Raw genomic sequence first — 56012 nt, 5'->3', positions numbered from 1 at the left:
CAGGATCGAGCTCGATCCGCTGGTGCTCATCGCGGCGTACGGGTCGTCCTGGTCGGCCGTCACGGTGATCGTGACGACGGCCATGCCGAGGCCGTAGGCGACCAGCACCAGGCCGATCGCGGTGCGCCACCACGGCAGCCGGCCCGAGCCGCCGGCGCGGGCGTCGGCGATCGCGAGCGTGGCCGGGCCGTTCGTCGTCCGGCGCGCGGTCACCGCGGCCGCGACGAGGCTGGTGAGCACGACCAGCAGGGCGGCCGATCCGAGAGCCGCGACGCCGCCGCCGTACGCGACGTCGTCGCCGACCATGCCGCCGTTGCGCAACAGCGCGAGCAGCGCGAATCCGGCGGGCCACGCGAGCGCGGCGCCGAGGACCGCGGCCACCACGGTGACGACCGAGGCCTCGGCGAGCACCAGGCGCCCGGCCTGGCGAGGTGTCGCGCCGACGACCCGGAGCAGCCCGATCTCCTCGGCGCGCTGGCGCACGGTGATGCCGAGTGTCGACGCGACCGAGAAGAGCACGATCAGGCTGCCCCAGCCACCGACCACGATGCCCATGATGGTGAGCGTCTCGGCGTCCGCGTCGGAGACGCCGGCACCGGTGGCGGTCTGCGCGAGCGTCGCGAACGCCCCGATCAGCGCCGCGCCGAGCAGCGCGGAGAGGAAGGTCGCGGTGAAGGCGGTCCGGCGGTGCCGGAGTGAGGCCAGCGCGAGCATGCTCATGACGCCGCTCCCACCAGCTCGTCGAGGTGCGCCAGCTGGCCGGCGACCGCGTCGGCGGTGGGCCGGTCCATCCGACCCGCGACCCGGCCGTCGACGAGGAACACCACCGTGTCGGCGTACGACGCCGCGACCGGGTCGTGGGTGACCATCACGACGGTCTGGCCGAGGGTGTCGACGCTGTCGCGCACCAGCGCGAGCACGTCGTGGGCCGTGGTCGAGTCGAGCGCGCCGGTGGGCTCGTCGGCCAGCACGACGGCCGGCTCGGTGACCAGCGCCCGGGCGATCGCGACCCGCTGCTGCTGGCCACCGGAGAGCGCCCCGGGCAGGTGCCGCGCGCGCTCCCCGAGGCCCACGCGCGCGAGCAGGTCCCGGATCCGGGCCCGGTCCTGGCGACGCCCCGCGAGCCGCAGCGGGAGGCCGACGTTCTGCTCGGCGGTGAGGTAGGGCAGCAGATGGAAGCCCTGGAAGACGAAGCCGATCCGCTCCCGCCGCAGCCGGGTGCGGTCGTCCTCGCCGAGGTCGGTGACGTCGCGGCCGTCGACGAGGACCCGCCCGGAGGTGGGCCGGTCCAGACCGGCGACGCAGTTGAGGAACGTGGACTTGCCGGAGCCGGAGGGCCCCATGACCGCGGTGAACGAGCCGCGCGCGAAGGCCAGGTCGACGTCGGTGAGCGCCCGGACCGCGCCGGCGCCCGCGCCGTACGTCATGGTCAGGCCGCGGACCTCGAGGGCCGCAGAGGTGGCGTTGGAGTTCATGTCCCCGACTCTTCCGATCCTCGGGCGCCGTCTCGATGGGCCTGGACCGCCGGCGGGGGTGGGGTTTTCCCTACCCGTTCGCCTCGCCCTGGATCTGCTGGAGGTCGTCCTCCTCCTGCTCGCCGGGCGCCTCGCCCTCGGTGCCCGGGTGCCGCCGACGGTGCCGCAGCTCGACCCAGAGGCCGCGTACGCCGCGGCGCGCGCCGCCGACCTGGGTGCCGTCGAGCTCCGTGCCGGGGATGTTGACCGCCTGGATCGCGGCCGTGGTGATCGGCAGCACGCCCTCGCCGCGGAACGCCTCGGGCTCGGTCTCGTCGTCGGGGATCAGCCCGAGGGCGGCCAGGGTCGAGGGCAGCAGCACCTGCGCCAGCGACCGGTAGCCGCTCACCGACGGATGGAACTGGTCGGGGCCGAACAGCAGCGCCGGTGCGGCCGCGAACTCGGGGCCGAGGATCGAGGCCAGCGACACGGTGCGGCCGCCCTCCTCGACGACCGCGATCGTCTGCGCCGCCGCGATCCGCCGCGACCAGGACCGCGCGAGCTGCTTGAGCGGGGGAGCGATCGGCTTCACCGTCCCGAGGTCGGGGCAGGTCCCGACCAGCACCGCGGTGCCGGACTCGTGCAACCGCCGCACCGCCTCCGAGAGGTGGCGCACCGAGGCGGAGGGCCGCACCAGGTTCTTGACGTCGTTGGCGCCGACCAGGATCACCGCGACGTCGGGCTCGGTCGGCAGCGCGCGGTCGACCTGGGGGCCGAGGTCGGAGGACATCGCGCCCACCACGGCGTACGACCGCAGGTGCACGCGACGGTGGGCGCGCTCGGCCAGGCCGCTGGCGAGCAGCGCGCCCGGCGTCTCCTCGACCCGGTCCACGCCGTACCCCGCCATGCTGGAGTCGCCCAGCAGCGCCACCTTGACCGCGGGGCCGGGTCGTCCGCGGCCGTACCAGCCGCTGGGGTCCGGCGGCGGGGTGTTGCTGGTCTCGCCGATGATGCGCCGGGCCCAGCGCGCCTCGAGCACGAGCACGCCGTAGAGGGACGCGCCCACGACGGACAAGCCCCCACCGCCGTACGCGGCGGCAGAGGCCAGCTTCCGAGCGGCACTGGCTTTCCCCACGCCCCCACCCTACGGAGGCGCGCCAGCCGGTCGTCGACGTTTCCCCTCCGGTGCCGAGAACCCCCTAGATTGAGGCAATGCAGTACGTGAACTCGCTCCTCGACCTGATCGGCAACACTCCGCTGCTCCGGCTGTCGAAGTCCACCGGCTCCCTCGAAGGAGCGAAGGGACCGATCGTCCTCGCGAAGGTGGAGTACCTCAACCCCGGCGGCTCCGTGAAGGACCGCATCGCGACCCGCATGATCGAGGCCGCCGAGGCCTCCGGCGAGCTCCAGCCGGGCGGCACGATCGTCGAGCCGACGTCGGGCAACACCGGCGTCGGGCTGGCGATGGTCGCCCAGGCGAAGGGCTACAAGTGCGTCTTCGTCTGCCCCGACAAGGTCAGCGAGGACAAGCGCAACGTGCTCAAGGCGTACGGCGCCGAGGTGGTCGTCTGCCCGACCGCGGTGGAGCCGGAGCACCCCGACTCCTACTACAACGTCTCCGACCGCCTGGCGTCGCAGCCGGGCGCGTGGAAGCCGGACCAGTACTCCAACCCGCACAACCCCCGCTCCCACTACGAGACGACCGGCCCGGAGCTCTGGGCGCAGACGGAGGGGAGGATCACCCACTTCGTCGCGGGCGTCGGCACCGGCGGCACGATCAGCGGCACCGGCCGCTACCTCAAGGAGCAGAATCCGTCCGTGCAGGTCGTCGGCGCCGACCCGGCCGGCTCGGTCTACTCCGGTGGCACCGGGCGGCCGTACCTGGTCGAGGGCGTCGGTGAGGACTTCTGGCCCGACGCCTACGACCGCGACGTCGCCGACCGGATCATCGAGGTCTCCGACGCCGACTCCTTCGCGATGACCCGGCGGCTGGCCCGCGAGGAGGCGCTGCTGGTCGGCGGCTCGTCGGGCATGGCCGTGCACGCCGCGATCCAGCTGGCCCACGAGCTCGAGGGGACGCCCGAGGGTGAGGACGCCGTGATCGTCGTGCTGCTGCCCGACTCCGGCCGCGGCTATCTGACCAAGGTCTTCAACGACGAGTGGCTGGGGCAGTACGGCTTCCCGGTCGACGGCGCCGCCGACGTGCCGGTGCAGACCGTCGGCGAGGTGCTGCGCGGCAAGGACGGGCGGCTGCCCGACCTCGTGCACACCCACCCCAACGAGACCATCGCCGAGGCCGTCGCGATCCTGCAGGAGTACAACGTCTCGCAGATGCCCGTCGTCCGCGCCGAGCCCCCGGTGGTGGCCGCCGAGGTCGTCGGCGCGGTCTCCGAGCGCACCCTGCTCGACCTGCTCTTCACCGGCACCGCCCGGCTCACCGACAGCGTCAGCCAGCACATGTCCGGCCCGCTGCCGACGATCGGCTCCACGGAGGCCGCCTCGGACGCGGTCGCCGCGCTCGAGGGCGCCGACGCGCTGCTGGTGCACGAGGACGGCAAGCCGGTCGGCGTCGTCACCCGGCACGACCTGCTGGGGTACCTGGCCCGCGGCTGAGGGGTCGTCCGCCTCAGGAGGGTGTAGAGACCCGTGTGAGGCGGACGACCCGCTTCGGCGTACCCAACCAAGCAGTTGCTTGGTACGGTGTGGCGCATGACCGACACGGCGACGCCCGCGATCGAGGGCTGGTTCACGACCGGACCGGAGCCGACGCTCCTCGGGTCTCGGTGCACGGCGTGCGGGACGGTCTTCTTCCCGCCCACGTCCGGCTTCTGTCGCAACCCGGCGTGCGCGGGCGAGGAGTTCGAGGAGACCACGCTCTCACGCCGTGGGACCGTCTGGTCGTACACGGACGCGCAGTACCAGCCGCCCCCGCCGTACCAGGCTCCCGACCCGTTCGTGCCGTTCGCGCTCGCCGCGGTCGAGCTGCCCGAGGGCCTCGTGGTGCTCGGGCAGGTGGCCGAGGGGTACGGCGTCGCCGACCTGCACGTCGGTGGGGAGGTCGAGCTCGTCGTCGAGACCGAGTACGCCTCCGAGCAGCTGACCTGGCGCTGGAAGCCGGTCACCGAGCTGGGTGAGGAGGCGGACCAGTGAGTGGGTACGACGTCGCCGTCGCGGGTGTCGGCATGCACCCGTGGGGCAAGTGGGGTCGCAACTTCGTCGAGTACGGCGTGCACGCCGCCCGGGCCGCGCTCGCCGACGCGGGCGTCGCCTGGCCCGACGTCGACCTGATCGTCGGCGGCGAGACCGTGCGCAACGGCTACGGCGGCTACGTCGCCGGTGCGACGTTCGCCCAGGCGCTCGGCTGGAACGGCGCGAAGGTCGCGACGTCGTACGCCGCGTGTGCGACCGGCGCCCAGGCGCTCGACACGGCCCGGGCGCGGATCCTGGCCGGTCTGTCCGAGGTCGTGCTGGTCGTCGGCGCCGACACCACGCCGAAGGGGTTCCTCGCTCCCAACGCCGGTGAGCGCTGGGACGACCCCGACTGGCTGCGCTTCCGGCTGCTCGGCATGACCAACCCGGCGTACTTCGCGCTCTACGCGCGCCGGCGGATGGACCTCTACGGCGCGACCGTGGAGGACTTCGCGCAGGTCAAGGTCAAGAACGCCCGGCACGGCCTGGCGAACCCCCACGCGCGCTACCGCAAGGAGGTCTCGGTCGCCGACGTGCTGTCGTCCGCCGTGGTCTCGGATCCCCTGCACCTGCTGGACATCTGCGCCACCTCCGACGGCGCGGCCGCGGTGGTGCTCACGTCGACGGAGTACGCCAAGCGGCACGGGCTCTCCACAGGCGGGCGGGGACCGGTCCGGATCAACGCGATCTCCACGGTGACGCCCACCTTCCCGCAGACCGTCATCGACATGCCGCTGCTCTCGACCGACGCGACCACCGCGGTCGCTGCGCCCGAGCGCACCTTCAAGGAGTCGATCGGTCAGGCGGCGTACGACGAGGCGGGCATCGACCCGGCCGACGTGTCCGTCGCGGAGGTCTACGACCTGTCGACGGCGCTCGAGCTGGACTGGATCGAGGACCTCCAGCTCTGCGGGCGCGGCGACGCCGAGGCGCTGCTGCGCGCCGGCGAGACCACGATCGGCGGCCGGATCCCGGTCAACCCCTCCGGCGGCCTGGCCTGCTTCGGCGAGGCGGTGCCCGCCCAGGCGCTGGCCCAGGTCTGCGAGATCACCTGGCAGCTGCGCGGTCAGGCCACCGGCCGCCAGGTGGAGGGCGCCCGCGTCGGCATCACCGCCAACCAGGGCCTCTTCGGCCACGGCTCCTCGGTCATCCTGAGCGTCTGAGCGCGATGGCCGGCTTCATCCTGCTCGACCGGCCGGTGCCCGAGGTCGCCGTCGTCACGCTCAACCGGCCCGAGCGGATGAACGCGATGGCCTTCGAGGTGATGGTGCCCCTCGGCGAGACGCTCGCCGAGCTCCGCCACGACAACGTCGTCCGCGCCGTGGTCGTCACCGGCGCCGGCGCGGGCTTCTGCTCGGGCGCGGACCAGGAGTCGGCGGGCGTCCCCCCGGGTGTGGCGGGGGTGACGCGACCGACGTACGCGCTGCGGGCGATGGAGGCGCTGGAGGGCGTGATCCTCGCGATCCGCCAGCTGCGCCAGCCCGTCATCGCGGCGGTCAACGGCGCCGCGATCGGCGGCGGGCTGTGCCTCGTGCTCGCCTGCGACCTCCGCCTGGCCGCGCCCTCGGCGTACTTCCGCGCGGCCGGCATCAACAACGGCCTCACCGCCAGCGAGCTCGGCCTCAGCTACCTGCTGCCGCGTGCCGTCGGCTCGACCCGCGCGGCGGACATCATGCTCACCGGTCGCGACGTCACGGCCGAGGAGGCCGAGCGGATCGGCCTGGTGTCGGGCGTGCACGACGACGTGGTCGCCGCCGCCGTCGAGACGGGACGGCGGATCGCGGGCTTCTCGCAGCCGGGCATCGAGCTCACTAAGAAGACGCTGCACGCCGGCATCGCCGCGGGCGGTCTGGAGTCCTACCTGCCGACCGAGGGGCTGGGGCAGCTCTACCTGCGGCTGCTGACCGGCAACTTCGAGGAGGCCACCCGGGCCCGCAAGGAGCGCCGTCCGGCGGAGTTCACCGACGACCGCTGAGGTCCGATGGCTCGGTGGTTTCGAGACGGTTGCTAGCGCAACCTCCTCAACCACCGTGGCCGTCGGTGGTTGAGGAAGGCGCGCTAGCGCCTGTCTCGAAACCGCGTGGTCCGTCGGTGGTTGAGGAAGGCGCGCTAGCGCCTGTCTCGAAACCTCCGTCCACAGGTCCGAGCGGCGCGGTTGCGGCGTACACCTGGGGCGGCGCAGGCTCGCGCCATGCCTTGGACGTACATCGTCGAGTGTGCTGACGGTTCCTACTACGTCGGCAGCACGTTCGACCTCGAGCGGCGGATCTGGGAGCACAACAACGATCCCGCCGGTGCGGCGTACACCCGGCGCCGCCGGCCCGTACACCTCGTCTGGGCCGTCGAGTACGACTCGGTCACCGAGGCGTTCGCCTTCGAGAAACAGATCCAGGGCTGGAGCCGCAGGAAGCGGGAGGCGTTGATCCGAGGCGACTTCGACGGGCTTCCCGCGCTGGCGAAGCGACGGACCTCGTCGACGGATCGGTGGTTTCGAGACGGTTGCTAGCGCAACCTCCTCAACCACCGTGGGCGGTGCTAGCGCAACCTCCTCAACCACCGTGGGCGGTGCGAGCGCAACCTCCTCAACCACCGTGGCCCGTCGGTGGTTGAGGAAGGCGCGCTAGCGCCTGTCTCGAAACCCCGTGCGGACGAGACCCGGGTCACGTTCTGGAGGGGTCGGAGCACCCCCTCTTGTCAAGGGTTGGGGGGCGGGCGCAGACTTTGAGAAAAGTTTCACAAGGATGGACGGCGGGACCTTAGGCCCGGTCTGGCAGATCTTCCGGCACGGGTGGGCGGGCGACCGTCGTCCCTAGCGTGGGTGGGCGCTGTGGCGCGCACGACGACCTGGGAGCGGAGACAGCACGGTGGACATCCTCGACATCGCCCGGTGGCAGTTCGGCATCACGACCGTCTACCACTTCCTGTTCGTTCCGCTGACCATCGGGCTGACGGCTCTGGTCGCGGTGATGGAGACGCTCTGGCTGCGCACGAGGAAGCCCGAGTGGCTGCGACTGACGAAGTTCTTCGGCAAGCTGATGCTGATCAACTTCGCGATCGGCGTGGTGACCGGCATCGTGCAGGAGTTCCAGTTCGGCATGAACTGGTCGGACTACTCCCGCTTCGTCGGCGACGTCTTCGGTGCGCCGCTCGCCATCGAGGCGCTGCTGGCGTTCTTCCTGGAGTCGACGTTCCTCGGGCTGTGGATCTTCGGGTGGGACAAGCTGCCGCGGGCGCTACACGCCGGCTGCATGTGGATCGTGCACTTCGGCACCCTCGCGAGCAGCTGGTTCATCCTCGCCGCGAACTCCTGGATGCAGCACCCGGTCGGCCACACCTACAACCCCGAGACCGGGCGCGCCGAGCTGACGGACTTCGCCGCCGTGATGTTCAACAAGGTCCAGCTCGTCACCTTCCCGCACGTGATCTTCGCGGCGTACATGACCGCCGCCGCCTTCATCCTGGGCGTCAGCGCGTGGCTCTACCTCCGGGCCGGCAAGCGGGAGCGGATCAAGATCGAGGACCGGCCGATGTACCGGATGGGCATCCGCCTCGGGGCGTGGGTGGTGCTCGTGGCCGGCATCGGCGTCGCGGTCAGCGGCGACTTCCAGGGCAAGATCATGACCGAGGTCCAGCCGATGAAGATGGCGGCCGCGGAGGCGCTGTACGACACCGAGGAGTCCTGCGCGCCGTTCTCGATCTTCACGATCGGGACGCCGGACGGCAAGGAGGAGAAGTTCTCGATCACCGTGCCGTGCCTGCTGTCCTTCCTCGGCACCGGCAGCTTCGACGGCGAGGTGCACGGCATCAACGACCTGCGCGAGGAGTACCGCGAGACCTACGGCCAGGACCCGGGGGCCGCGTACTACGACCCGTCGGGCGAGTACACGCCGATCATCCCCGTCACCTACTGGACCTTCCGCTACATGATCGGCTTCGGCGTGGTCGCGGCCTTCTTCGCCGGGCTGATCCTCTTCCTGACCCGCAAGGGCCGGGTGCCGACGTCGAAGTGGTTCGGGCGGATGGCCATCGCCACCCCGATCCTGATGCTGCTCGGCAACTCCGCCGGCTGGATCTTCACCGAGATGGGCCGGCAGCCGTGGGTGGTCTTCGGGATGATGAACGTCGGCCGCGGCGTCTCCCCGGGCGTCAGCACGACCGAGGCCTGGATCTCGATCATCACCCTCACCGGCCTGTACGGCGTGCTCGCGATCATCGAGGTCGGCCTGCTGCTCCGGGTGATCAAGAAGGGCCCCGACGACTTCGAGGAGCCACCGAACCCGGCGCTGCGCGGCAGCGACGACGACGAAGACCGCCCGCTGGCGTTCGCCTACTGAGGACGAGAGGGACGAGGAGACCGAGTCATGGAGCTCACCACTGTCTGGTTCACCCTGATCGCCGTCCTCTGGATCGGCTACTTCTGCCTGGAGGGCTTCGACTTCGGCGTCGGGATGCTGCTGCCCTGGCTGGCGCGCGACGACCGCGAGCGGCGCATCATGATCAACACCATCGGTCCGGTCTGGGACGGCAACGAGGTGTGGGTGCTCACCGCGGGCGGCGCGACGTTCGCGGCCTTCCCTGAGTGGTACGCCACGCTGTTCAGCGGGTTCTACCTACCGCTGCTGCTGATCCTGGTGGCCCTGATCGTGCGCGGGCTCGCGTTCGAGTACCGCCACCAGCGGCCCGAGGCCGCCTGGCACTCGTGGTGGGACCGGGCGATCATCGTCGGCTCCTACGTCCCGGCGTTCCTGTGGGGCGTGGCGTTCGCGAACATCGTGCGCGGCGTGCCGATCGACGCCGACAAGGAGTTCACCGGCACCATCTTCACGCTGCTCAACCCGTTCGGGGTGCTCGGCGGCGTCGTGACGCTGCTGCTGTTCCTGACCCACGGCGCGATGTTCCTGGCGCTCAAGACCGACGGCGACATCCGGCACCGGGCCCGCACGGTCGCGGTGCGCAGCGGTCTGGCGGCGGCGGTCGCGGCGGTCGTGTTCCTGATCTGGGCGCAGACGCTGACCGGCAACGCCGGCTCCGCCGTGCTGTTCGTGCTCGCCGCGCTGGCGCTGGTCGGCGGCATCGCCACGGCGTACGTCGCCCGTGAGGGCTGGGCCTTCATCGGCACCTTCGCGTGCATCGCGCTCGCGGTGGCGGGCCTCTTCGTCGGGCTCTTCCCCGACGTCATGCCGTCGACGACGGACGCGCTGTACTCGCTGACGACCAGCAACGCCTCCGCGACCGACTACACGCTCAAGGTGATGACGATCGTCGCCGCGATCTTCCTGCCGATCGTGCTCGGCTATCAGGCCTGGAGCTACTGGATCTTCCGCAAGCGGATCTCCATGCATCACATCGACGACGCGGAGCTCGAGACCGCGACATGAGGCCCACCGACCCCCGGGTACGACGACAGCTGGCGCCCGCCCGGCGCCAGCTCGTCGTCGTGCTGGTCGCGGGCGTGGTCGCCAGCGGTCTGCTGGTCGGCCAGGCCTGGGCGGTGACCGAGCTGATCCTGGCCGCCCTCGACGGGGTCGGCGTGACGACCTGGGCGATCGTGGTGGCGGCGGTGTTCGCGGCCCGGGCGGCGGTGGGCTGGACGACCGACACCATGGCGGCCCGGGCGGCCGCGGTCGTCGGCGCCGACGTACGCCGCCGGGTCGTGCGCGCGATCCTGGGGCGTGGCGGGGACGACGGAGGAGCGGGCCGGTCGACGGGCGAGCTCGCGGGCCTCGCCACCCGCGGCGTGACCGCGGCCGAGCCGTACCTGACCCGCTACGTGCCCGCGCTGGTGCTGGCCGGCGTGCTGCCGGTGGTCACCCTGGTCGCGATCGCGACCCAGGACCCGATGAGCGCGCTGATCGTGCTGGCGACGCTGCCGCTGATCCCCGTGTTCGGCATCCTGGTCGGCCTCGCCACCCAGGACCGCGCACGCTCGCAGTGGCGGGCCCTCGCGTCGCTGTCGGGACACTTCCTCGACGTGATGCGCGGACTGCCCACGCTGGTCGCCTTCCGCCGGGCCGAGGCGCAGTCGGCGACGATCCGGGCGATCACCGACCGCTACCGGCGCCGGACCGTGGAGACGCTGCAGATCGCGTTCGCCTCCTCGGCGGTGCTCGAGCTGGTCGCCACGCTGTCGGTCGCGCTGGTCGCGGTGACCGTCGGCATCCGGCTCGCCAACGGCTCGCTGGACCTGGAGACCGCGCTGGTCGTGCTGCTGCTGGCGCCGGAGGCCTACTGGCCGCTGCGCCGCGTCGGCGCGGAGTTCCACGCCGCGGCCGAGGGCGTGGCGACGTTCGAGGCGGCCAGCGACCTGGTCGACGCCGACGACCCGACCCCGCACCGCCGCCCCGGCGCGCTGCGGCTCGAGCAGGTCTCCGTGCTGCGGCCCGGCCGCGCCGTACCCGCCCTCGACGACGTCAGCCTCGCCGTCCCCGACCGGGGCGTGCTGGCCGTGACCGGCCCGTCGGGCTGCGGGAAGTCCACGCTGCTCGCCGTGCTGGCCGGGCTCCTCGAGCCGACCTCGGGTGTCGTGCACGGGCCGACCCGCGACCGGATCGCGTGGCTGCCGCAGCGCCCGGTGTTCGTCGCCGGGACGATCGCCGACAACCTCCGCCTCGCGGTGCCGTCGGCGAGCCGCGAGCAGCTGCTCGCGGCGCTCGAGACGGTCGCGCTGCCGATGGATCCCGACACCCGGCTCGGTGAGGACGGCACGACGCTGTCGGCCGGCGAGCGGGCCCGCCTGGCGCTCGCCCGGGTGGTGCTCGCCGAGCGGCCCTACGTGCTGCTCGACGAGCCGACCGCCCACCTCGACGCCGAGACCGAGCGGGTGATCGCCGAGGTGGTCCAGGGGCTGGGCCGGCGGTCCGCGGTCGTGGTCGTCGCGCACCGACCCGCGCTCGTCGCCCTCGCCGACCGGGTCGTGACCCTGCCGGCGCCGCAGCCCGTGCTGCCGGTGCGGGGTGCGTCGGTGGCCGCCCGCTCGGCGGCACCGGAGCCACCGGCCGAGCAGCCCCGTCGTGGCCTGCTGCTGCCGACCGTGCTCGGCGGCCTGGCCTCGGCGTCGGGGGTGGCCCTGACCGCCACCGCCGGCTGGCTGATCGTCCAGGCGTCGTACCAGCCCGCCATCCTGACCCTGATGGTCGCGATCGTCGGCGTGCGGGCCTTCGGCATCGCGCGGCCGGTGCTGCGCTACGCCGAGCGCCTGCGCTCCCACGACGTCGTGCTGCGGCTGCTCGCCGACCGGCGGGTCGCGGTGTACGACGCGGTCGTGCCGTTGACGCCGGGCGCGCTCGGCCGGCGGCGCGGCGACGTGCTGGCGGCCGTGGTCGACGACGTCGACGCCGTGCTCGACCGGGAGCTGCGGGTGCGGATGCCGGTGCGCGGCTTCGCGCTCACGGCGGCGATCGCGGTGGTGTTCGTGGCCTTCCTGGCTCCGGTCGTGCTGCCGGTGCTGCTGGGCGTCTGCGCGGCCGGTGCCGCGGGCTACGTGCTGGCGCGCACCGGGGCCGGGCGGGCCGAGCGCGACGCGGTCGCGATCCGCGCCCGGCTCTCCGACGCGGTCGTCGAGGCGACCCAGACCGCGAGCGAGCTCGCGATGTGGCAGGCCGAGGAGCGCGCGGTCGGTGCCGTCTCCGCGCTGGGCGCCGACCTCGGTCGGCGTACCGTCGCGGCCGCGACCTGGCTCGCTGGCGGTCGGGCACTGGTGCTGGTCTGCTCGGGACTCGGCGTCGCCGTCTCGGCCCCGCTGCTGACCGGCACCGTGTCGGGCCCGATGCTCGCCCTGCTGGTGCTGCTGCCGCTCGCGCTCGGCGAGGTCGCGGCGTCGCTGGCCGACGCCGGTGCCCTGGCCGCACGCACCCGGGCCGCCGAGGAGCGGCTCGGGGCGCTGGCCGCTCGCGCCCCCGCGGTCGCGTCGCCGGCCGCGCCGGTCCCGCCCGCCGGTGCCACCGTGGCGCTCGAGGCGGTCTCGGCCGGCTGGGACGATCGCCCGGTGCTCCGCGATCTCGATCTGGTGCTGCGGCCCGGTGACCGGCTCGGGGTGGTCGGACCGACCGGGTGCGGCAAGAGCACGCTCGCGGCGCTGCTGATGAGGTTCGTGGATCCGATCGACGGCACGGTCCGCCTCGGCGGACAGCCCCTGCCGGACGTGTCGCTCGACGACGTACGCCGCACCGTCGGGCTGGTCGACGACGACCCGCACATCTTCGCCACCACGCTCGCAGAGAACGTCCGGCTGGCCCGCCCCGCCGCCACCGACGGCGACGTCGAGGCCGCCCTGCGGCAGGCGCGGCTCGGCGACTGGCTCGACTCGCTGCCCGACGGCCTCGACAGCTGGCTCGGCGACGGTCATGCGCAGGTCTCCGGCGGCGAGCGGGCCCGGATCGCCATCGCGCGGTCGCTGCTCGCCGACCAGCCGGTGCTGGTGCTCGACGAGCCGGCCGCCCACCTCGACGGGGCGACCGCGGAGGACCTGGCCGCCGAGGTGCTGTCGCGCGGCGACGGGCGCACGGTCGTCTGGATCACCCACGCCGAGGCCGGCCTGGACCGGGTCGACCGGGTGCTCAGCCTGGGGTGAGTCGTCGAGACACCTGGAATGGCTCCGGAACGATGCCCCCGAGAGCCAGTTCGGGTGTCTCGACGCGGATGGCGGGCTGATAGACATGGCCCATGACCGAGGAGTCCCGCAAGGTCCGCGTCTACCTGCTCGACGACCACGAGGTCGTCCGCGAGGGCCTGCGCGCACTGCTGGAGAGCAACGACGACATCGAGGTCGTGGGGGAGTCGGGCTCGGCGGTCGACGCCGCCAACCGGATCCCGGCGCTGCGTCCCGACGTGGCCGTGCTCGACGCCCGGCTGCCCGACGGCTCGGGCATCGAGGTGTGCCGCACCGTGCGCGCGGTGGACCCGTCGATCCGGGGGCTGATCCTCACGTCGTACGACGACGACGAGGCGCTGTTCGCGGCGATCATGGCCGGCGCGTCGGGCTACGTGCTCAAGCAGATCCGCGGCGCGGACCTGGTCGACGCGGTCCGGCAGGTGGCCGATGGCAAGTCGCTGATCGACCCGAGCATGACCGCGAAGGTGCTCGAGCGGGTGCGCCACCCGCAGACGGTCGCCCCCGAGCTCGCCGAGCTGACCGAGCAGGAGCGCAAGCTGCTCGCGCTGATCGCCGAAGGCCTGACCAACCGGCAGATCGGCGAGCGGATGTTCCTCGCGGAGAAGACCGTGAAGAACTACGTCTCGAGCATCCTCTCCAAGCTCGGGCTCGAGCGCCGCACCCAGGCCGCGGTGCTCGCCAGCCGCCTGCTCGGCGACCAGCAGCGCTGAGGGTGCATTGCTCGGGTGCGCGGGTGCGGGCGCGCGGTTTCATCAAGGGATGAGGGTGAAGTCGCGCTCCCCTGGGTGGGTTCGCCCCGGGAGGCGCGGGTTGGCCTGGATCCCTTGATGAAGCGCCGCCCCGTCGGCACCCGCCACCACCGACCCACGCTCACCCACCCGACAGGGGCACCCGCCACACGAACGACGTGCCGTGCGGTGACCGCGGCGTCACCTCGAGCCGGCCGCCGAGCGCGCCGGCACGCCGCCGGGCGTTGCGCAGCCCGCTCTCGGAGGAGACCTCGCCGATCCCGACACCGTCGTCGAGCACGCTCAGCCGCAGCTCGCCGTCGCCGACCTCGACGGTGATCTCGCCGTGGTCGGCGCCGGCGTGCCGAGCCAGGTTCGACAGCGCCTCGCGGACGACGGGCAGCAGTTGGTCCCGCACCTGGGACGGCACGGCGGAGTCGACCGGGCCGGTGGTGCGCACCACCGGGTCGAACTTGAGCAGCGGGGCGTACTCGCGCGCCAGCGCCCGCAGGTCCGCGCGCAGTGACGGGCCGGTGCCGTGCTGCTGGAGCTCGAAGATCGTGCCCCGGATGTCCTTGATCGTCGTGTCGAGCGAGTCCACCGCCCGCTGCACGATGTCGGCGCCCTCCGGCGTCTGCATCATCGACTCCGCACGCTGGAGCTGGAGGCCGGTCGCGAACAGCCGCTGGATGACCAGGTCGTGGAGGTCGCGGGCGATCCGCTCGCGGTCGGAGGTCACGGCGAGCTCGGCGCGGTCGTCGAGGCCCTGCGCCCGGTCGAGCGACAGCGCGGCGTGCTCGGCGAACGAGACGAACAGCTCGCGGTCCTCCACCGGCAGCGGGCGGGTGCCGGGGTCGAAGAACGCCACCAGCTGCCCGCTGCCGGCCAGGTGGGTGCGCAGCGGTACGACGAACGCGTCGTACTCGTCGACGCTGGTCTCGGTCGGCTCGGTCAGCTGGGCGATGTCCGGGTCGTCGACGATGCTGCGCAGCGCGGCGGCGACACCGGCGCGCAGCTCCGGCCGCCCGGTCGAGAGCTGCGGCTGGCTCCCCGGCCGGCTGGTCGTCGCGGCGACCGCGCGGGCCCGGGCCACGTTGCGGGCGGCGCGAACCACCTCGCGCAGCGCGCCGTCGAAGTCGACCGGCGGCTGCACCGCCTCGTCGAGGTCGGCGGCCGCCTCCAGCCACTGGCGCCGGCGCTCGCTGAGGCCGTAGGCGCGCGCGTTGTCGATGACGAAGCCGGCGGTGTTGGCCAGCGCCTCGACGAGCAGCTGGTCCTGCTCGGTGAACGACCGGCCACCGGACTTCTCGGTCAGGTACAGGTTGCCGAAGACCGTGCCGCGGATCCGCACCGGGACGCCCAGGAAGGTGCCCATCGGTGGGTGGTTGGGCGGGAAGCCGGTGGCGTCGGGGTGCTGGGTGAGGTCGTCGAGCCGGATCGGCTGCGGGCGCCGGATCAGCAGGCCGAGGATGCCGCGGCCGTGCGGCGGGTCGCCGATCCGGGCCCGCTCCTCGTCGCTGACCCCGGTCGTCACGAACTCGATGAGCACCGGTCCGTCGCCGATCACGCCCAGCGCGCCGTACCGCGCGTCGGTCAGCCGGGTCGCCGCCTCGACGATCCGGGACAGCACGCTGCGTAGGTCGAGGTCGGAGGAGATCGCCGCGACGGCGTCCAGCAGGGCGCGCGTCGAGTCGGGAAGGACGCCGCTGGCGCCGTCGCTGGGGTGCACGGCGTCAGTCTGCCCCAGCGGCCCCGCTCTCTCAGACCGCGCGACGCACCGGAAGCGTCTCGACCGGGTCCCAGCCGACGCCGATCTGGCGGCCGCTGATCTCCGACCAGTGCAGCCGCAGGTAGAGGTTGCGCGCGCCGGCGGCCCACGGCTGCGGGTCCCACGTCGTGCGGATCCGGTCCAGCTCCAGCGGGTCGGTGACCACGTTCGCGCGGCCGCGGACGACGACGCTCCAGCCACGCCAGCGCTCGTGGTCGAACCAGTCGACCTCGAAGGCGAGCATGCTGCCGCGCCCGTAGGTGCCGAGCACGCTGTACGGCGAGGTGCGCATGATCACCGCCTCGCCCACGACCGAGTAGTTGACCGGCACGATGTGCGGGCCGTCCGGGGAGGAGAGCGCCACCCGGCCGGTGATGCCGGCGCCCAGGAGCAGGGTGCACTGCTCCGGGCTGAGGTCGACGGATTCCTGCACGACTGCCTCCTTCGGGGTCGGGTCCGTCCGCTCGTTCCATGGTGCTCCCGATCACACGTGCAGCCGAGGGCCGATGGTCCCGAGAATGCCGGGCCTTCGCCGCTACTGGTCCGGGCCTCACCGGGGGAATCTGGAGTCGTAGACGACGCCAGGGAGGCAGCCATGGGTAACACGGAGAACACGCTCATCCCGCCAGGCACGGTGGTGGTGGGGATCGACGGCTCGCCCTCCTCCGACCGGGCCCTCGACTGGGCGATCGACCAGGCGGTGCGCGAGCGCCGGCAGCTCACCCTCGCCCACGGCATCGACCCCGCCGGCGTCGCCTGGACCGACCCGATGGGCGGCAGCCACCGGGCCGTGGTCGACGCGATGGCCGACGACGGACGGCGGCTCCTGGCCGACGCCCGGGCGTACGTCGAGATCCGCCAGCCGGACCTCGGCGTCAACCAGACCGCGTGGATGGCCGACCCCCGCGTCACGCTGCTCAAGCTCGCCGAGAAGGCCAGCGTGCTGGTCGTCGGGTCGCGTGGTCGCGGCCCGGTCGCCAGCCTGCTGCTGGGCTCCGTCGGGCTGGCCGTCGTCCGCCACGCCACCTGCCCCGTGGTCGTGGTGCGGCCCGGCAACCCGGGTCGGGTGCGCAACGGCGTCGTGGTCGGGGTCGACGGCGGCCCGTCGTCGCGGGCGACCGTGGAGTTCGCCTACCGCCAGGCGTCGCTGCGCCAGCTGCCGCTGACGATCCTGCACGGCATCGAGGAGGTGTGGCCGCCCAACGCGACCGACGACGACCTGCGGATCTCGGTCACCGAGCCGCTCACCGGGCTGGCCGAGAAGTACCCGGACGTCACGACCCGGCTCGAGCTGGTGCGCGAGGACGCCGCCGGAGCGCTCGTCGAGCAGTCGCGGCGGATGGACCTCGTCGTGCTCGGCGCCCACCACGGCGGTCGGCTCTCGACGCTGCTGACCGGATCGGTGGCGCTGTCGGTGGTCGAGCACGCGGAGTGCCCGGTCGCGATCGTTTCGTAGTGCCGGCGGGCGATCAGTCGACGTCGCCGTCGACGTACATCCAGCGCCCGGCGCGCCGCTCGAAGCGGCTGCGCTCGCGCAGCTCGCCGGGCGCGCCGGCGCGGGTGAAGGACGCGACGAACTCGACCCAGTCCGCCCCGGCGTCGGTGACCCGCAGGCCCGTCCAGGTCAGGCCGGGATCGGGGGCGAGGTCGTCGGGGCGGGTGCGCGGATGCCAGGTGCGGAAGACGTAGTCGAGGTCGCCGACGGCGTACGCCGCGTAGCGCGACCGCATCAGCTCCTCCGCGGTCGCCGCCGCCACCGCGCCCCGGTGCATCCGCCCGCAGCAGGCGTCGTACGTCGCACCGGAGCCGCACGGGCAGGGCTGCTGGAGGAGCACGGGCGAAACCCTACGCGGCGCGCCCGGGCGCGACCGTAACCGGAGACGGGTCCCGGTTCTTGCGGGTCCGGCGTAGCGTGAGGACGTGACCGCTCCCTCCACCCCTCCGCAGATCAGCACGGTCGGCGAGCTCCGCGCCTCCGGCCATGTCCAGAAGCACCTGCGCCAGGAGATCCGCGACAACCTGCTCGCCATGCTCCGCGAGGGCCGCGACCCGTGGCCCGGCCTGCACGGCTTCGCCGACACCGTGATCCCGCAGCTCGAGCGCGCGCTGATCGCCGGCCACGACGTCGTGCTGCTCGGCGAGCGCGGGCAGGGCAAGACCCGGCTGCTGCGCACCATGGTCGGGCTGCTCGACGAGTGGACGCCGGTGGTCTCCGGCTCCGAGCTCGGCGAGCACCCCTACGAGCCCATCACGGTGACCTCGCAGCAGGCGGCCGCGACGTACGGCGACGACCTGCGCGTCTCCTGGCGGCACCGCGACGAGCGGTACGCCGAGAAGCTGGCGACCCCCGACACCTCGGTCGCCGACCTGATCGGTGACGTCGACCCGATGAAGGTCGCCGAGGGCCGGTCGCTGGGCGACCCGGAGACCATCCACTTCGGCCTGATCCCGCGCAGCCACCGCGGCATCGTCGCGATCAACGAGCTGCCCGACCTCGCCGAGCGGATCCAGGTCGCGATGCTCAACGTGATGGAGGAGCGCGACATCCAGATCCGCGGCTACGTGCTGCGCCTGCCGCTCGACGTGCTCGTGGTCGCCAGCGCCAACCCCGAGGACTACACCAACCGCGGCCGGATCATCACCCCGCTCAAGGACCGTTTCGGCGCCGAGATCCGCACCCACTACCCGGTCGAGCTCGACGACGAGGTGGCGGTGATCCGGCAGGAGGCCGACCTGGTCGCCGACGTGCCCGACTACCTGGTCGAGATCCTGGCCCGCTTCTCGCGGGCGCTGCGCCAGTCCAGCTCGGTCGACCAGCGGTCGGGCGTCTCGGCGCGCTTCTCGATCGCCGGCGCCGAGACGGTCGCGGCGGCCGCGCTGCACCGCGCCACCAGCCAGGGCGAGGACGAGCCGGTCGCCCGGGTCGTCGACCTCGAGACCGCGGTCGACGTGCTCGGCGGCAAGATCGAGTTCGAGAGCGGCGAGGAGGGCCGCGAGGCCGAGGTGCTGACCCACCTGCTCCGCACCGCCACCGCCGAGACCGTGCGCCAGCGCTTCCGCGGCCTCGACCTCGGCCTGCTGGTGCAGGCGATCGAGGACGGCGCGATGGTCGCGACCGGCGAGCAGGTCACCGCCCGCGACTTCCTCACCGGGCTGCCGGTGCTCGGGGAGTCGGAGCTGTACGACGACGTCTGCGAGCGCATCGGCGCGACCAACGACGGCCAGCGTGCCGGTGCCATCGAGCTCGCGCTCGAGGGGCTCTACCTGGCCCGCCGGATCGGCAAGGACGTCGACGGCGCGGAGACGGTCTACGGGTGACCCGATGAAGGACCGCACCCGCTTCAAGCGCTACGAGGGCGGCGACCCGCTGGCCCCGCCGGTCGACCTCGCCGAGGCGCTGGACGCGATCGGCGAGGACGTGATGGCGGGCTACTCGCCCGAGCGCGCGATGCGCGAGTTCCTGCGCCGTGGCGGCCGCGACCAGAGCGGCCTCGACGACCTGGCCCGCCGGGTCGCCGAGCGGCGGCGGGAGCTGACCCAGCGACACAACCTCGACGGCACGCTCCAGGAGATCAAGGAGTTGCTCGACCGCGCCGTCCTCGAGGAGCGCAAGCAGCTCGCCCGCGACGCGATGATGGACGACGGCGACCGGGCGCTCCGCGAGATGCAGCTCGACAGCCTGCCGCCCAACACCGCGGCCGCGGTCGGCGAGCTCTCGTCGTACGACTGGCAGAGCCGCGAGGCCCGCGAGGACTACGAGAAGATCAAGGACCTGCTCGGCCGCGAGCTGCTCGACCAGCGCTTCGCCGGCATGAAGCAGGCTCTCGAGGGCGCCACCGACGAGGACCGCGCGGCCGTCAGCGAGATGCTCGGCGACCTCAACGAGCTGCTCGAGAAGCATGGCAGGGGCGAGGACACCCAGCAGGACTTCGACGACTTCATGGCCAAGCACGGGGACTTCTTCCCCGAGAATCCGCAGGACATCGACGAGCTCCTCGAGTCGCTCGCCCAGCGCTCGGCCGCCGCGCAACGGATGCTCAACTCCATGTCGCCCGAGCAGCGCCAGGAGCTGATGGAGCTCTCCGCGCAGGCCTTCGGCTCCCCGCAGCTGATGGACCAGCTCGGCCGGCTCGACGACAACCTGCAGTCGCTGCGCCCCGACCTCGACTGGGGCGGCTCCGAGCAGCTGAGCGGCGAGCAGGGCCTCGGGCTGGGCGACGGCACCGGTGTCTTCCAGGACCTCGCCGACCTCGACCAGCTCGCCGAGCAGCTCTCGCAGTCCTACGACGGCGCGCGGATGGACGACCTCGACCTCGACCAGCTCGCGCGCCAGCTCGGCGACGAGGCCGCGGTCGACGCGCGCACCCTGCAGCGGCTCGAGAAGGCAGTGCGCGACTCCGGCTACCTCAAGCGCGGCTCCGACGGGCAGTACCGCCTCTCGCCGAAGGCGATGCGCCAGCTCGGCAAGGCGCTGCTGCGCGACGTCGCCGAGCGGATGTCCGGACGCCAGGGCAACCGCGAGCTCCAACGGGCCGGCGCCGCCGGCGACCTCTCCGGCGCCACCCGGGCCTGGGAGTTCGGCGACACCGAGCCGTGGCACGTGCCGCGCACGATGCTCAACGGCGTGCTCAGGCGTGCCGCCCTTCGAGACGCCTCGTCCCTCGGCTCCTCAGGAACCGCCCCTGTGCCGATGCTCAGTGTCGAGGACATCGAGGTGCAGGAGACCGAGGCCCGCACCCAGGCCGCGGTCGCGCTGCTGGTCGACACGTCGTTCTCGATGGCGATGGACGGCCGCTGGGTGCCGATGAAGCGCACCGCGCTCGCGCTGCACACGCTGATCCGCTCCCGCTTCCGCGGCGACGCGCTCCAGCTGATCGGCTTCGGCCGGCACGCCGAGGTGATGGAGATCGAGCAGCTCACCGCGCTGGACGCGATGTGGGACAAGGGCACCAACCTGCACCACGCGCTGCTGCTCGCCAACCGGCACTTCCGCAAGCACCCGAACGCGCAGCCGGTGCTGCTCATCGTCACCGACGGCGAGCCGACCTCGCACCTCGAGCCGAGCGGCGAGGTCTACTTCTCCTACCCGCCGCACCCGCTCACGGTGGCGTACGCCATCCGCGAGCTGGACAACGCCGGGCGGCTGGGAGCGCAGACGACGTTCTTCCGGCTCGGCGACGACCCCGGGCTGGCCCGGTTCATCGACCAGATGGCGCACCGGGTCGACGGCCGGGTGGTGGCACCCGAGCTGGACGACCTCGGCGCCGCGGTGGTCGGCTCCTACCTGGGCGCCCGCGGCCGCGGGGGCCCGTGGGGTGGGGGCGGCTACGGCGACTGGTTCGGCGGCCGCGGCTTCTGGGTCGGGGACCAGTAGCGTGCGGGTTTCGGCTGTCAGCAGCCAGAACCCGCGGGACACGCCGGTGCGACGCGGCGCGCCGTGAGGGTTTCGGCTGCCAGCAGCCGAAACCCCGCAGGTCCCGGGATCGGCCCCGAAGGGGCAGGATGACCGCGTGGACCTGACCGTCATCGTCGTCAACGTCGTCGGCTGGCTCGGCATGGCGCTCCTCATCGGCGCCTACGCGCTGGTGACGGCCGGCCGCCTGCACGGGACGAGCCTGATGTTCCAGCTGATGAACCTCTTCGGCGGTGCGTTCCTGATGGTCAACTCCGCCTACTACGGCGCCTGGCCGTCCGCGGCTCTCAACGTGGTCTGGGTCGGGATCGGCATCGTGGGCCTGCTGCGGGCCGCACGCGGAAAACGGGGCCGGGTGCCGGAGCACGCCGCATAGCGCGCTGCCCGGCACCCGACCCCGTCGGAGACTGTGGTGGTCAGGTGGTGCTCAGGCCACGGTCTTCAGCGCGAGCTTCGTGAACTGCACCGACTTCGGGATCGACGGCGCGGTCTGGTCCATCGACGTGGCGCCCGTGTAGACGACGTGCTTGCCGGAGCGGACGAAGAGCGAGTTGGTGACCATGGTCGTGGCCTGGCCGGCGATGGTGCAGGTGGCCTTCATCTGGTAGCCCCACCGCTCGTTGCCCAGCTTGAAGCCGATCTTCTTCATCGAGCTCTTGCAGTCGACCTTGCCGCCACCGGCGCCGCCGCCGGGGACCGTGACCGGGCACTTCTTCGCGGACTTCTGGTAGCCGTGCAGGTAGGCGATCGCGGCCTTGGCGTTCTTGAACTTGATCGCGGTCGCGTAGACGCTCGGCCGCTCACCGGTCGTCTCGTAGAGCGACGGGTCGCCGGAGGCGTACTCGGGGGCGGTGTAGTCGGGGGAGTACGCCGCGGTCGTCTGGCTCGCGCCCTTGACCACCTTCTGCTGACCGCACTTCTTGCCGGGGCCGTAGACCTTGGACGTCGACTCCGAGCTGGTGCCGACGTGCGGGTAGATCTTGGCGGTGGCCTCGACGGAGGGGACCTTCGCAGCACCGGCAGCGGTGGCGGACGTCGCGAGGACGGGCACGGTGACGGCGGGGACGACGAGCGCGATCAGTGCGCGGCTCAGCCAGCGGCGGGACATGTTTTCTCTCTCTCGTTTGTCCGGTGTGGTCCGGAGGAATCGGGGCCGGGATCACCCGGCGCCGAGCAGCCTGGCGAGTCCAACTTGGGAATCACTGGGACCTGACTGGGAGCCGATCCGACCAGGTCGGAGAATAGCCGGGATGGACGACATCTCCGCGACCGTGCTCGCCCTGCTGGGCCTGGCCGCGCTCGCGGCGGGCTTCGTCGACGCCGTCGTCGGCGGGGGTGGCCTGATCCAGCTCCCGGCGCTCCTGCTCGGGATGCCGCACGCCGCGCCGGTGCAGGTGCTGGCCACGAACAAGGTGGCCTCGTTCTGCGGGACCAGCGTCAGCGCGGCGACGTACTACCGCCGGATCAGGCCGGACCCGCGGACGTTCCTGCCGTTGATGGCGCTCGCCTTCGTCGGGTCCGCGCTCGGCGCACTGGTGGCCAGCCAGATCCCGCGCTCGGCGTTCGAGCCGATCGTGCTGGTCGCCCTGATCGTGGTCGGCGGGTACGTGTTGTTCAAGCCGCAGCTCGGCGAGCAGACCGCGCTGCGGTTCGCGGGGCACCGGCACCTGGCCGCCGCGATGGCCACCGGCCTCGCGATCGGCTTCTACGACGGCGCGCTCGGCCCGGGCACCGGCAGCTTCTTCGTGTTCGCGCTGGTCGGCCTGCTGGGCTACAGCTTCCTCGAGGCGTCGGCCAAGGCGCGGCTCGCCAACTGGGCGACGAACCTCGCGGCGATCCTCGTCTTCGCGCCGCAGGGCGCGATCGTGTGGAAGGTCGCGCTCGTCATGGGCGCGGCCAACATCGTGGGCGGGTACGTCGGCGCGCGCACCGCCGTCGCCCGGGGCGCCCGCTTCGTGCGGATCTTCTTCATCGTGGTGGTCTCGGCGTTCATCGTCCGGATCGGCGGCGACGTGGTGGGGCTGTGGTGACGACGTGGTGACGACGTGGTGAGCTACCTGACCCTCGCCCGCGACGCGGAGGCCGAGATCGAGGTGAAGCGCTCGCGCTTCCGGTGCACCCTGCGCCGGGTCGAGACCGAGGACGCGGCCCGGGCCGTCGTCGACGGACTGCGCCGCGAGCACTGGGACGCTCGGCACCACTGCTCGGCGTTCCGGATCCAGCAGCACGCCCCCGGTGCGTCGCTGGTGCCCGTCGAGCGCTCCTCCGACGACGGCGAGCCGGCCGGCACCGCCGGTGCGCCGATGCTCGACGTGCTCCGTGGCCACGAGGTGAGCGACGCGGTCGCGGTCGTGACCCGCTGGTTCGGCGGCACCCTGCTCGGCGCGGGCGGCCTGGTGCGGGCGTACGGCGACGCCGTCCGGGCCGCGCTCGCCGAGGCCGGGACCCTGCGCCGCACCCTCGTGCGCGAGCACCTCCTCGAGCTCGACCACGCGGACGCCGGCCGCGTCGAGAGCGACCTGCGCGCCCGCGGGATCGCCGTGCTCGACCGGCAGTACGACGCCCGCGTCGCCCTGACGCTCGGCGTACTCCCCGGCGAGGAGCCGCGGCTCGCCGCGCTGCTCGCCGAGCTCACGGCCGGCGCCGCGACGACCACGGTGGCGGGTGAGCGCTGGGTCGATAGCCTCACTTCATGAGTGTTGTCGTCGACCTTGCCGACCTCCCGGACCGGCTCGCCGAGTACGACCGGGGCTACCTCCTCACCTCGCGCGACGGCCTGGTGAAGGCCGTCTCCGTGCGCGCCGTGCCCGCCGACGGCGTGCTGCGCGTGCCCACGCCCGGCCGCGGCTCGGTCGCCAACGTCGGCGCCCATCCGCCGGTGACGCTGCTCTTCCCGCCGCTCGCGAACCCCGGCATGACGCTGCTCGTCGACGGCACCGCCGTCGCCGACGGCGACGACGTGGTGATCACCCCCACCGGCGCGGTGCTCCACAAGCCGGTGTCATGACGACCACCCCCTCCTGGGTGAGCGCGTTCCTGGACTTCGCGCCGGGTACGTTCGCCCGCGGCATCGCCTTCTGGCGCGGAGTGACCGGCTACGACGTCTCCGCGCCGCGGGGCGAGCGCGACCACTTCGCGACGCTCGTGCCGCCCGACGGCGACGGCTACCTCCGGGTCCAGCATCTCGGCGACGGGTCCAGCCGGATCCACCTCGACCTGCACGTCCCCGCGCCCACGATCGCGGCCGAGGCCGCGGTGGAGCTCGGCGGGCACGTGCTGGTCCGGCACGAGCAGGGGTACGTCGTGCTGCGGTCGCCCGGCGGCTTCGTGTTCTGCTTCGTCGACCATCCAGCGCGCACCCGGCCGCGCCCCGCGATCTGGCCCGGCGGCCGCTCCCAGGTCGACCAGGTCTGCCTCGACATCCCGCCCTCGGCGTACGACGTCGAGGTGGAGTTCTGGCGCGTGCTCACCGGCTGGGAGCTCGACGCGTCGGTGTCGCCCGAGTTCGCGCGCCTGCAGCCGCCCGACGACCAGCCGCTGCGCTGGCTGATCCAGCGGCTCGACGGCGAGCAGCCGGCCGTCACCGCCCACCTCGACCTGTCCGCCGACGACCGCGACCGCGAGGTCGAGCGGCACCTCGGCCTCGGCGCGTCGCTGGCCGCCCGGCACGACTGGTGGACGGTGCTGACCGACCCCACCGGGCTGGCCTACTGCGTCACGCGGCGATCGCCACGCTGAGCCGAGCCGGGAGGCGCCGGGACGTCATACGTTGCGAGGATCCGCTTCCTCGCAACGTATGACGTCCCGGGCGACCGAGGCGGCCTACGCGGGCTGGTGGAGGCAGAGGATGTTCCCGTCGGGGTCGAGGAACCACGCGGCCTTCATCGCGCCGTCGTCGAAGACGTGGTCGACGGTCTTGAGGTCCGGCAGGTCGTAGTCCTCGAACTGCACCCCGCGCGACTCGAGGTCGGAGATCTCGCTGGTGATGTCGCCGACCTCGAAGCTCATCGCGGTGTTCGGGGAGGGCCGCACGTCGGGGAGCGGGCGGAGCGCGAGGTGGGAGCCCCCGGTGAGGCGGAACATCAGCTCGCCACCGGGGCCGGCGCCGTCGAAGGCGAGTCCGAGGCGTTTCTCGTAGAAGTCCTGCGCCCGCGCGGCGTCCCCGACGGGGAGCATGACCGCGACGGCACTGTCGGTCAGTGTCATGGCAACCTCCTGGGCCACCTTCCAGCGTGCGCCCGGCGGTGGGTGCCGACAATCGTCAGTTCGGGTCACTCGCCGGCGAAGCCGGGCAGCGAGTCGGTGAGGATCTGCCGGAACGGCGCCTCGCACTCCAGTTGGCACAGCACGCCGAGACCGGCGAGCCAGGTGCGGTGGATCAGCAGGTACGACGGCGGCAGGTTGAGCTTCATGCCGACGGTGTACGCCGGGCTGCGCGGGTCGTTGATCCGGGTGAACTGGGTGCGCATCCAAGCACGGCTGAACCGGAACCGCTCGGTCCTCGTCGGCTCGACGAACGGCGCCAGGTAGTCGAGCACCTGGTCGGCGTCGACCGAGATGCGCTCCTTGATGAAACCCTCGCGGCGCAGCCCCGCGACCAGCCCGTCCTCGTCCTCGTCGGCGGCGATCCGCAGCAGCCGGCCCATCGCCTCGGGCAGGCCCCGCTCGGGCAGTCGGGCGACGGCGCCGAAGTCGAGCACGCCCAGCCGGCCCGGCTCGCCGTCGGGGCCGGGGAGGATGCGGTAGTTGCCCGGGTGCGGGTCGGCGTGCAGCATGCCGGTGCGCACCGGGCCGCTGAAGAGGAAGCGCACGAAGAGCTCGCCGTAGTGGTCGCGCTCCTCCGGCGTGCCGCTCGCGATGATCGAGGCGAGCGATGCGGGGCTCTCCAGCCACTCGGTGACCAGCGTCGTGGCACCGACGTCGACGACGTCGGGCACCACGATCTCCGGGTCGTCGCGGAACGCCGCCGCGAAGGTGCGCTGTGCCTCGGCCTCCAGGTCGTAGTCGAGCTCGTCGGCCGCGCGGGCCTGGAGCTCCTCGACGAGCGGCTTGAGGTCGAGCCCGGGCACGAGCGGGGCCGCCGTCCGGGCCACCCGGGAGATCGCGCGCAGGTCGGAGCGGAGCGCGTCGCCGGCGCCGGGGTACTGCACCTTGACCGCGACGTCGCGCCCGTCGGCCCACCGACCGCGGTGCACCTGGCCGATGGACGCCGCGGCCGTCGGCCCGCCGTCGAGCCAGACGAGCCGGTCCCGCCAGTCCGCGCCGAGGTCGGCGGCCAGGATCTCCCGCACGGTCGCGGTCGGCATCGGGGGAGCGGCGTCCTGGAGCTTGGTGAGCTGGTCGCGGTAGGGCTCGGCCAGCTCCTCCGGGAAGGCCGACTCCAGCACCGACAGCATCTGGCCGAACTTCATCGCGCCGCCCTTGAGCTCGCCCAGCGTGCGGAAGAGCTGCTCGGCGGTGCGCTGCTGGATCTCGGACAGCACGGCGTCCGCCGGCTTCCCGCCGATCCGCTTGCCGAGCCCGAGCGCGCTGCGCCCGGCGTACCCGATCGGCAGGGCGGCGAGCCTCGCCGTCCGCGCCACGGCCTTGCGGGGCAGCTCGGTCATGGCCTCGATTGTTCCAAACCGGTGGTGGGACCGGGCGGCTTCCGGCGGCGCGCCCGCCCGACGAGTCGGGACACCTACCCCTGCCGGGCCGGGCCGTGGCCGGGGTTCGGTGGGAGGTCGTCCGTCTCGAGGAGGAGCATGCGCCGCCACATCCGCCGGGTCGTCCCGGCCGTCCTGATCGCCACGGCCCTGCTGGTGCCGACCGCCGGTGCCGTCGCCGAGCCGACGGAGACACTCGCGGCGACCGGATCGATCGTCTTCGTCCGGGGCCACAACGTCTGGGTGGCGAGCGGCGACGGCACGTCGGTGCACCAGGTGACCCAGGACGGGACGGCGGCCTCGCCGTACGTCTCGCCCACGCAGTCCGACGACGGCACGATCGCCGCGGGCCACGGGAGCGAGATCGTCTTCCTGGGCCAGAACGGCAGCGTGCGCAACCGGCTGGACCCGCCGGGCCTGATGAGCCCCGCTCTCAACCGGGAGATCGACGGGCCGATCCGGCAGGCCGCGATCTCGCCGGACGGCCTGCTGGTGGCCTACACGATCAGCGTCTGGGGCTGTGTCCCCGGCGAGCAGTGCCGCGACCACGCCGTCACCGCGATCACCGGCACCGACACGATGGACCTGCCGATGACCTATGGCCAGACCTACCTGTGGTCGCCGTCGTGGGTGGGTGACAGCCGGACGATCCAGATGAACCTGGACGACGACCTGGCGATGTTCAAGGACCTCCACCTGGCACCGCGCTCGTGGTTCATGGACATCGAGACCGTGCACTGGAGCGAGGCCACCGACCTCGACGACGTGGAGCTCTCGCCGGACGGCCGCTGGCTCGCCGGCGTACGCGGGTCCGGGGCGTCGACCCGGATCGCGCGGTACGGCGTTCGCGGCAACGCCCGCTCCGGGCCGGCGCCGCTCGCGCCGGTGCTGGCCTGCCAGACCGCCGCGGCCGCGGGCCAGGCGAGCCCGACGTTCTCCCCGGACAGCACGACCGTCGCCTGGCAGCAGGGTGGCGGCGTCTGGGCGGCCGGGGCGGACGTGAGCACCGGCTGCCCCGCGCCGAGCCTGCTGATCCCGAACGCCCAGGGGCCGGACTGGTCCGCCACGCCGTTCGACCCGGCGCGGGGGCCCGCGCCCCTCCCGGGTCCGCAGCCGGGTCCGCAGCCGGGCCCCCAGCCGGGCCCCCAGCCGGGCCCCCAGCCGGGCCCCCAGCCGGGTCCGAACCCCACCCCGGGGCCGCAGCCCGGTCCGGCGGCGTTCTCGGTGGTGAAGGGACCGCAGGTCCGCGGGGTCGCGAAGGTGGGCAGGGTGCTCCGTGCCGTGGCGCCGCGGCTCGCGCCGCAGCCGGCGAAGGTCTCGTTCCGGTGGCTGCGCAACGGCAAGCCGGTCGCCGGCGGAGCGGGGGCCGCGAAGCGGTATCGGCTCAAGGCCGCCGACCGTGGGCGCCGGATCTCGGTGCGGGTGACGGCGACGGCACCGCAGCTGCCGACGAAGGTCGTGACCAGCAAGGCCACCGCGAAGGTGCGCCGCTGACGTCACTGGGTGCACAGGCAGAACGGGTGCCCGGCGGGGTCGAGGAAGACCCGGAACGTCGTGCCCGGCTGGTGCGCGGCCCGGGTCGCCCCGAGCTCCAGCACCTCGGCCTCGGCCGCGTCGAGGTCGGGCACCACCACGTCGAGATGGAGCTGCTGGGGCCGCTCCTGGCCGGGCCACTCGGGCGCCCGGTAGCCCTCGACCTGTTGGAAGGAGATGCACGAGCCGCCGTCGGCGGGCCTGATGTCGATCCAGCCGCCGGGGTCCTCCTGCACGTCCCAGCCGAGCAGCGTGGCGTAGAAGCGGGCCAGTCGGCCGGCGTCGGGGCAGTCGTAGACGAAGGTCGGGAAGCGAGCGATGGCCATCCGTCGACGGTAGACCCCGCCCGCGCGGACCTCAGCCGTCTCGGAGGCAGTCGGGGCCGTCGGGGCCGTCGTGGGCGGCGGGGTGGGTCGCGAGGCCGCTGAGGATCAGCTCGCCGATCGCGGCGGCCAGGCGCGTGGCCTCCTCGACCGGCCTCTCGCACGGCCCCTCGACGGCGACGCTGAGGCCGGCGATGGTGATGGCGCCGAAGACGCTCATGGCGACGGTGGCCGGATCGGCGACCCGGCGCAGGGACCCGTCGGCCACCCCCTCGGCGAGCAGCCGCTCGATCGGCTCGTAGAAGGTGCTGTGGATCGCGACCGCGAGCTCGGGCAGCCGGGTCGCGCGGCCCAGGTCGCCCACCAGGGCGCGGCACAGGAACGGGTGCTCGAGCATCACGCCGAGCTGCGCCACGATCGCGGCCTCGAGCCGGGTCCGGGCGTCCTCGGGTCCGCTCACGGCCACCCCGACGGCGCCGGCGATCAAGTCGAGCAGGTCGCTCAGGAGGAACTCCAGGACGCCGTTCTTGCCGTCCAGGTGGTAGTAGATCGTCGCCTTGGGGATGCCCGTGACCTCGGCGATGTCATCGATCTTGGTGCCGTCCAGGCCCCGTTCGGCGATCAGCTCGGCCGCGTCGTACAGCTGGCTGGCCAGTTTGGCCGGAAGCTTCCGCATGGCCACATCGTATGTTGTACTGGTAGTACAAACGAGCACTCCAAATGCTCGGTACGACCTCCGGCCCGAGGGGAGCCGCCGATGTCCGACCACGAGCTGAGGTACGACCCGTTCGATCCGGAGGTGATCGCGGACCCGTACGCCACCTACCGCGAGCTTCGCGATCGTGCGCCCCTGTACTGGTCCCCGGCGGCGGGCTGCTGGGTACTCAGTCGCTACCACGACGTGGCCGCGGTGCTCACCGACCCGATCACGTACTCCTCCGCGTCGGGCATCTTCCCGACCCCGGCCGACGTGGACATGACCGCGATACTCCTGCCCATGCTGGTGATGAGCGACCCGCCCCGGCACACCCAGCTGCGGCAGATCGTCAGCCGGGCCTTCACGCCGCGTCGCATCGCGGCGCTCGAGACGACGATCGAGGGCATCGCCGCCGACCTTCTCTTCCAGGTCCCCCTGGAGGACGACTGGGACTTCGTCTCGGCGTTCTCCGGGCCGCTCCCGGCGATCGTCATCGCCGACCTGCTCGGCGTCCCGCGGGAGGACCGGGACCGGTTCCGAGCCTGGTCCACCACCTTCGTCCAGTCCAATCCCAGTCGAGGCCAGCTGGGCGTGGAGGTGGCCACCGCGCTCTACGACTACTTCGCGTCCTTCCTCGCCGAACGCCGGGCCTACCCGGAGGACGACCTCATGACGGCGCTCGTCCAGGCGGAGGTCGAGGGCCAGTACCTGAGCGAGGAGGAGCTCCTCGGCTTCTGCCTGCTGCTGCTCGTGGCCGGGCACGAGACGACCACCAACCTGCTCTCCAACGGCGTCGTGCTGCTCGCCGCACACCCCGAGAGCCGCGAGCGGCTCGCGGACGACCCGGGCCTCGTGCCGGGCGCGGTCGAGGAGCTGCTCCGCTACGACTCGCCGGTCCAGGGCCTCTCGCGCACGGTGACCAGGCCGGTCGAGCTGCACGGGCAGTGGATGCGGCCCGGCGACACGGTGCTGCTGCTGTTCGGCGCGGCGAACCGCGACGAGCGGGTGTTCGCCGACGCGGAGGTCTTCGACATCGACCGTCGCCCCGAGCACATCGCGTTCGGCCGCGGCATCCACTTCTGTCTCGGGGCGGCCCTGGCCCGCCTGGAGACCCGGATCGCGCTACAGACGCTCCTCGGCGACCGGAGCTTCCGCTGGGAGGCGGACCTGGCCGGTGCCGAACGACTCAGCTCGGGACCCGTCAGGGGGTTCGCGTCACTGCCGGTTCGGTGACGCGCGAGGCGACGCTCGGGAGTCGTGCGGGGGCTGGCGTCATCCTGTCAGGGGGCGGGATGGCGCCAGTCGCGCGCGCTCAGGCGGTCTCGGGGAACTTCACGCCGGTGTTGGCGTGGCACCGGTAGCCGTGGGGGTTCTTGGCGAGGTACTGCTGGTGCACGTCCTCGGCGTAGTAGTACGGCGCTCCGTCGTCGAGGGGGGCGGCGGGCCGGATCTCGGTGGTGATGTCGCCGAGGCGCCGGCGGGCGAGCTCGGCGCCGTACGCGGCGGTCAGCTCGCGGGCGACCCGCTCCTGCTCGGGTGTCGTCCAGTAGATCGCCGAGCGGTACTGGGTGCCGACGTCGTTGCCCTGGCGGTAGCCCTGGGTCGGGTCGTGGATCTCGAAGAAGGTCTTGACCAGGTCGGCGTACGAGACCGTGGCCGGGTCGAACACGATCCGCACGGCCTCGGTGTGGTTGGTGCGCCCGGTGCAGACCTCGTCGTACGTCGGGTGCGGCGTCGTGCCGCCGGCGTACCCGACCGAGGTCGACCAGACCCCGGGGATCTGCCAGTAGATCTCCTCGGCGCCCCAGAAGCAGCCGAGGCCGAAGAGCGCCACCTGGTAGCCGTCCGGGATCCCGCCGGTCTCGGGGTCGGTGACCACCGGCGCGTCCAGGACCCGGTGCCGCTCGGCGATCGGGAACGTCCGCTCGGCGCGGCCCGCGAGCGTCTGCTCGGGGGCGACCATCTCGGCCTTGCGTGTGAGGAACACAGGCACTCCTTCTCGGTCGGGGGATTCGTCCACAGTGTCCAACAACCGAGGTGGCGGGTCCGTTCCCGACGTGATTGGCTGCGTGGTACCAGATCGATACCATCGAGGGTATGGCCATGACGGTACGCACTGACGAGGAGCTCGATCGGGCGCTGACCGAGCTCGCGCAGCAGGAGGGGGTCTCGAAGCAGGAGGTGATTCGGCGCGCGGTGCTGGAGCGGCGCGACCGGAGTGCTCACCGCGAGCGGGTGAGTGAGAGCGCCAAGCGGGTGATGGAGGAGTGGGGGCCGGTGCTGGACCGACTCGGCAAGGCCTAGGTCGTGGAGTACCTCGACTTGGAGGATCTGCTGTGGTTGACCAGGGAGCTCGGTGCCGGGCCGGTGCGCGACGTGGGCCTCCTGGAGTCGGCAGTGGCGCGACCGCGGACCAGCCTGTTCGGTGACGACGCGTATCCGTCGATCGAGCTCAAGGCGGCCTCGCTCCTGCACTCGATCTGCCGCAATCATGCGCTCGTCGACGGCAACAAGAGACTGGCCTGGTTCGGCACCGCGACTCTGCTCGACGTCAACGGCTACCGCGTCGACCTCACCGACGACGAGGCCTTCGATCTGGTGATGAGCGTCGCCGAAGGCTCCGCCGACGTCGAGGACATCGCTCGGGTGCTGGCTGCGGCGCTGGTCGAGCGCTGAGTAGCCTCCCAGTCATGAGTGAGCAGCAGCACCGACACAAGGCCGGCTTCGAGACGCGGGCGATCCACGCGGGCTACGAGCCCGACCCGACCACCGGCGCGGTGATCCCGCCGATCTACGCGACCAGCACCTACAAGCAGGACGGCGTCGGCGGCCTGCGCGGGGGCTACGAGTACAGCCGCTCCGCCAACCCGACCCGCACCGCCCTGGAGGGCAACATCGCGGCGCTGGAGGAGGGGGAGCGCGGGTTCGCGTTCGCGTCCGGCTTGGCCGCCGAGGACACCCTGGTGCGGGCCACCTGCCGTCCCGGCGATCACGTCGTGATCCCCGACGACGCCTACGGCGGCACCTTCCGGCTCTTCGACAAGGTCGAGAAGGCCTGGGGTCTCGACCACAGCCCGGCGCCGGTCTCCGACCCCGACGCGGTCGCGCGGGCGATCCGGCCCGGCGAGACCAAGCTGGTCTGGATCGAGACGCCGACCAACCCGCTGCTCAACATCGGCGACATCGCGGCGCTCGCCGCCGTCGCCCACGACGCCGGGGCGCTGCTGGTCGTCGACAACACCTTCGCCTCGCCGTACCTCCAGCAGCCGCTCACGCTCGGCGCCGACGTCGTCGTGCACTCGACGACCAAGTACTGCGGCGGCCACTCCGACGTGGTCGGCGGCGCGCTCGTCGTGAGGGACCTCGACCTCGCCGAGCAGGTCGAGTTCCACCAGAACGCCATCGGCGCCGTCGCCGGCCCGTTCGACTCCTGGCTCACCCTGCGCGGCCTCAAGACGCTCGCGCTGCGGATGGAGCGCCACTGCGACAACGCCGAGCGGGTGGTCGACTTCCTGACCAGCCACCCGAAGGTCGGCGACGTGATCTACCCCGGACTCGAGACCCACCCCGGGCACGAGGTCGCCCAGCGGCAGATGCGGCGGTACGGCGGAATGGTGTCCTTCCGCGTCACCGGCGGCGAGCAGCACGCCCTCCAGGTCTGCGAGCGCACCGAGGTGTTCACGCTCGGGGAGTCGCTGGGCGGCGTCGAGTCGCTCATCGAGCACCCCGGCCGGATGACCCATGCCAGCGTGGCGGGCACCGAGCTCGAGGTGCCGGCCGACCTGGTGCGGCTCAGCGTCGGCATCGAGACCGCCGACGACCTGGTGGCCGACCTGGAACGCGCCCTCGGCTGACCGTCGAGAGACGCCGACCGCGGAGGGCTCGGGGATAAGTTGTCGCCGTGAGCAATGACGCTGACGGGCCCGACGACGTCCCCACCCCCGGATCGGAGGAGGGGGACCCGGGTCGGCGTCGCCTGCCGCTCATTCATCTGCGGCAGCGGCCCGACGACGATCAGCAGGAGGGCGAGGAGGGGATCGCCGCGCGCCTGGCCCACCAGTGGGCGCAGCTGCGCGACGAGCGCCGGGCCCAGCCCGTCCCCGTCACCGTGACCGGCGGCAGGTCGAACTTCAGCCGCGCACAGGTGCCCTGGGGTCTCGACCTCACGGCCGCCTGGGCCTGGCGGTTCCTGGTCATCGCGGGCGCGGGCTACCTGCTGCTCTGGCTGGTCGCGTTCTTCGCCGTCGTGACGGTGCCGCTCGCGATCGCCCTGCTGATCACGGCGCTGGCGATCCCGGTCGTCGACGGTCTCGACCGGGTCGGCTTCCCGCGGGGGTTGGCGGCGCTGCTCGTGGTGATCGCGGGCATCGGCTTCGTGGTCGCGCTGCTCACGTTCGCCGGGCAGCAGGTGGCCAACGGCGCCACCGACCTCGCGGGGCAGGCGGTCAAGGGCCTCGACGAGATCAAGAGCTGGCTCAAGACCGGTCCGCTCCAGGCCAGCGACTCCCAGATCAACGAGTACATCGACCGGGCGCAGGACGGGCTGCGCGGCTACGCCCAGGGCGAGGACGTCGTCGGGCAGGTGACGGAGGTCGGCGCCGCGCTGGGCCACGTGGTCGCGGGCTTCTTCATCGTGCTGTTCTCGACGTACTTCTTCCTCGCCGACGGCGCGCGGATCTGGAGCTGGGTGGTCCGGCTCGCCCCGCGCGCGGCCCGGGAGCACACCGACGGCTCCGGCCGGGTCGCCTGGATCTCGCTGACCCAGTTCGTGCGCGCGACCGTGATCGTCGCCGCGGTCGACTCCATCGGCATCATGATCGGCGCGGCGATCCTGCAGGTGCCGTTCGTGCTGGCCATCGGCGTGCTCGTCTTCCTCGGCGCCTTCGTGCCGATGATCGGTGCCACGATCGCCGGCACGGTCGCGGTGCTGGTGGCGCTGGTCGACCAGGGCCCGATCACCGCGCTGATCATGCTCGGGGTCGTGATCGGGGTCCAGCAGCTCGAGGGCCACGTCCTGCAGCCCTTCCTGATGGGCCGCTGGGTGTCGCTGCACCCCCTTGGCGTGATCGTCGCGATCGCCTGTGGTGTGCTGGTCGCCGGGATCGCGGGCGCGCTGGTCGCCGTACCCCTGGCCGCGGCGCTCAACGCCGTGATCCAGCACCTGGCCTCCAACACCTCGGTCGGCGACGATCCGGTCGAGGAGCTGGCGGAGGACTACGAGGAGATGGGGGCGACGTCCGCGGCGCCCGGCGAGGAGACGCACGATGACTGAGGTGCCGACCGTCGGCCTGGCCGACATCCGCGCGGCCCGCGAGGTGCTGCGCGGCGTCGCGATCGAGACGCCGATGGAGGAGTCCCGCTGGCTCTCGGCGCTGGCGGGCGGCCCGGTCTCACTGAAGTGCGAGAACCTCCAGCGCACCGGCTCGTTCAAGACCCGCGGCGCCTACCTGCGCATCTCGCGGCTCTCGGCCGAGGAGCGGGCGCACGGCGTCGTCGCCGCGTCGGCCGGCAACCACGCCCAGGGCGTCGCGCTCGCCGCGCAGCTGCTGGGCATCAAGGCCACGGTCTTCATGCCCGAGGGGGCGCCGATCCCCAAGGAGAAGGCGACCCGGGGGTACGGCGCGGAGGTCGTCTTCCACGGCCGCTACCTGGAGGACGCGCTCGTGGAGGCGCAGGCCTTCGCCCAGCGCACCGGGGCGGTGCTGATCCACCCCTTCGACCACGTCGACATCGTCGCCGGCCAGGGCACCGCCGGCCTGGAGATCCTCGAGCAGACGCCCGACGTTGAGACGGTGCTGGTGCCCACCGGTGGCGGGGGACTGCTGGCCGGCATCGCGCTCGCGGTGAAGGCGCTCAGGCCCGAGGTGCGGGTCGTGGGCGTGCAGGCGGAGGGCGCCGCGGCGTACCCCGGCTCGCTGGCCCACGGCGCGCCGGTGGCGCTGGAGTCGATGAAGACGATGGCCGACGGCATCGCGGTCGGCCGGCCGGGAGACATCACGTTCGCGGCCGTGCGGGACCACGTCGACGAGATCCTCACGGTGAGCGAGGACGCGCTGGCGCGCGCCGTCCTGGCCACGCTCGAGCGGGCGAAGCTGGTCGTCGAGCCGGCCGGAGCCGCCGCCGTGGCGGCCCTGCTGGAGCACCCGACCGCGTTCGCGACGCCCGCCGTGGCGGTCCTCTCCGGCGGCAACATCGACCCGCTGCTGCTCGGCAAGGTGATCCGGCACGGCATGGCCGCCGCCGGGCGCTACCTGAACCTGCGGGTACTCATCCCCGACGTGCCCGGCGGCCTGGCGCAGCTCCTGGGCGAGGTCAGCGCGGTCGGTGCGAACGTGCTCGAGGTCGCCCACGAGCGGATCTCGCCCACGCTCCACGTCGACGAGGTCGAGGTGCACCTCCAGCTCGAGACCCGCGGCACCCCGCACACCGAGCAGCTGCTCAGCCGCCTGCGCGAGCACGGCTACCGGGTCTACGAGTAGCCGAGCCGGCGCAAAGTCACCCGCTGAGGTGGGTCACTTTGCGCCGACTCGTCGTGCTAGGAGCAGGCGCCGGTCGCGGCCGCCGCCGCGTTGGCGCTGGCCGCCTGGGCCGAGGACAGGTTGCTCTGGGCGCTGGTCGCCGCGCCCTGCGCCTTCTTGGCCTTCTTCTTGGCCTTCTTCTTCGCCTCGGTGGCCTTCTTGATCTTGTTCTTGGCGGCGTGCTTCTTCTTCAGCTTCTTCAGCGTGGCGGTCGCCTTCTTCTGCTTCTTCTTGGCCTTCGTCAGCTTCGTGGCGGCCTGGGTGGCCGCGGCCTGCGCGGACGCGACCGCGCTCGCGGCGCTCGCCGCCGCGCCGTTCGCCGCGCTGCACCCGAGCGGGACCGCGCCGGAGCCGATGATGTCGATGGTGGACTCCAGGCCGGGGAAGAGCGATGGCTGAGCGGTCTTGAACTGCTGCACCTGGGACATCACGCGAGCGCTCATCGCCGGGTCGGCGATCCGGGTGAAGACGGTAGGTCGGTTGGGGCGCGCGCAGCCCTCGGCCCAGCTCACGATCCCGGCGATGCGCCAGACGCCGTTGTCGCCGGGCACGACCAGTGGCCCCCCGCTGTCGCCCTGGCACGTGCTCTTGCCACCCTCGACTGCACCAGCGCACAACATACTGAAGGCGAAGAAGCGTGAACCATAGGCGCTCGTACAGGTTGCGTCTGCATGGATGGGCATCGCGACCTCCTGCAGGGTGGGGCTGGTCTGGCCGCCTTCGGAGACGTTGCCGAATCCAGCCACCGTCGCAGTACGGCCAGCGCGCCAGAGGGCTCCTTCGGTGGGCCCGGCGATCTTGATGGGTGCATAAGCGGCTGGAATGGCGCTGCTGAAGTACAGCAGGCCGAAGTCGTTGTCGGTGGCGTTGTGGTTGTAGCCGGACGCGACGTCATAGAAGCTCGCATCAGCGGTGACGCCGCCGGCCGTCGCCTGGTCCCGGCCGAAGTAGGCGCGCGCCGCCTGAACTGCCGGCTGACCTTGACTATTGACCAGGCAGTGCGCGGCGGTGAGCACGATCCGGGGGTGGACGATGGCACCTCCGCAGAGCCCGACTCCTTCGTTGGTCTGGATCTCCAGCCGCACCTGCCACGGGAACTTGGCGGTGCTCGAGGTGCCGCCGCCGACGATGTCCGGTCTCTTAGTGCCGCCGTCGGCGGCGCTCGTGGGGGCAGCGGCGGCCACCAGGGATCCGGCAACGGCGAGTGCCAGGATCGGTGCCAGCAGGCGGCGCAGCGGTCTCGTCAACGACAACGACATCGTCGGTGGTCCTTTCCCAGGGGCATGACGAGACCACTAGACGATGGGACGACCGCGGATGCCCCTGGTTCCGGGGCAAATGCCCTATTTGGGGCGCAACTGGTCCAGACCGAGCTCAGGCACACGAGCGTGCGCCGGAGCCCGGCCTGGACCAGGGGTTGGGCCGTGCGGGCTCAGTTCGTGAACGGCACCGCGTCGACGATGACGACCTGGAGCATCTTGCCGTTGGGTGCCTCGTAGGAGACGGTGTCGCCCTTGTTGGCGCCGATGATCGCGGTGCCGAGCGGGGACTGCGGCGAGTAGACCTTGAGCCCGTCCGAGACGTCTTCCATCTCGCGGGCGCCGAGCAGGAACGTCTCGGTCTCGTCGTCGTCATCGCCGACGAACTTGTAGGTGACCTTCATGCCGGGCTCGACGACGCCGTCGTCGGGCGGGGTCTCGCCGACCTCGGCGCGGCGCAGCATGTCCTCGAGTTGACGGATCCGACCCTCGAGCTTGCCCTGCTCCTCGCGGGCGGCGTGGTAGCCGCCGTTCTCCTTGAGGTCGCCCTCGTCGCGGGCAGCACTGATGCGGGCGATGACCTCCTGGCGCCGGGGGCCCTTGAGGTCCTCCAGCTCCTGCTTGAGCTTGTCGAAGGCGTCCTGGGTCAGCCAGACCTTGCCCTGCTCTGCTGCCTGCGTCATCGGGTAACTCCTGCTTACATCGAGGTACGGCGGAAATCGGTTCCGCCGGTGGTGGTGTCCCGCCCTGAGTGCCGTCGAACGGCGCCGCACTGATCTGATCGTGTGCGATTTGCGCTCGGGCCGCTCGTCGACGGCCCTGCGGGAGCGTCAGAACGACAAGTCTAACAACCGGCCGCGGGGAGCGCAGGTCGAAACCGACGGTCCCCGGTCGGGGTGACGACCGGTCAGCGCGGTCGCCGCTGCTCCGCCGTCGTGCAGCCGAGCAGCTCGACCGAGGTCGCGCGTCGCTCCGTGCGGACGTCCTGCTCGTTGCGCCCGTGCTGGGGGGTGAACACCAGCTCCCCGACCACGTTGTGGTCCTCGGCGAACGCGCGCAGCGTGCACGAGGCCTCGACGTCGTCGTCGGAGAGCCGCACCTCGATGGTCGCGACCGCGTGGTGCTCGTCGACCACGCGGTAGCCCACGAGATCCGAGCGCGCCTCCGGCGTGGACTGGTCCCAGATGGCCCAGCCGAGCCAGCCCGCGAACGCCGCGACGACGACCACGCAGACGCCGATCAGCGCCTGGCGGCGCCGGGGCGACGGCGCGCCGTAGCGTTCGGCGAGATCGGTCGTCTGGCTCACCCCCAGATCGTCCCATCCTGGGGGTGACGCTCCGGCACCGGCCCGCTGCGCGACGACCGGTGCCGGAGGGGCACCCCCTACCATTGCCCGGTGAGCCAGCACCCCTCCGCGCCCGCCAGCCGACCCCGCGAGGGGTATCGGCTCATGCATGTTCACGCCCACCCCGACGACGAGTCGAGCAAGGGCGCGGCCAGCACGGCCATGTACGTCGCGCAGGGCGTCGACGTGCACGTGGCCACCTGCACCGGCGGCGAGCGCGGGTCGATCCTCAACCCGAAGATGGACCGGCCCGACATCCTCGAGAACATCACCGAGATCCGGCGCCAGGAGATGGAGCGGGCCCGCGACATCCTCGGGATCCGCCAGGACTGGCTGGGTTTCGTCGACTCCGGCTGGCCCGACGGCGACCCCAAGCCGCCGCTGCCCGAGGGCTGCTTCGGGCTGGTGCCGCTCGAGGAGGCGACCGCGCCGCTGGTGAAGCTGATCCGCGAGTTCCGCCCGCACGTGATGACGACGTACGACGAGCGCGGCGGCTACCCGCACCCCGACCACATCAAGTGCCACCAGATCAGCGTCGAGGCGTTCGCCGCAGCCGCCGACCCGGAGCGCTACCCCGAGCTCGGCGAGCCCTGGCAGGTGCTCAAGCTCTACTACCACCACTCCTTCAACCGGCCGCGGATGCTCGCGATCGACGAGGCGATGCGTGCCCATGGCCTCGAGTCGCCCTACGCCGAGCGCCTCCAGGAGTGGAAGCCCGAGCCCGAGTGGGACGCGCGGATCACCACGCGGGTGCCCTGCTCCGACTACTTCGGGGTGCGTGACCAGGCGCTGCTCGCGCACGCGACGCAGATCGACCCCGACGGCTTCTGGTTCGCGATCCCGCGCGAGCTCCAGGTCGAGGTCTGGCCGACCGAGGACTTCGAGCTCGTGGAGAGCCGGGTCACCACTCGGACCCCCGAGGACGACCTCTTCGCCGGCATCGATACCCCCTCCTGAGAGACTGGACCCATGCAGGTGCTGACCGCCGTCCCGCAGGTGCTCTCGTACGTCGTGGCTCTGGTCGACGAGGTGCCGGAGGCCAAGGACGTCAAGGCCGGGTGGCTGGCCTTCGCCATCTTCATCGGGCTGATCCTCGCGGTCGCCTTCCTGGGCTTCAGCCTGGTCAAGCAGCTGCGCAAGGCCGAGGCCGCCGAGGAGGCCGGACTCTACGACCCGTCGGACAAGAAGCCGACCCCGATGCCGACGGTGGAGCCCGACCGCAAGGACGACACCGCCCAGAACGGCGCCTGACCTGCGCGAAAACCACCCGTCCGGGTGAGGGGTGCGGTGTTTGGTGGGCCCGTCCTTGCGGGCATCACCTCTCCATGAGCGCTCCACTGCAGGGCTCGCGTCGGGCGCCCGACCGTACGGCGCGATCGAACCAGACCAATCAGTTGCTCGGGCAGGCACAGACCGCCGACCGCGCCGAACGGCAGCGGCTCCTCGACGAGGTGGTCGTCGCGAACGTCGAGGTCGCGCGCTCGATCGCGCGGCGCTACCGCAACCGCGGCATCCCCCTCGAAGACCTCGAGCAGGTCGCGTGTCTCGCGCTGGTGCGCGCCGCGAACCGCTTCGAGCCCGACAAGGCCGAGGACTTCCTGACCTACGCCGTGCCGACGATCTCGGGTGAGGTCAAGCGCTACTTCCGCGACCACGGCTGGGCGGTGCGGCCACCGCGCCGGGTCCAGGAGGTGCAGGCGCTGCTGGCCCAGGACGCGAAGCGCAGCGGCGGGGCGCGCGAGACCCCGGAGCAGATCGCCGACCGCCTCGGCATCTCCGTCGAGGACGTCACCCGGGCGGAGGAGGCGCAGGGCTGCTTCGCGCCGGTGTCCCTCGACGCCCCGGTCGGCCAGGCCGACCATGCCGAGGCCCGGGGCGAGCTCCTCGTCGACGAGGACCAGTTCAACGAGTGGGACGCCGCCGAGGCCCGGACCATCCTGCGGACCCTGACCAAGGACCTGAAGCCGCGGGACCGGCTGATCCTCTACCTGCGCTTCGTGGAGGACCGCACGCAGGCCGAGATCGGCGCCGAGCTCGGCGTTACGCAGATGCAGGTCTCGCGGCTGCTCTCCCGCATCCTCTCCGAGATGCGCGAGCGCCTGGGCGGAGCCGCGTCGACGGGTGTTGCCTGAGGTTCCGGCGCGAAGCGGGATAGGTGACCCGAACCCTGGGTAAGGTGCGGTCGTGGGTGGGCACGTGGCGGTGGCGCGACAGCGTTTCGACCCTGTTCCCGAGTGTGCGGGCGCCGCGCGGCGGCTGGTCCGTGAGCTGCTGCTCCGCGCCGACTCCGACGACCTCGTCGACGCCGCCGAGCTGGTGGTCAGCGAGCTCGTCACCAACGCGCTGCTGCACACCGCCACCGTCATCGAGGTCTCGGCGGACGTCGACGAGACCGGCCTGCTGATCGAGGTCGCCGACGGGTCCTCGACGATGCCGGCCGAGCGCGACTTCGCCTCGCTCTCCGGCACCGGACGTGGGCTCGGTCTCGTGCACGAGCTCACGGCGACGTGGGGCGTGCGCCCGGTGCCGGACGGCAAGGTCGTGTGGGCCCGCGTCACCGCCGATCCGGTGCCGCCGGCACCCGCCCGGGCCCCCGACCCGCCCGGGCCGGAGGCGGACCGCGAGGTCGATGGGTCCGTGGCGGTGGAACTGCGCAACCTGCCGCTCCTGATGCACCTGGCCTGGCACGAGCATGCCGAGACGCTGCTGCGGGACTACCTGCTCAGCCGACTCGAGGACGACGAGGCGGCGGCGCTCGCCGAGCACGCGGTCGTCAGTGCCGCGCTGGCGCTGCTGCACGAGCAGGTGCCGGCGCCGGTGCTCCCGGGCGGGGTGGACACGCTCGACGACGTCGCGGGGCTGCTCACCTCGGTGGCCGAGCCGGCGGCGACCCTCGCCGAGGGCCTGCTCCGCCTCCCCTCCGGCGCCGCGGCGAGCTTCGCGATCATGGACCAGGTACTGGACGCGGCGGTCGCGATGGCCGAGACCGACCGGCTGCTGGCCGCCCCGATGCAGCCGGAGCTGCGCGCGCTGCGTCGCTGGCTGTGCGGGCAGGTCGAGTCCCAGACCGCCGGCGCCGCACCGGTTCCCTGGTCCTCGCCCGCGTCGCTGCCCGCCCCGGGCTCGGGCGTCGACACCGCCGACTGGGACCACGCGCCGATCGACCGGGCCGTCCGCGCGGTCGTCGCGGTCGACGACACCGACCGGGTGATCGCCGTCAGCGACGCGGCGCTGGCACTGCTCGGGTACGCCGGCCCCGACGACCTGGTCGGCCGGCGACTGCTGGCGCTGATCCCGGTCCGCTTCCACCAGGGCCACCTGGCCGGGTTCACCCGCTACCTGACCCACGGACGCGACCCGCTCATCGGCACCCCGGTCGTGGTGCCGTTCGTGCGCGCCGACGGCACCGAGATCATCCTCGAGATGCTCGTCGAGGTGCTCTCGGTCGCCGACGGCCGCCGGGTGTTCGTCGCGACCCTGCGCGACCCCTCCTGACCGGGGGGTACGTCGGTCAGGAGGGACCGACCACGCTCAGCGGCGGGTGAACCTCAGCCGCCAGTCGACGGGTCCGCGCTCGACGTACTCGACGGCGAACGCTCCGGGCGCCTCGTCCTCCACTTGCCGCAGCAGCGGTACCGGGTCGTGCGAGGCCACGAGCACCATGCCGGCGCCCGGCTGCAGGGAGCCGAGGGCGCCCTTGATCGATGCGTGTCGGATCGCGTGCGGGATCACCCGCGCGTCCAGCTCCGGCAGGTCGGTGGAGTGCTCGCCGCAGCCGCACCCGCCCGTGGCCTCGGTCAGCCCGAGGTCCTCTCCCAGCGTCATGTCGACTCCCGTCGTCTCGAAGGTCACAGCCGGTCGAGGTGACCGGTCGCGGACATTTTGGCACAATGAACTCCGTGGAAAATAATCCGGTCGCGAGACGTGGCCCACGTCCCGCGCGGACGCCGAGCGGGCGGCGGCTGTCGCCGACCCGGACCGCGCTCCTCGAGACCCTCCAGGCCCAGCCCGAGCCGACCAGCCTCCCGGCCCTGGTCGCGGTGACCGGGCTGCACGCCAACACCGTGCGCGAGCATCTCGACGGGCTGCTGCGCAGCGGGCTGGTCAGCCGTCGGAGCGCCCCGCCCTCCGGCCGGGGCCGCCCCGGCTGGCTCTACGAGGCCACGCCGCACAGCGAGGACGACCCACGTCCCGAGTACGCCGGCCTGGCGGCCGCCCTCGCGGCGGTGATCGTGCGCACCAGCACGACGCCGGCCGAGGAGGCCCGCCGGGCCGGCGTCGACTGGGGCAGGCGGCTGGCGCACGACGCCGGCGCACCCGAGCAGGAGGGCGAGGAGGCGGCCCGGCGTACCGTCGCCGGGATCTTCGACGACATGGGCTTCGCACCGGAGGCCGACCACGACGCGACGGAGCTGAGGCTGACGCGCTGCCCGCTGCTGGAGGCCGCGCACCAGCATCCCGAGGTGGTCTGCTCGGTCCACCTCGGCATCACCGAGGGGGCGCTGGAGACCTACGGCGCCGCCACCGACGGCGTCGAGCTGCTCCCGTTCGCGGAGCCGGGCGCCTGCGTGCTGCGGCTCGGGGCCCGACGATGACCGCCCTGGCGGCGCCGGCCGGGTCGCGGACCGGGCTCCGGCCGACCCCCTGGCGGCTGGTCCTGCTCGTGCCGGCCGGGCTGTCGTTGCTCGCGGGCCTGGATGCCGCGCTGCTGCTGCTCGACCTCCCGGCCCCGGTGACCGCCGACCGGCTCCCCGACGTGCACGGCATGCTGCTGGTCCTGGGCTTCGTGGGCACCCTGATCGCCCTGGAGCGAGCGGTCGCGCTGGGGTCGCGCTGGGGGATCGCCGCCCCGGCCCTGCTCGGCGCGGGCGCCGTCCTCACCCTGACCGCCGCGCCGCTGCGGGTCGGTCAGCTGCTGCTGCTCGCGGGGGCGGTCGCGCTGGTCGCGGTCTACGTGCCGCTGTGGCGACGGCAGGCCGACGAGGCCGTGCTCGTGCAGGCGCTCGGCGCCGCGCTCGCGGTCGGCGCCGCGGCGCTGTGGGCCGGCGGCGTCGAGGTGCCGGTGCTGCTGCCGTGGCTGGTCGGGTTCGCGGTGCTCACCATCGCCGGGGAGCGCCTCGAGCTCGCCCGGCTCGCGATGGGCCCGAACGCCGGCGTCGTGCTGGTGCTGCTGGCGGCCGGCCTGGCCGGGGGTGTCGTCGCCGCGCTGCTGCTGCCACGCTTCGGACCGATCGCCCTGGGCGCGGCGCTGGCCGGGCTCGTCGTGTGGCTCGCGAGCCACGACGTCGCCCGTCGTACCGTCCGGTCGGACGGGCTGACCCGCTACATGGCGGTCTGCATGCTGGCCGGCTACGCGTGGGCGGCCGTCGCGGCGGCCGTGTGGCTGACGTCCGGCAGCGTCGTCGACGGAGCCGGCTACGACACGGTGGTGCACGCGATCTTCCTGGGCTTCACGATCTCGATGGTGATGGCGCACGCGCCGGTGATCCTGCCGGTGGTGGTCGGCCGTCCCCTGGCCTACCACCCGGTGCTCTACGGGCCGGTGGCGCTGCTGCACGCCTCACTGGTCGTACGGATCTGGCTCGGCGACGGGCTCGGCGCGCCGTACGCCTGGCGGGCCGGGGCCGTCCTCAACATCGTGGCGCTGCTCGGCTTCGTCGTCGTCGCCGCCTCGCGCGTGCTCGGAGCCCGGCGATGAGCCGCGGCTTCTCGCCCTGGCGTGACCTGCCCGCGCTGCTCTGGCTGCTGGCGATCCCGGTCGTGGCGTTCGCCCACCCGGTGATCCCCGAGCCGCGGTGGCTGCTGCTGCACCTGCTGCTGCTCGGCGCGGTCACCCACTCGATCGTCGTGTGGAGCCAGCACTTCACCGACACGCTGCTGCACGTGCCCTCGGCGCGGCAGTCGCGGCTGCTGGTGCTGCTCAACCTCGGCGCGCTCGCCGTCATGGTCGGCACCCAGGCCGCGCACTGGCCGATCACGCTGGTGGGCGCGAGCGCGAGCGCGGTCGCCGGTGCGGTCGTCTGGCACGCTGGACGCCTCGTCCGGCAGCTGCGGCGGGCGCTGCCGGCCCGGTTCGCGGGCGTCGTCCGCTACTACGTCGCGGCCGCCGCGCTGCTGCCCGTCGGGGCGACCCTCGGCGTGCTGCTCGCCCGCGGGCTCGCGGACCCGTGGCACGGCAGGGTCCTGCTCGCGCACGTCGCGGTGAACCTGCTCGGGTGGGTCGGCCTCACCGTCACCGGCACCGTCGTCACGCTCTGGCCGACGATGCTGCGCACCCGGCTCGGCACCGGCTCGGACGCCGCGCTGCGCCGGGCGCTCCCGGTGCTGCTCGCCGGCGTCGCTGTCGTCGTCGTGGGCTGCCTCCTGGGGCGGTGGCAGCTCGCCGCCGTGGGCCTGGCGGGGTACGTCGCGGGCGCGGTGCTCGTCGGCCTGCCGCTGCTCGAAGCCGCTCGCCGCAAGCCACCGGCGAGTCATCCCACGTGGTCGCTCGGCGCCGGCCTGCTCTGGCTGCTCGGCTGTCTGGTCGCGTGGACGGCGATCCTCGCGCTCGGCGGCGCCGCCCACCTGGTGCACGAGCGCTTCACGGCGCTCGTGCCGTACCTCGCGGCCGGCTTCGTCGCGCAGGTGCTGCTCGGCGCGCTCGGCCACCTGGTGCCGATGGCGCTCGGTGGCGGCGGCCAGGCGGTGCGCGCCGCGGGGGCCGTCCTGGACCGCGGCGGCGCGTTCCGGATCGCCGCGGTGAACCTCGGCCTCGTCGTCTGCCTGCTCCCCGCCCCGAGCGCGGTCCGGGTGGCCTGCTCGCTCGTGGTGCTGCTCGCGCTCGCCGCCGAGCTGCCGCTGCTGGTGCTGGCGATCCGGGCCTCGCACCGGGCCCGCCGCGACGGCGACGGGCCGCCGGTGCCGGAGCCGGCGGAGGCCCCGATGCGGCGGCGCCGGGCGCTGGGCTCCGCGGTGGCCGGCACGGCGGTGGTGGTGCTCGCGGTCGCCGCCGGTGTCGCCGTCGACCCGGTCGCGCTCAGCACCGGCCGGGTCGCTTCCGCGGCCGACGGCGTCGTCCCCACCGGGCACACGACGACCGTGCGCGTCGAGGCGGCCGACATGCGCTTCACGCCCGACGAGATCGAGGTGCCCGCAGGGGATCGGCTGGTGATCGAGGTCGTGAACACCGACACCGACGTGCACGACCTCGTCCTCGAGACCGGGGCCGACTCCGGCCGGCTCGCGGGCGGGGAGACCGCGCGGGTCGACGTCGGCGTCGTCGGCCGGGACCTCGACGGCTGGTGCTCGGTGGTCGGCCACCGGCAGATGGGGATGACCCTGACCGTGCGGGTCACGGGTGCCGGGGCGGCCGACCGGGCCGGCTCGTCCGGCGACGACATGTCCGGGCACGACATGTCCGGCCACGACATGTCCGGCGACCAGGGCGACGACGCGGCGTACGACCCGATGGCGGAGCCGGAGCCGGGCTTCCGGGCCCGCGATCCCGAGCTGCCGCCGCTGCACGGCACGAGACCGCAGACCCACCGGCTGACCCTCACGGTCAGCGAGGTCGAGCGGGAGGTGGCGCCCGGGGTCACCCAACGGCTGTGGACCTACAACGGCAGTGCGCCCGGCCCGGTGCTCCACGGACGGGTCGGCGACCGCTTCGTCGTGACGCTGGTCAACGACGGGACCATCGGCCACTCCATCGACTTCCACGCCGGCGCCCTCGCGCCGGACCGGCCGATGCGCACGATCGCGCCGGGGGAGTCGCTGACCTACCGGTTCACCGCCGAGCGGGCCGGCATCTGGATGTACCACTGCTCGACCATGCCGATGTCGGTGCACATCGCCAACGGCATGTACGGCGCCGTGGTGATCGAGCCGCGCGACCTGGGGCCGGTCGACCGCAGCTTCCTGCTCGTGCAGGGCGAGAACTACTACGGGCCGCAGGGTGGCACCGTCGACGCCGACAAGGTGCTGGCCGAGGAGCCGGACGCCGTCGTGTTCAACGGGTACGCCAACCAGTACGACCACGACCCGCTGCGGGTCGCGGCCGGCGACCGGGTGCGGATCTGGATCCTGGACGCCGGGCCGAACCGCGCGACGTCGTTCCACGTCGTCGGCGGCCAGTTCTCGACCACCTGGGCCGAGGGCGCCTACCTGCTGCGCGACGGCGGACCGACCGGCGTCGGTGGCGCGCAGGCGCTGGCGCTGGCCCCGGCCCAGGGCGGGTTCGTCGAGCTCGAGCTCCCCGAGCCCGGCCACTACCCGTTCGTCTCCCACGTGATGGTCGACGCCGAGCGTGGCGCGCACGGGATCATCGAGGTGACCGGGGAGCGGTAGCCGGTCGAGTGAGGTCGTCAGCCGACGCGGTACTTGGCCGCCCGCTCGCCGCGCAGCCGCAGGCCGTGGCCGGGAACGTCGGCCGGGCGCAGCGCGCCGTCGATCGGCGCGGCGTAGCCGTCGACGAGCTCGCGCACGATCCGCACGTGGTCGTGGAACCACTCCAGGTGCCGCAGCCCGGGCGTGGCGGCGGCGACCGGTGCGGTGAGGTAGGGCGCGCAGTGCGCGGAGACGTCGACGCCGAGCGCCGCCGCCGCGGCGGCGATGCGCCGCCACTCGGTGTAGCCCCCGCAGCGGGTGACGTCGACCTGGAGGCAGTCGACCACCGGTGCCATCCGCTGGGCGTAGGCGAGATCGTGCGCGTACTCGCCCGCGGCGACGTCGAGGTCGAGGGTGTCTCGGAGCAGGGCGAGCCCGCGCAGGTCCTCCGAGCTGACGGGCTCCTCGAACCAGCGCACTCCCAGTTCGTCCAGCCGGCGCCCGACCCGCCGGGCCCGGCCGAGGTCGTATGCGCCGTTGGCGTCGATGAAGAGCCCGACGTCGTCGCCGACGACCGACCTGGCGAGCTCGACGCGGTGCAGGTCGCGGTCGCCTCGGGTGCCCCAGGACTCGCCGATCTTGATCTTCACCGCCCGCAGCCCACGGGTCACCCACCCCTCGAGCTCCATGGCGAGCTGGTCGTCGTCGTACGTCGTGAACCCGCCGCTGCCGTAGACCGGCACCGGCCGGGCGGCCGAGCCGAACCACCGGGTCAGCGGGACTCCGAGCAGCCGAGCCCCGAGGTCCCACACGGCGATGTCAACGGCGGAGATCGCCATGCCGACCAGACCGCCGCGGCCCGCGTTGCGCACCGCCCGCACCAGCGCCGCCTGAGCGTCGGCGGGGGCGAGCGGCGAGCGGTGGCCGACCAGCACCGGCGCGAGCAGGTCGGCCACCACGCGCGCGGCCGCGGCGGGGGCGTAGGTCCAGCCGGTGCCGACCTCGCCGGCGGCGCGCACCTCGACGGCGACCATCGTCGTCGCGTCCCAGACGAGGGTGCCGTCGGCCTCGGGCCGGTCGGTCGGCACCGTGTAGGCGCGCGCCTCGACCGATGAGATGGACGGCTCCCGATCGGTCACGAGAGGAGCTCCTGCGCCTTGGTCTTCAGCCCCTCCTTGAGCACCCCCCACCGGCTGGTGTCGCCCTTGATCAGCGCTCGGGCCAGGTCGGACACCTGCTCGAGCGTCGCGTGCGGCGGGATCGGTGGCACGTCGGGGTCGCAGTGCACGTCGAGGACGTGCGGCCGGTCCGCGGCCAGCGCCGCCGCCCACGCCTCCGCGAGCTGGTCCGGAGCGGTGATGGTGGTGGCGCCGAGGCCCGCGGAGCGGGCGAAGTCGGCGTACGAGACGTCCGGCAGCGCCTGGGACTCGACGAACGTCGGCGTGCCGCCCATGGCACGCAGCTCCCAGGTGACCTGGTTGAGGTCGTTGTTGTGCAGCACGACCACCACCAGGCGCGGGTCGTCCCACTCGCGCCAGTAGCGCGAGATCGTGAGCAGCTCCGCGAGCCCGTTCATCTGCATCGCGCCGTCGCCCTCGAAGGCGATCGCCGGTCGGCCGGGATGGGCGAACTTGGCGCCGATCGCGTCGGGGACCGCCGGCCCCATCGTGGCGAGGGTGCCGGAGAGCGAGCCGCGCATGGAGCCCCGCATCCGGACCTGGCGGGCGTACCAGTTGGCGGCCGAGCCGCTGTCGGAGGTGATGATCGCGTCGGCCGGCGCGACCTTCGAGAAGTCGTGGAAGATCCGCATCGGGTTGACGGGGTCGGCCTCGACCTGCGCCTCGCGCTCCATCGTCTCCCACCACTCGGCGACCTGCGAGCAGATGTCGTCGTGCCAGCCGCGGTCCTCCTTGCGCTCCAGGAGCGGGACCAGCGCGCGCAGTGTGGCGGCGGCGTCGCCGACCAGGTTGACCTCGTAGGGGTAGCGCATGCCGATCATCGAGCCGTCGAGGTCGATCTGGACGCCGCGGGCCTGGTCGAGGCCGGGCAGGAACTGGGTGTAGGGGAAGCTCGACCCGACGGTGAGCAGGGTGTCGCAGTCGCGCATCATCTCGTAGCTGGGCCGGGTGCCGAGCAGCCCGATCGAGCCGGTGACGTACGGCAGCTCGTCGCTGAGCACGTCCTTGCCGAGCAGGGCCTTGGCCACCCCGGCGCCCAGCAGCTCGGCGACCTGCTCGACCTCGGCGCGGGCGCCCCGGGCACCCTGGCCGACGAGCATGGCGACCTTGGTGCCGGAGTTGAGCACCTCGGCTGCGCGCCGCAGGCCGTCGTCGTCGGCGGCGACGGTCGGCCAGGTGAGCCCGAGGCTGGAGGGCACCATCTTGAAGGCGTGCTGCGGTGCGGCGTACTCGAGCTCCTGCACGTCGTTGGGGATGATCAGCGCGGTCGGCGCCCGGCGGCTCAGGGCGACGCGGAAGGCGCGGTCGAGCACGTTGGGCAGTTGCTCGGGCACGGTCACCATCTGCACGTAGTCGCTGGCGACGTCCTTGAACAGGCTGAGCAGGTCCACCTCCTGCTGGTAGCTGCCGCCCATCGCGGTGCGGTTGGTCTGGCCGACGATCGCGACGACGGGCACGTGGTCGAGCTTGGCGTCGTAGAGGCCGTTGAGCAGATGGATCGCACCCGGGCCGGAGGTCGCCATGCACACGCCCGGCCGGTCGCCGAACTTGGCGTACCCGACGGCCTCGAAGGCGCTCATCTCCTCGTGCCGCGACTGGATGAACCGCGGTTGGTCGTCGGCGCGGGAGAACGCACCGAGGATGCCGTTGATGCCGTCGCCGGGATAGCCGAAGACCTGCTCGACGCCCCATTCGCGCAGGCGGGTCAGCAGTTGGTCGGCCACGGTGGTGGTCATGTGGTGCTCCCTTCGAGGGTCGGCGTCACGGGTCGGTGGTCGTCCGGTACCCGGGCGGGCGTTCGGCGCTCAGGTTGTCGAGCAGCTGGGCCAGGTGGATCGCCTCGCGACCACCGCTGTCCAGCTCGTGGATCTGGGTGCGGCACGAGAAGCCGTCGGCCAGCACGACCGTCCCCGGCTCGGCCGCCCGCAGTCGCGGCAACAGCACCTGCTCGGCGCAGGCCTCACTCACCGCGCCGTGACCGGCGGTGAACCCGAAGTTCCCGGCCAGCCCGCAGCAGCCCGACTCCAGCCGCTCGACCTCGATCCCGGTGCGTTCGAGGAGGTCGCGGTCGGCGTCCCAGCCGAGTACGGCGTGCTGGTGGCAGTGCACCTGCGCGAGGGCACTCACCCCGGCCGGCGCGACCGGCGGCGTCCAGCCCTCGGTGTGCCCGGTGAGCAGCTCGGCGAGGGTGACCGTGTGATCGCGGACCCGGCGCGCGTCGAGGTCGTCGGGCATCAGCTCGACCGCGTCCGAGCGCAGCACGGTGGTGCAGCTCGGCTCCAGACCCACGACGAGACCTCCGTCGCGCACGTGCGCGGCGAGCTCGCGCAGCGTGTGGCGCACCCGGGCCCGGGCGACGTCGAGCTGTCCCGTGGAGAGCCACGTCAACCCGCAGCACACGGGGCGACTCGGCATCGTCACGCCCCACCCTGCCGACTCCAGCACCCCCACCGCCGCGACGCCGACCTCGGGATGGAAGTGGTTGGTGAAGGTGTCCGGCCACAGCAGCACGGTCCCGCGGCGGCCGGCCTCGCGCGCCGGGCGGTGCGTGCGCAGCCAGCGCTGCAGGGTCTGCGGGGCGAAGCGCGGCACCTCGCGGTCCTCCAGGCCGGCCGCCCGGGTGCCGATCCTGCGCAGCGCCGGCACCGAGGCGAGCCGGTTGACCGCCGGCGCGAGCCGCAGGCGGTCGATCACCATGGCGGCGGAGGGCAGGAAGCCGGTGGCGTAGTCGGCGCGGGGCCGCAGCCGATGGCGGTAGTGGTGGTGGAGGAACTCCGCCTTGTAGGTCGCCATGTCGACGTCGGCCGGGCAGTCCGACTTGCACCCCTTGCAGGCCAGGCACAGGTCGAGGGCGTCCCGAACCTCGGTGGAGCGCCAGCCGTCGGTGATCGGCCCGTCGCCGTGCCCGTCGAGCATCTCGAAGAGCAGCCGGGCGCGGCCGCGCGTGGAGTGCTCCTCCTCCCGGGTGACCTGGTACGACGGGCACATCACCGATCCGCCGTCGTGGGTGAGCTGACGGCACTTGCCGACGCCGACGCACCGGTTGGCGGCCTGGGCGAACGAGTGACCGTCGTCGGGGAACCCGAAGGTCAGTGGCCGCAGGCGCTTCGGCGCCCAGCGGCCGGCCAGTCGGAGGTGCTCGTCGAGGCCGGCCGGGTGGACGACCTTGCCCGGATTCATCAGGTCGTCGGGGTCGAAGAGGCCCTTGACGACCTCGAAGAGCCCGACCACCTCGTCGCCGAACATCCTCGGCAGCAGCTCGCCGCGGGTCTGCCCGTCGCCGTGCTCGCCCGACAGCGAGCCGCCGTACGACACGACGAGATCGGCGGCGCGCTCCAGGAATCGGCGGTATGCCGCCACACCCTCGGTCGAGTAGAGGTCGAACGGGACCCGGGTGTGCACGCAGCCCTGGCCGAAGTGGCCGTAGAGGCTGGGGCCGGTGTCGCCGGCGTAGCCGAACTCCTCGTAGAGCACGCGCAGGTCCCGCAGGTAGTCGCCGAGCCGGTCGACCGGCACGGCGGAGTCCTCCCATCCCTCGAACGTGTCCGGTTTGCCGGGCACGTGCGCGGTGGCGCCGAGGCCGGACTCGCGGACCTGCCAGAGCTCGTGCTCGCGGGCCGGGTCGTCGTAGAACGCGACGTCGGGCGCGTGGTCGGTCGTGCCGAGAGCTCGGAGCATCTGCTCCGCGCGGCGGTCCGCCTCGTCGGCGTCCTCGCCGCCCATCTGCACCAGGAGGTAGCCGGTGCCCTCGGGTAGCTCGGCGAGCGCGTCGGGGTTCATGCCCTTCACCTGCTGATCGCGGATCAGGTAGTGGTCGACGCCCTCGAGGGCGATCGGCTCGTGCTCGACGATGTGCGGCACGGCGTCCGCGGCCTCGCCGATGCTGCCGAAGCCCAGCACCACGAGGGTGCGGGCCCGCACGACCGGCACCAGGTCGAGCTCGGCGGCCAGCACGGTCACGAGGGTCGCCTCGCTGCCGACCAGCAGGCCCGCGACGTCGAAGCCGTGCTCGGGCAGCAGCGAGTCGAGGTTGTAGCCGCTCACGCGACGCGGGATCCGCGGGTAGCGCGTCCGGATCAGGTCGCCGTGCTGGTCGCGCAGCCGCCGCAGCGCCCGGTGGATCTCGCCGACCCGGTCGGTCCGCCCGGCGACCGCGTCGTACTCGTGCTCGGAGAGCCTGGCGGCGCGGAACCGGGTGCCGTCGTGCAGCAGCACGTCGAGGGAGACGACGTTGTCGACCACCTTGCCGGTGCGCTGGGCTGTCGCTCCGCAGGAGTTGTTGCCGATCATGCCGCCGAGCGTGCAGTTGGGGTGGGTGGCCGGCTCGGGCCCGAAGCGCAGGCCGGTCGGCGCCAGTTGCCGGTTGAGGTCGTCGAGCACGATGCCGGGCTCCACGACGCAGCGCCGCCTGTCGGCGTCGACGGAGAGGAGTCGATGGCAGTGCTTGGTGAAGTCGATGACGACGGCCTCGTTGGTGCACTGGCCGGCCAGGCTCGTCCCGCCTCCGCGCGGGACGATCGGCAACCCCAGCTCGTGGCAGACCGCGACGGTGTCGACCGCCGCGTCGATAGTGCGCGGGATCACCACGCCGAGCGGCACCTGCCGGAAGTTCGAGGCGTCCGTCGAGTACGCCGCGCGGCTGCCGGCGTCGAAGCGCACCTCGCCGTCGACCCGCTCGCGCAGCAGCCGTGCGGCCCGTCGCAGATCGGTCATCGGCGCCGTTCCCTCCAGGCGAGCGCCGCGGCGAGGAGTCCGACCCCTCCGGTGACGAGCAGTCCGTGGTGCTGGGATGCCCAGACCTGGGGGGAGAGCCGGTGGGACCGGGCGTCGAAGGATCCGTGCGCGCCGTGGTCGGTGCCCTCCGGGCCGTCGGCGGGCCGCCAGAGGTTCTCCGGTCGGTCGGGGTCTCGTGGCCGGCGGGTCTGCTGGGAGTCGAAGCCGGTGCGCGCGAGGTAGCGGTCGAGCAGTCCGGGTGCGACGGCGTTCGCGAGCAGGGTGGCGGTCGTCGTCTCGCCGACCCAGTACTCCCGGCGCCCCGGGTGGTCCGCGGCGTACACGACGGCGCGAGCGGCGACCTCGGGCTGGTAGATCGGCGGCACGGGCCGCGGCTCTCGGGGCAGCCGCGACAGTACCCAGCCGAACTGCGGCGTGTTCACCGCGGGCAGCTGCACCATCGTGACCCGCACGTTGCTGCGCTCGTGGAGGAGCTCGGTCCGCAGGGCCTCGTGGAAGCCCTGGATGGCGTGCTTGGCGCCGCAGTACGCCGACTGCAGCGGGATGCCCCGGTAGGCGAGGGTCGAGCCGACCTGGACGATCGTGCCCCGGTCGCGAGGCAGCATCCGGCGCAGCGCCGTCCGGGTGCCGTGCACGTAGCCGAGGTAGCTGACCTCGGTGACCCGCCGGAACTCCTCGGGCTCGATGTCCACGAACCGCGCGAAGACCGAGGTGAACGCGACGTTCACCCAGACGTCGATCCGGCCGAGCTCGGCCTCGACCCGGTCGCCGGCCGCCTCGACGGCGGCGGCGTCGGCGACGTCGACCTCGAGGGGTAGCGCGCGCACGCCGGTCGCCCGAGCCTCGGCGGCGACGGCCTCGAGGCCGGTGCGACCGCGAGCGAGCAGTGCGACGTCGTCGCCCCGGGAGGCGAACGCGCGTGCGACGGCTCGTCCGACGCCTGCGGACGCACCGGTGACGACGACGGTCCTCGATGGGCGCAAGGTCATCGGTCGCTCGCCTCGAACCCGTCGGTGCTGACGCCGGCGCGGCCCAGCTCCTGGCCCAGCTCCTGGCCCAGCTCCTGGGCCGTCTCCAGCAGCGCGGCGTGCACGAACGCCTGGGGGAGGTTGCCGCGCAGCTGGCGCTGCACCACGTCGTACTCCTCGGCGAAGAGGCCGGGCGGGCCCAGCGCGCCGCGGTTGCGCTCGAACCACCGCACCGCGTCGGTGACCTGGCCCAGCCGCAGGCTGGCGAGGGCGAGGTGGAAGCCGGAGAGCACGAACGCCCCCTCGGCCTGGTGGAGCGGTGCGTCCGGATCGTGCCGGAAGCGGTAGACGTAGCCGTCGTCGGCCAGGTCCTCGACGACCGCCCGGAACGTCGCGACCTGGCGTGGGTCATCGCCGGGCACCGCGCCTCGGATGCCCGGCAGCAGCAGGGCCGTGTCGACCAGCGGGTCGTCGGGGGAGCGCTGCCACCGCCCGCTCGGATGGCGGCAGTCGCGGTCGACCGACGACACCAGCCGGTCGGCCGGCTCGGCGCGCCCCACGGCGCGCAGTCCCGCCGCGCACATCAGCCGCGAATGGGCCCAGCGCCGTTCGCCGAGCTCCCAGATGCCGGCATCGGACTCGGCGTGCCGCTTCTCGATCGCCTGCACGGCCACGGTGATCGCCTCCCGCGCGTCGCGATCGAGGCGACCGGCCCGGTCGGCGGCCGCGAGCAGCAGCAGTGCCTCGCCGAACACGTCCAGCTGGAACTGGTCGTTGACGTGGTTGCCGACCCGCACGGGCGCGCCGGGATAGCCGGGCAGGTCGAGCTCCCGCTCGCCGGGCACCGGTCCGCCCGCCACGGTGTACGCCGGCCGCAGGTCGGGTCCGTCCGCGAGCAGCCGGTCCGCGACGAACCGGACCCCGGCGTTGAGCAGGTCGTGCGCGCCGACGGCCGCCGCGGCCTGGCCGGCGTAGCACTGGTCGCGGATCCAGGCGTAGCGGTAGTCGTAGTTGCGGCCCCGGTCGGCGCGCTCGGGCAGTGACGTGGTCGCCGCCGCGACCATGCCGCCCTGTCGGGAGGTCAGGCCGCGCAGCACCGCCCAGGAGTGCCGGGCGTCCCCCGGGGCCGCCGAGCCGGTCAGGTCCGGAGCGGCATCCCGCCACGCCTCCTCGGTGCGCCGCCAGGTGGTCGTCGGGTCCGGCGGCTCCGCCGGAAGGCGTGCGCCGAGCTCGAGGACGAGGTCCCGGGACTGCCCGGCCGGCACGACCAGGTCGAGGGCGAGCCGCCCGTCGTCGACCCGGGCGCCGTCGGTGGCCCCGGACCAGCGGAAGGCGAGTCCGCCGGTGCGGCCCTCCCAGCAGCCGCCTGCCCGGCGAGCCACGGCCATCGGAGAGTCGCCGAAGTCCGCTCGGCACTCCAGCAGCACCCGCACTCGTGCGCCCTCCCGGCCGGCCTCGACCCGGCGCAGCAGGACGACCCGGTCGCGCTCGCCGGGGAAGGCCAGGGCCTCGCGCGACTCGACGACGGAGCCCGTGGTCACCCAGCGGGCGCGCCAGATCAGCGTGTCCGGCTCGTAGTGACCGCCCCAGACGTACCGGGGATCGGCCGGGGTGACGGCGTAGGACCCCAGGCCGCCGAGGAGGGAGGCGAACACCGCGCCGTCGGCCCAGGCCGGGGCGCACATGAACGCGACGTCGCCGCGCGGCCCGACCAGCGCGCCGCGTTCGCCGTCGGCGAGCAGCGCGTACTGCCGCAAGGTCTCCGGTGGCGTCCAGCGGCTCACGGCTCCCTCTCCGGTCGAGGCGTCTCCACGCGCGGTGGCGGTACGCTGGCCGGTATCCATGCGCCAGCGCAAATATGTCCTGACGCGACGAGGTTTCGGTGGGCCACGGGACGAGGGCGGTGGGGTGCGGGACGGAACGGCGGCCGGCGAGCCGGTCGAGGAGCTCGTCGAGGAGCTCCTGACAGCCAGTCGGGCGCTGGTCGGCATCGCCGTGCACTCGATCGGGGCCGCGCCCACCGATGTCACCGTCGCCCAACACCGCCTGCTGGTGCTCCTGGCCGCGCACGGTCCCCAGAGCGTCGGCGAGATCGCCGAATGCCTGGGGGTGAACCCGTCCAACGCGAGCCGGCACTGCGACCGCCTGCAGCGTCTCGGCCTGCTGTCGCGGCGGCGCTCGCCCGACGACGGTCGGGTGGTGCGCGTCGAGGTCTCCGGCCCCGGGCGTCAGCTGCTGGACGCGGTCACCGAGCGGCGGCGCGCCGACGTCCGCCGCGTCGTCGACCGGATGTCTCCGGAGGACACCGCCGTCGTGGTCGCCGCGCTCCGTGGGTTCAACGAGGC

Annotated in this window: 52 protein-coding genes and 2 pseudogenes (2 of these 54 cut by a window edge); 33 read left to right on the top strand and 21 right to left on the bottom strand. The window is 73.0% G+C overall.

Annotated features, from left to right (window positions below; translation table 11 throughout):
* From KM427_RS21005 to KM427_RS20995, 3 genes are all read right to left on the bottom strand, one after another.
* A protein-coding gene (locus tag KM427_RS21005; RefSeq protein ID WP_215525188.1) for an FtsX-like permease family protein crosses the window boundary here: on the bottom strand, window positions 1-720 show its 5' portion. The gene continues 627 nt to the left of window position 1, outside the view; only the first 720 of its 1347 coding nucleotides appear in the window; the start codon lies at window positions 718-720; its stop codon lies beyond the left edge, outside the window.
* The gene (locus KM427_RS21000; RefSeq protein ID WP_183591740.1) at window positions 717-1475 is read right to left on the bottom strand and encodes an ABC transporter ATP-binding protein; all 759 of its coding nucleotides are present in this window, start codon (window positions 1473-1475) and stop codon (window positions 717-719) included. Before KM427_RS21000 ends, KM427_RS21005 begins: the two co-directional genes overlap by 4 nt.
* Window positions 1476-1545: 70 nt before the next feature.
* The gene (locus tag KM427_RS20995) at window positions 1546-2589 is read right to left on the bottom strand and encodes an SGNH/GDSL hydrolase family protein (RefSeq protein ID WP_183591739.1); all 1044 of its coding nucleotides are present in this window, start codon (window positions 2587-2589) and stop codon (window positions 1546-1548) included.
* A gap of 77 nt (window positions 2590-2666) precedes the next feature.
* On the opposite strand from KM427_RS20995, the gene KM427_RS20990 reads away from it, so the two are divergent.
* From KM427_RS20990 to KM427_RS20950, 9 genes are all read left to right on the top strand, one after another.
* Window positions 2667-4067 carry a cystathionine beta-synthase gene (locus KM427_RS20990; RefSeq protein WP_183591738.1) on the top strand — a complete coding sequence of 467 codons (1401 nt, stop codon included), beginning with the start codon at window positions 2667-2669 and terminating at the stop codon, window positions 4065-4067.
* Between the two features lie 96 nt (window positions 4068-4163).
* On the top strand, window positions 4164-4604 hold the full coding sequence (locus KM427_RS20985) for a Zn-ribbon domain-containing OB-fold protein (RefSeq protein ID WP_215525187.1): 441 nt from the start codon (window positions 4164-4166) through the stop codon (window positions 4602-4604).
* Complete coding sequence (locus KM427_RS20980; protein ID WP_252274724.1) at window positions 4601-5806, top strand: lipid-transfer protein; 1206 nt, start codon at window positions 4601-4603, stop codon at window positions 5804-5806. Before KM427_RS20985 ends, KM427_RS20980 begins: the two co-directional genes overlap by 4 nt.
* A 5-nt stretch (window positions 5807-5811) precedes the next feature.
* Entirely contained in the window at window positions 5812-6618 is an 807-nt protein-coding gene (locus tag KM427_RS20975; protein ID WP_215525186.1) for an enoyl-CoA hydratase, read from the top strand.
* A gap of 216 nt (window positions 6619-6834) precedes the next feature.
* Complete coding sequence (locus tag KM427_RS20970; RefSeq protein WP_183591734.1) at window positions 6835-7149, top strand: GIY-YIG nuclease family protein; 315 nt, start codon at window positions 6835-6837, stop codon at window positions 7147-7149.
* A 358-nt stretch (window positions 7150-7507) separates the two neighbouring features.
* Window positions 7508-8977 (top strand): cytochrome ubiquinol oxidase subunit I, encoded by a 1470-nt coding sequence (locus KM427_RS20965; RefSeq protein WP_183591733.1) that lies wholly within the window; start codon window positions 7508-7510, stop codon window positions 8975-8977.
* A 27-nt stretch (window positions 8978-9004) separates the two neighbouring features.
* Window positions 9005-10021 carry a cytochrome d ubiquinol oxidase subunit II gene (cydB, locus tag KM427_RS20960; RefSeq protein ID WP_215525185.1) on the top strand — a complete coding sequence of 339 codons (1017 nt, stop codon included), beginning with the start codon at window positions 9005-9007 and terminating at the stop codon, window positions 10019-10021.
* Window positions 10018-13212 carry a thiol reductant ABC exporter subunit CydD gene (gene cydD, locus KM427_RS20955; RefSeq protein WP_215525184.1) on the top strand — a complete coding sequence of 1065 codons (3195 nt, stop codon included), beginning with the start codon at window positions 10018-10020 and terminating at the stop codon, window positions 13210-13212. Before cydB ends, cydD begins: the two co-directional genes overlap by 4 nt.
* A gap of 92 nt (window positions 13213-13304) precedes the next feature.
* On the top strand, window positions 13305-13964 hold the full coding sequence (locus KM427_RS20950; protein ID WP_215525183.1) for a response regulator: 660 nt from the start codon (window positions 13305-13307) through the stop codon (window positions 13962-13964).
* A gap of 160 nt (window positions 13965-14124) precedes the next feature.
* On the opposite strand, the gene KM427_RS20945 is transcribed toward KM427_RS20950, so the two are convergent.
* Complete coding sequence (locus KM427_RS20945; RefSeq protein ID WP_183591729.1) at window positions 14125-15711, bottom strand: GAF domain-containing sensor histidine kinase; 1587 nt, start codon at window positions 15709-15711, stop codon at window positions 14125-14127.
* Window positions 15712-15742: 31 nt separating this feature from the next.
* The gene (locus KM427_RS20940; RefSeq protein ID WP_215525182.1) at window positions 15743-16183 is read right to left on the bottom strand and encodes a pyridoxamine 5'-phosphate oxidase family protein; all 441 of its coding nucleotides are present in this window, start codon (window positions 16181-16183) and stop codon (window positions 15743-15745) included.
* Window positions 16184-16345: 162 nt separating this feature from the next.
* Here KM427_RS20940 and KM427_RS20935 point away from each other — a divergent pair, with 162 nt between their 5' ends.
* On the top strand, window positions 16346-17206 hold the full coding sequence (locus KM427_RS20935; protein ID WP_183591727.1) for a universal stress protein: 861 nt from the start codon (window positions 16346-16348) through the stop codon (window positions 17204-17206).
* Between the two features lie 13 nt (window positions 17207-17219).
* On the opposite strand, the gene KM427_RS20930 is transcribed toward KM427_RS20935, so the two are convergent.
* Window positions 17220-17585 carry a YchJ family protein gene (locus tag KM427_RS20930; protein ID WP_215525181.1) on the bottom strand — a complete coding sequence of 122 codons (366 nt, stop codon included), beginning with the start codon at window positions 17583-17585 and terminating at the stop codon, window positions 17220-17222.
* An 85-nt stretch (window positions 17586-17670) separates the two neighbouring features.
* Between KM427_RS20930 and KM427_RS20925 the strand changes: the two genes are divergently transcribed.
* The 3 genes from KM427_RS20925 (at window position 17671) to KM427_RS20915 (ending at window position 21539) form a co-directional block, all read left to right on the top strand.
* Window positions 17671-19068: a MoxR family ATPase gene (locus KM427_RS20925; protein WP_215525180.1), complete on the top strand. Its 1398-nt coding sequence runs from the start codon at window positions 17671-17673 to the stop codon at window positions 19066-19068.
* 4 nt (window positions 19069-19072) lie between these two features.
* A complete protein-coding gene (locus KM427_RS20920) occupies window positions 19073-21124 on the top strand; it encodes a vWA domain-containing protein (RefSeq protein WP_215525179.1) in 2052 nt (683 codons plus the stop codon).
* A 136-nt stretch (window positions 21125-21260) separates the two neighbouring features.
* Entirely contained in the window at window positions 21261-21539 is a 279-nt protein-coding gene (locus KM427_RS20915; protein ID WP_215525178.1) for a CBU_0592 family membrane protein, read from the top strand.
* A 51-nt stretch (window positions 21540-21590) separates the two neighbouring features.
* Here the strand turns inward: KM427_RS20915 and KM427_RS20910 are convergent, their stop codons facing one another.
* Window positions 21591-22271: a hypothetical protein gene (locus tag KM427_RS20910; protein ID WP_183591723.1), complete on the bottom strand. Its 681-nt coding sequence runs from the start codon at window positions 22269-22271 to the stop codon at window positions 21591-21593.
* 142 nt (window positions 22272-22413) lie between these two features.
* On the opposite strand from KM427_RS20910, the gene KM427_RS20905 reads away from it, so the two are divergent.
* From KM427_RS20905 to KM427_RS20890, 4 genes are read left to right on the top strand one after another with little or no spacing between them, the layout of a single operon-like run.
* A complete protein-coding gene (locus KM427_RS20905; protein ID WP_215525177.1) occupies window positions 22414-23193 on the top strand; it encodes a sulfite exporter TauE/SafE family protein in 780 nt (259 codons plus the stop codon).
* Window positions 23194-23211: 18 nt separating this feature from the next.
* A complete protein-coding gene (locus tag KM427_RS20900; RefSeq protein ID WP_252274722.1) occupies window positions 23212-23859 on the top strand; it encodes an IMPACT family protein in 648 nt (215 codons plus the stop codon).
* The gene (locus KM427_RS20895; protein ID WP_183591720.1) at window positions 23856-24170 is read left to right on the top strand and encodes a pyridoxamine 5'-phosphate oxidase; all 315 of its coding nucleotides are present in this window, start codon (window positions 23856-23858) and stop codon (window positions 24168-24170) included. The genes KM427_RS20900 and KM427_RS20895 overlap by 4 nt, the downstream gene beginning before the upstream one ends.
* A complete protein-coding gene (locus KM427_RS20890; protein ID WP_215525176.1) occupies window positions 24167-24901 on the top strand; it encodes a VOC family protein in 735 nt (244 codons plus the stop codon). The genes KM427_RS20895 and KM427_RS20890 overlap by 4 nt, the downstream gene beginning before the upstream one ends.
* Before the next feature lie 84 nt (window positions 24902-24985).
* Here KM427_RS20890 and KM427_RS20885 read toward each other — a convergent pair whose 3' ends face one another.
* Both KM427_RS20885 and KM427_RS20880 read right to left on the bottom strand, forming a co-directional pair.
* On the bottom strand, window positions 24986-25369 hold the full coding sequence (locus KM427_RS20885) for a VOC family protein (protein ID WP_183591718.1): 384 nt from the start codon (window positions 25367-25369) through the stop codon (window positions 24986-24988).
* Window positions 25370-25434: 65 nt separating this feature from the next.
* On the bottom strand, window positions 25435-26769 hold the full coding sequence (locus KM427_RS20880; RefSeq protein ID WP_183591717.1) for an ABC1 kinase family protein: 1335 nt from the start codon (window positions 26767-26769) through the stop codon (window positions 25435-25437).
* A 138-nt stretch (window positions 26770-26907) separates the two neighbouring features.
* Between KM427_RS20880 and KM427_RS20875 the strand changes: the two genes are divergently transcribed.
* Window positions 26908-28302 (top strand): TolB-like translocation protein, encoded by a 1395-nt coding sequence (locus KM427_RS20875; protein ID WP_215525175.1) that lies wholly within the window; start codon window positions 26908-26910, stop codon window positions 28300-28302.
* A gap of 2 nt (window positions 28303-28304) precedes the next feature.
* Here KM427_RS20875 and KM427_RS20870 read toward each other — a convergent pair whose 3' ends face one another.
* A complete protein-coding gene (locus tag KM427_RS20870) occupies window positions 28305-28667 on the bottom strand; it encodes a VOC family protein (RefSeq protein WP_215525174.1) in 363 nt (120 codons plus the stop codon).
* A gap of 31 nt (window positions 28668-28698) precedes the next feature.
* The gene (locus KM427_RS20865) at window positions 28699-29340 is read right to left on the bottom strand and encodes a TetR/AcrR family transcriptional regulator (RefSeq protein ID WP_215525173.1); all 642 of its coding nucleotides are present in this window, start codon (window positions 29338-29340) and stop codon (window positions 28699-28701) included.
* A gap of 81 nt (window positions 29341-29421) precedes the next feature.
* Here KM427_RS20865 and KM427_RS20860 point away from each other — a divergent pair, with 81 nt between their 5' ends.
* Window positions 29422-30594 carry a cytochrome P450 gene (locus tag KM427_RS20860; RefSeq protein WP_183591713.1) on the top strand — a complete coding sequence of 391 codons (1173 nt, stop codon included), beginning with the start codon at window positions 29422-29424 and terminating at the stop codon, window positions 30592-30594.
* A gap of 79 nt (window positions 30595-30673) precedes the next feature.
* Here KM427_RS20860 and msrA read toward each other — a convergent pair whose 3' ends face one another.
* Window positions 30674-31348: a peptide-methionine (S)-S-oxide reductase MsrA gene (msrA, locus tag KM427_RS20855; RefSeq protein ID WP_215525172.1), complete on the bottom strand. Its 675-nt coding sequence runs from the start codon at window positions 31346-31348 to the stop codon at window positions 30674-30676.
* 116 nt (window positions 31349-31464) lie between these two features.
* Here msrA and KM427_RS20850 point away from each other — a divergent pair, with 116 nt between their 5' ends.
* The 5 genes from KM427_RS20850 to ilvA are packed head-to-tail and all read left to right on the top strand — an operon-like array spanning window position 31465 to window position 35840.
* The gene (locus KM427_RS20850) at window positions 31465-31665 is read left to right on the top strand and encodes a ribbon-helix-helix domain-containing protein (protein WP_215525171.1); all 201 of its coding nucleotides are present in this window, start codon (window positions 31465-31467) and stop codon (window positions 31663-31665) included.
* Between the two features lie 3 nt (window positions 31666-31668).
* Window positions 31669-32037: a type II toxin-antitoxin system death-on-curing family toxin gene (locus KM427_RS20845; protein WP_183591710.1), complete on the top strand. Its 369-nt coding sequence runs from the start codon at window positions 31669-31671 to the stop codon at window positions 32035-32037.
* Between the two features lie 14 nt (window positions 32038-32051).
* A complete protein-coding gene (locus KM427_RS20840) occupies window positions 32052-33215 on the top strand; it encodes a cystathionine gamma-synthase (RefSeq protein WP_215525170.1) in 1164 nt (387 codons plus the stop codon).
* 47 nt (window positions 33216-33262) lie between these two features.
* The gene (locus KM427_RS20835) at window positions 33263-34633 is read left to right on the top strand and encodes an AI-2E family transporter (RefSeq protein WP_215525169.1); all 1371 of its coding nucleotides are present in this window, start codon (window positions 33263-33265) and stop codon (window positions 34631-34633) included.
* Entirely contained in the window at window positions 34626-35840 is a 1215-nt protein-coding gene (ilvA, locus tag KM427_RS20830) for a threonine ammonia-lyase (protein WP_183591707.1), read from the top strand. The genes KM427_RS20835 and ilvA overlap by 8 nt, the downstream gene beginning before the upstream one ends.
* 56 nt (window positions 35841-35896) lie before the next feature.
* Here the strand turns inward: ilvA and KM427_RS20825 are convergent, their stop codons facing one another.
* The 3 genes from KM427_RS20825 to KM427_RS20815 all read right to left on the bottom strand — a co-directional run bounded on the left by KM427_RS20825 (window position 35897) and on the right by KM427_RS20815 (window position 38444).
* Complete coding sequence (locus tag KM427_RS20825; protein ID WP_183591706.1) at window positions 35897-37138, bottom strand: serine protease; 1242 nt, start codon at window positions 37136-37138, stop codon at window positions 35897-35899.
* Between the two features lie 173 nt (window positions 37139-37311).
* Window positions 37312-37821, bottom strand: coding sequence for a transcription elongation factor GreA (greA, locus tag KM427_RS20820; RefSeq protein ID WP_183591705.1), 510 nt, complete (start codon window positions 37819-37821; stop codon window positions 37312-37314).
* Between the two features lie 224 nt (window positions 37822-38045).
* Window positions 38046-38444: a DUF4307 domain-containing protein gene (locus KM427_RS20815; RefSeq protein ID WP_215525168.1), complete on the bottom strand. Its 399-nt coding sequence runs from the start codon at window positions 38442-38444 to the stop codon at window positions 38046-38048.
* Between the two features lie 144 nt (window positions 38445-38588).
* On the opposite strand from KM427_RS20815, the gene mca reads away from it, so the two are divergent.
* The 5 genes and pseudogenes from mca (at window position 38589) to KM427_RS20795 (ending at window position 41978) form a co-directional block, all read left to right on the top strand.
* Window positions 38589-39440 carry a mycothiol conjugate amidase Mca gene (gene mca / locus KM427_RS20810; protein WP_215527705.1) on the top strand — a complete coding sequence of 284 codons (852 nt, stop codon included), beginning with the start codon at window positions 38589-38591 and terminating at the stop codon, window positions 39438-39440.
* 12 nt (window positions 39441-39452) lie between these two features.
* Window positions 39453-39734 carry a hypothetical protein gene (locus tag KM427_RS20805; protein WP_183591703.1) on the top strand — a complete coding sequence of 94 codons (282 nt, stop codon included), beginning with the start codon at window positions 39453-39455 and terminating at the stop codon, window positions 39732-39734.
* A 74-nt stretch (window positions 39735-39808) separates the two neighbouring features.
* A pseudogene (locus KM427_RS20800) lies at window positions 39809-40525 on the top strand (sigma-70 family RNA polymerase sigma factor); the annotation flags it as partial.
* Window positions 40526-40559: 34 nt separating this feature from the next.
* Window positions 40560-40658 (top strand): annotated as a pseudogene (locus KM427_RS25870) (hypothetical protein); the annotation flags it as partial.
* 9 nt (window positions 40659-40667) lie between these two features.
* Window positions 40668-41978, top strand: a complete 1311-nt coding sequence (locus tag KM427_RS20795) for a PAS domain S-box protein (RefSeq protein WP_215525166.1) — start codon at window positions 40668-40670, stop codon at window positions 41976-41978.
* 36 nt (window positions 41979-42014) lie between these two features.
* Here KM427_RS20795 and KM427_RS20790 read toward each other — a convergent pair whose 3' ends face one another.
* Window positions 42015-42308, bottom strand: coding sequence for a DUF2249 domain-containing protein (locus KM427_RS20790; RefSeq protein WP_183591700.1), 294 nt, complete (start codon window positions 42306-42308; stop codon window positions 42015-42017).
* Between the two features lie 65 nt (window positions 42309-42373).
* On the opposite strand from KM427_RS20790, the gene KM427_RS20785 reads away from it, so the two are divergent.
* Genes KM427_RS20785 through KM427_RS20775 form a run of 3 tightly spaced genes read left to right on the top strand, consistent with a single transcriptional unit; the run spans window position 42374 to window position 46808 of the window.
* Window positions 42374-43078 carry a helix-turn-helix transcriptional regulator gene (locus KM427_RS20785; RefSeq protein ID WP_215525165.1) on the top strand — a complete coding sequence of 235 codons (705 nt, stop codon included), beginning with the start codon at window positions 42374-42376 and terminating at the stop codon, window positions 43076-43078.
* Window positions 43075-44181: a DUF8744 domain-containing protein gene (locus tag KM427_RS20780; protein WP_215525164.1), complete on the top strand. Its 1107-nt coding sequence runs from the start codon at window positions 43075-43077 to the stop codon at window positions 44179-44181. Before KM427_RS20785 ends, KM427_RS20780 begins: the two co-directional genes overlap by 4 nt.
* Window positions 44178-46808, top strand: a complete 2631-nt coding sequence (locus tag KM427_RS20775; RefSeq protein ID WP_215525163.1) for a multicopper oxidase domain-containing protein — start codon at window positions 44178-44180, stop codon at window positions 46806-46808. The genes KM427_RS20780 and KM427_RS20775 overlap by 4 nt, the downstream gene beginning before the upstream one ends.
* 17 nt (window positions 46809-46825) lie before the next feature.
* Here the strand turns inward: KM427_RS20775 and KM427_RS20770 are convergent, their stop codons facing one another.
* Genes KM427_RS20770 through KM427_RS20750 form a run of 5 tightly spaced genes read right to left on the bottom strand, consistent with a single transcriptional unit; the run spans window position 46826 to window position 55451 of the window.
* The gene (locus KM427_RS20770; RefSeq protein ID WP_215525162.1) at window positions 46826-47926 is read right to left on the bottom strand and encodes an enolase C-terminal domain-like protein; all 1101 of its coding nucleotides are present in this window, start codon (window positions 47924-47926) and stop codon (window positions 46826-46828) included.
* Window positions 47923-49701: a thiamine pyrophosphate-requiring protein gene (locus KM427_RS20765; protein ID WP_215525161.1), complete on the bottom strand. Its 1779-nt coding sequence runs from the start codon at window positions 49699-49701 to the stop codon at window positions 47923-47925. The genes KM427_RS20770 and KM427_RS20765 overlap by 4 nt, the downstream gene beginning before the upstream one ends.
* A 25-nt stretch (window positions 49702-49726) precedes the next feature.
* The gene (locus KM427_RS20760; RefSeq protein ID WP_252274719.1) at window positions 49727-52678 is read right to left on the bottom strand and encodes an FAD-binding and (Fe-S)-binding domain-containing protein; all 2952 of its coding nucleotides are present in this window, start codon (window positions 52676-52678) and stop codon (window positions 49727-49729) included.
* On the bottom strand, window positions 52675-53688 hold the full coding sequence (locus tag KM427_RS20755; protein ID WP_215525160.1) for an SDR family oxidoreductase: 1014 nt from the start codon (window positions 53686-53688) through the stop codon (window positions 52675-52677). Before KM427_RS20755 ends, KM427_RS20760 begins: the two co-directional genes overlap by 4 nt.
* Window positions 53685-55451, bottom strand: coding sequence for a glycoside hydrolase family 15 protein (locus KM427_RS20750; protein ID WP_215525159.1), 1767 nt, complete (start codon window positions 55449-55451; stop codon window positions 53685-53687). The genes KM427_RS20755 and KM427_RS20750 overlap by 4 nt, the downstream gene beginning before the upstream one ends.
* On the opposite strand from KM427_RS20750, the gene KM427_RS20745 reads away from it, so the two are divergent.
* On the top strand, window positions 55351-56012 hold the 5' portion of the coding sequence (locus KM427_RS20745) for a MarR family winged helix-turn-helix transcriptional regulator (protein ID WP_502887161.1). The gene runs 106 nt beyond the window's last position; the window shows 662 of its 768 coding nt (coding positions 1-662); the start codon lies at window positions 55351-55353; its stop codon lies beyond the right edge, outside the window. The two genes, KM427_RS20750 and KM427_RS20745, sit on opposite strands and share 101 nt — an antisense overlap.

Origin of the sequence: Nocardioides sp. LMS-CY (assembly GCF_018732145.1) — a bacterium.
In the GTDB taxonomy this organism is placed as follows: Bacteria; Actinomycetota; Actinomycetes; order Propionibacteriales; family Nocardioidaceae; genus Nocardioides; species Nocardioides soli.
The sequence above is the reverse complement of the archived record's forward strand: the minus strand, read 5'-3'. Positions and strand labels throughout refer to the sequence as shown.

Excerpts from the sequence above, each read along its gene's own strand:
- KM427_RS20910 (WP_183591723.1), bottom strand. The coding sequence starts at position 22,271 with ATGTCCCGCCGCTGGCTGAGCCGCGCACTGATCGCGCTCGTCGTCCCC.
- KM427_RS20790 (WP_183591700.1), bottom strand. The coding sequence starts at position 42,308 with ATGACGCTGGGAGAGGACCTCGGGCTGACCGAGGCCACGGGCGGGTGC.
- KM427_RS20825 (WP_183591706.1), bottom strand. The coding sequence starts at position 37,138 with ATGTCGTTGTCGTTGACGAGACCGCTGCGCCGCCTGCTGGCACCGATC.
- ilvA (WP_183591707.1), top strand. The coding sequence starts at position 34,626 with ATGACTGAGGTGCCGACCGTCGGCCTGGCCGACATCCGCGCGGCCCGC.
- cydB (WP_215525185.1), top strand. The coding sequence starts at position 9,005 with ATGGAGCTCACCACTGTCTGGTTCACCCTGATCGCCGTCCTCTGGATC.
- KM427_RS20875 (WP_215525175.1), top strand. The coding sequence starts at position 26,908 with ATGCGCCGCCACATCCGCCGGGTCGTCCCGGCCGTCCTGATCGCCACG.
- KM427_RS20890 (WP_215525176.1), top strand. The coding sequence starts at position 24,167 with ATGACGACCACCCCCTCCTGGGTGAGCGCGTTCCTGGACTTCGCGCCG.
- KM427_RS20860 (WP_183591713.1), top strand. The coding sequence starts at position 29,422 with ATGTCCGACCACGAGCTGAGGTACGACCCGTTCGATCCGGAGGTGATC.
- KM427_RS20755 (WP_215525160.1), bottom strand. The coding sequence starts at position 53,688 with ATGACCTTGCGCCCATCGAGGACCGTCGTCGTCACCGGTGCGTCCGCA.
- greA (WP_183591705.1), bottom strand. The coding sequence starts at position 37,821 with ATGACGCAGGCAGCAGAGCAGGGCAAGGTCTGGCTGACCCAGGACGCC.
- cydD (WP_215525184.1), top strand. The coding sequence starts at position 10,018 with ATGAGGCCCACCGACCCCCGGGTACGACGACAGCTGGCGCCCGCCCGG.
- KM427_RS20765 (WP_215525161.1), bottom strand. The coding sequence starts at position 49,701 with ATGACCACCACCGTGGCCGACCAACTGCTGACCCGCCTGCGCGAATGG.
- KM427_RS20865 (WP_215525173.1), bottom strand. The coding sequence starts at position 29,340 with ATGCGGAAGCTTCCGGCCAAACTGGCCAGCCAGCTGTACGACGCGGCC.
- KM427_RS20775 (WP_215525163.1), top strand. The coding sequence starts at position 44,178 with ATGAGCCGCGGCTTCTCGCCCTGGCGTGACCTGCCCGCGCTGCTCTGG.
- KM427_RS20920 (WP_215525179.1), top strand. The coding sequence starts at position 19,073 with ATGAAGGACCGCACCCGCTTCAAGCGCTACGAGGGCGGCGACCCGCTG.
- mca (WP_215527705.1), top strand. The coding sequence starts at position 38,589 with ATGCATGTTCACGCCCACCCCGACGACGAGTCGAGCAAGGGCGCGGCC.
- KM427_RS20880 (WP_183591717.1), bottom strand. The coding sequence starts at position 26,769 with ATGACCGAGCTGCCCCGCAAGGCCGTGGCGCGGACGGCGAGGCTCGCC.
- KM427_RS20850 (WP_215525171.1), top strand. The coding sequence starts at position 31,465 with ATGACGGTACGCACTGACGAGGAGCTCGATCGGGCGCTGACCGAGCTC.
- KM427_RS20885 (WP_183591718.1), bottom strand. The coding sequence starts at position 25,369 with ATGACACTGACCGACAGTGCCGTCGCGGTCATGCTCCCCGTCGGGGAC.
- KM427_RS20895 (WP_183591720.1), top strand. The coding sequence starts at position 23,856 with ATGAGTGTTGTCGTCGACCTTGCCGACCTCCCGGACCGGCTCGCCGAG.
- KM427_RS21000 (WP_183591740.1), bottom strand. The coding sequence starts at position 1,475 with ATGAACTCCAACGCCACCTCTGCGGCCCTCGAGGTCCGCGGCCTGACC.
- KM427_RS20970 (WP_183591734.1), top strand. The coding sequence starts at position 6,835 with ATGCCTTGGACGTACATCGTCGAGTGTGCTGACGGTTCCTACTACGTC.
- KM427_RS20805 (WP_183591703.1), top strand. The coding sequence starts at position 39,453 with ATGCAGGTGCTGACCGCCGTCCCGCAGGTGCTCTCGTACGTCGTGGCT.
- KM427_RS20840 (WP_215525170.1), top strand. The coding sequence starts at position 32,052 with ATGAGTGAGCAGCAGCACCGACACAAGGCCGGCTTCGAGACGCGGGCG.
- KM427_RS20780 (WP_215525164.1), top strand. The coding sequence starts at position 43,075 with ATGACCGCCCTGGCGGCGCCGGCCGGGTCGCGGACCGGGCTCCGGCCG.
- KM427_RS20760 (WP_252274719.1), bottom strand. The coding sequence starts at position 52,678 with ATGACCGATCTGCGACGGGCCGCACGGCTGCTGCGCGAGCGGGTCGAC.
- KM427_RS20905 (WP_215525177.1), top strand. The coding sequence starts at position 22,414 with ATGGACGACATCTCCGCGACCGTGCTCGCCCTGCTGGGCCTGGCCGCG.
- KM427_RS20935 (WP_183591727.1), top strand. The coding sequence starts at position 16,346 with ATGGGTAACACGGAGAACACGCTCATCCCGCCAGGCACGGTGGTGGTG.
- KM427_RS20975 (WP_215525186.1), top strand. The coding sequence starts at position 5,812 with ATGGCCGGCTTCATCCTGCTCGACCGGCCGGTGCCCGAGGTCGCCGTC.
- KM427_RS20985 (WP_215525187.1), top strand. The coding sequence starts at position 4,164 with ATGACCGACACGGCGACGCCCGCGATCGAGGGCTGGTTCACGACCGGA.
- KM427_RS20785 (WP_215525165.1), top strand. The coding sequence starts at position 42,374 with ATGAACTCCGTGGAAAATAATCCGGTCGCGAGACGTGGCCCACGTCCC.
- KM427_RS20870 (WP_215525174.1), bottom strand. The coding sequence starts at position 28,667 with ATGGCCATCGCTCGCTTCCCGACCTTCGTCTACGACTGCCCCGACGCC.
- KM427_RS20950 (WP_215525183.1), top strand. The coding sequence starts at position 13,305 with ATGACCGAGGAGTCCCGCAAGGTCCGCGTCTACCTGCTCGACGACCAC.
- KM427_RS20990 (WP_183591738.1), top strand. The coding sequence starts at position 2,667 with ATGCAGTACGTGAACTCGCTCCTCGACCTGATCGGCAACACTCCGCTG.